General features: G+C 63.0%; 56 protein-coding genes, 1 tRNA gene and 1 other RNA gene (1 of these 58 cut by a window edge). 24 read left to right on the top strand and 34 right to left on the bottom strand.

What is annotated here, in order from left to right; translation table 11 throughout:
* The 4 genes in view from ACN0YJ_RS02460 to ACN0YJ_RS02445 are tightly spaced (each overlapping or abutting the next) and all read left to right on the top strand, a layout consistent with a single transcriptional unit that may run on beyond the window.
* On the top strand, nt 1–460 hold the 3' portion of the coding sequence (locus tag ACN0YJ_RS02460; RefSeq protein WP_417495236.1) for a sulfotransferase family protein. Its footprint begins 518 nt before the window's first position; 460 of the gene's 978 nt are visible here — the last part of the coding sequence; its start codon lies off the left edge, out of view; it ends in the stop codon at nt 458–460.
* Entirely contained in the window at nt 457–1,506 is a 1,050-nt protein-coding gene (locus ACN0YJ_RS02455) for an ATP-grasp domain-containing protein (protein WP_417495235.1), read from the top strand. Before ACN0YJ_RS02460 ends, ACN0YJ_RS02455 begins: the two co-directional genes overlap by 4 nt.
* The gene (locus tag ACN0YJ_RS02450; protein WP_417495234.1) at nt 1,503–2,231 is read left to right on the top strand and encodes a cytidylyltransferase domain-containing protein; all 729 of its coding nucleotides are present in this window, start codon (nt 1,503–1,505) and stop codon (nt 2,229–2,231) included. Before ACN0YJ_RS02455 ends, ACN0YJ_RS02450 begins: the two co-directional genes overlap by 4 nt.
* The gene (locus tag ACN0YJ_RS02445; RefSeq protein ID WP_417495233.1) at nt 2,228–3,133 is read left to right on the top strand and encodes an N-acetylneuraminate synthase family protein; all 906 of its coding nucleotides are present in this window, start codon (nt 2,228–2,230) and stop codon (nt 3,131–3,133) included. Before ACN0YJ_RS02450 ends, ACN0YJ_RS02445 begins: the two co-directional genes overlap by 4 nt.
* A 6-nt stretch (nt 3,134–3,139) precedes the next feature.
* Here the strand turns inward: ACN0YJ_RS02445 and ACN0YJ_RS02440 are convergent, their stop codons facing one another.
* Nucleotides 3,140–3,853 (bottom strand): cupin domain-containing protein, encoded by a 714-nt coding sequence (locus ACN0YJ_RS02440; RefSeq protein ID WP_417489825.1) that lies wholly within the window; start codon nt 3,851–3,853, stop codon nt 3,140–3,142.
* Between the two features lie 150 nt (nt 3,854–4,003).
* On the opposite strand from ACN0YJ_RS02440, the gene ACN0YJ_RS02435 reads away from it, so the two are divergent.
* From ACN0YJ_RS02435 to ACN0YJ_RS02420, 4 genes are all read left to right on the top strand, one after another.
* Nucleotides 4,004–4,891, top strand: a complete 888-nt coding sequence (locus tag ACN0YJ_RS02435) for an AAA family ATPase (RefSeq protein WP_417495232.1) — start codon at nt 4,004–4,006, stop codon at nt 4,889–4,891.
* A gap of 146 nt (nt 4,892–5,037) precedes the next feature.
* Nucleotides 5,038–5,691 carry a CatB-related O-acetyltransferase gene (locus ACN0YJ_RS02430; protein ID WP_417495231.1) on the top strand — a complete coding sequence of 218 codons (654 nt, stop codon included), beginning with the start codon at nt 5,038–5,040 and terminating at the stop codon, nt 5,689–5,691.
* 173 nt (nt 5,692–5,864) lie between these two features.
* Nucleotides 5,865–7,106, top strand: coding sequence for a parallel beta-helix domain-containing protein (locus ACN0YJ_RS02425; RefSeq protein WP_417495230.1), 1,242 nt, complete (start codon nt 5,865–5,867; stop codon nt 7,104–7,106).
* Between the two features lie 10 nt (nt 7,107–7,116).
* Nucleotides 7,117–8,241 (top strand): SO2930 family diheme c-type cytochrome, encoded by a 1,125-nt coding sequence (locus ACN0YJ_RS02420; RefSeq protein ID WP_417495229.1) that lies wholly within the window; start codon nt 7,117–7,119, stop codon nt 8,239–8,241.
* Here ACN0YJ_RS02420 and ACN0YJ_RS02415 read toward each other — a convergent pair whose 3' ends face one another.
* Nucleotides 8,242–8,883, bottom strand: coding sequence for a TetR/AcrR family transcriptional regulator (locus tag ACN0YJ_RS02415; RefSeq protein WP_417477340.1), 642 nt, complete (start codon nt 8,881–8,883; stop codon nt 8,242–8,244).
* A gap of 238 nt (nt 8,884–9,121) precedes the next feature.
* Here ACN0YJ_RS02415 and ACN0YJ_RS02410 point away from each other — a divergent pair, with 238 nt between their 5' ends.
* Together ACN0YJ_RS02410 and ACN0YJ_RS02405 are read left to right on the top strand one after the other, a co-directional pair.
* Complete coding sequence (locus ACN0YJ_RS02410) at nt 9,122–11,551, top strand: TonB-dependent receptor (RefSeq protein WP_417495228.1); 2,430 nt, start codon at nt 9,122–9,124, stop codon at nt 11,549–11,551.
* Nucleotides 11,552–11,657: 106 nt separating this feature from the next.
* A complete protein-coding gene (locus ACN0YJ_RS02405; RefSeq protein ID WP_417495227.1) occupies nt 11,658–12,833 on the top strand; it encodes a vWA domain-containing protein in 1,176 nt (391 codons plus the stop codon).
* Here the strand turns inward: ACN0YJ_RS02405 and ACN0YJ_RS02400 are convergent.
* Together ACN0YJ_RS02400 and ACN0YJ_RS02395 are read right to left on the bottom strand one after the other, a co-directional pair.
* Nucleotides 12,830–13,321: an NUDIX domain-containing protein gene (locus ACN0YJ_RS02400; RefSeq protein ID WP_417495226.1), complete on the bottom strand. Its 492-nt coding sequence runs from the start codon at nt 13,319–13,321 to the stop codon at nt 12,830–12,832. The two genes, ACN0YJ_RS02405 and ACN0YJ_RS02400, sit on opposite strands and share 4 nt — an antisense overlap.
* A 3-nt stretch (nt 13,322–13,324) precedes the next feature.
* Entirely contained in the window at nt 13,325–13,948 is a 624-nt protein-coding gene (locus ACN0YJ_RS02395; RefSeq protein ID WP_417477336.1) for a glutathione S-transferase family protein, read from the bottom strand.
* 153 nt (nt 13,949–14,101) lie between these two features.
* Between ACN0YJ_RS02395 and ACN0YJ_RS02390 the strand changes: the two genes are divergently transcribed.
* Nucleotides 14,102–14,428, top strand: coding sequence for a chorismate mutase (locus ACN0YJ_RS02390; RefSeq protein WP_417488618.1), 327 nt, complete (start codon nt 14,102–14,104; stop codon nt 14,426–14,428).
* Nucleotides 14,429–14,434: 6 nt separating this feature from the next.
* Here ACN0YJ_RS02390 and ACN0YJ_RS02385 read toward each other — a convergent pair whose 3' ends face one another.
* Nucleotides 14,435–14,782, bottom strand: coding sequence for an Hpt domain-containing protein (locus ACN0YJ_RS02385; protein ID WP_417495225.1), 348 nt, complete (start codon nt 14,780–14,782; stop codon nt 14,435–14,437).
* Nucleotides 14,783–14,995: 213 nt separating this feature from the next.
* Here ACN0YJ_RS02385 and ACN0YJ_RS02380 point away from each other — a divergent pair.
* A tRNA-Lys gene (locus tag ACN0YJ_RS02380) sits at nt 14,996–15,071 on the top strand.
* 147 nt (nt 15,072–15,218) lie between these two features.
* On the opposite strand, the gene ACN0YJ_RS02375 is transcribed toward ACN0YJ_RS02380, so the two are convergent.
* From ACN0YJ_RS02375 to ACN0YJ_RS02365, 3 genes are all read right to left on the bottom strand, one after another.
* Nucleotides 15,219–16,919: a methyl-accepting chemotaxis protein gene (locus ACN0YJ_RS02375; protein WP_417495224.1), complete on the bottom strand. Its 1,701-nt coding sequence runs from the start codon at nt 16,917–16,919 to the stop codon at nt 15,219–15,221.
* A 122-nt stretch (nt 16,920–17,041) separates the two neighbouring features.
* Nucleotides 17,042–19,066: a TonB-dependent receptor plug domain-containing protein gene (locus ACN0YJ_RS02370; RefSeq protein ID WP_417495223.1), complete on the bottom strand. Its 2,025-nt coding sequence runs from the start codon at nt 19,064–19,066 to the stop codon at nt 17,042–17,044.
* 57 nt (nt 19,067–19,123) lie between these two features.
* Nucleotides 19,124–19,633: a hypothetical protein gene (locus ACN0YJ_RS02365; protein WP_417488622.1), complete on the bottom strand. Its 510-nt coding sequence runs from the start codon at nt 19,631–19,633 to the stop codon at nt 19,124–19,126.
* A 209-nt stretch (nt 19,634–19,842) separates the two neighbouring features.
* Between ACN0YJ_RS02365 and ACN0YJ_RS02360 the strand changes: the two genes are divergently transcribed.
* Nucleotides 19,843–20,349: a paraquat-inducible protein A gene (locus tag ACN0YJ_RS02360; RefSeq protein WP_417495222.1), complete on the top strand. Its 507-nt coding sequence runs from the start codon at nt 19,843–19,845 to the stop codon at nt 20,347–20,349.
* On the opposite strand, the gene ACN0YJ_RS02355 is transcribed toward ACN0YJ_RS02360, so the two are convergent.
* Nucleotides 20,346–20,825: a MarR family winged helix-turn-helix transcriptional regulator gene (locus ACN0YJ_RS02355; protein ID WP_417488624.1), complete on the bottom strand. Its 480-nt coding sequence runs from the start codon at nt 20,823–20,825 to the stop codon at nt 20,346–20,348. The genes ACN0YJ_RS02360 and ACN0YJ_RS02355 overlap by 4 nt on opposite strands.
* A gap of 84 nt (nt 20,826–20,909) precedes the next feature.
* Here ACN0YJ_RS02355 and ACN0YJ_RS02350 point away from each other — a divergent pair, with 84 nt between their 5' ends.
* Both ACN0YJ_RS02350 and maiA read left to right on the top strand, forming a co-directional pair.
* Nucleotides 20,910–21,545 carry a fumarylacetoacetate hydrolase family protein gene (locus ACN0YJ_RS02350; protein WP_417477328.1) on the top strand — a complete coding sequence of 212 codons (636 nt, stop codon included), beginning with the start codon at nt 20,910–20,912 and terminating at the stop codon, nt 21,543–21,545.
* Nucleotides 21,546–21,569: 24 nt separating this feature from the next.
* Nucleotides 21,570–22,214 (top strand): maleylacetoacetate isomerase, encoded by a 645-nt coding sequence (gene maiA / locus ACN0YJ_RS02345; RefSeq protein ID WP_417495221.1) that lies wholly within the window; start codon nt 21,570–21,572, stop codon nt 22,212–22,214.
* Between the two features lies 1 nt (nt 22,215).
* Here maiA and ACN0YJ_RS02340 read toward each other — a convergent pair whose 3' ends face one another.
* Nucleotides 22,216–23,409, bottom strand: coding sequence for a DUF418 domain-containing protein (locus tag ACN0YJ_RS02340; RefSeq protein WP_417495220.1), 1,194 nt, complete (start codon nt 23,407–23,409; stop codon nt 22,216–22,218).
* A gap of 149 nt (nt 23,410–23,558) precedes the next feature.
* Between ACN0YJ_RS02340 and ACN0YJ_RS02335 the strand changes: the two genes are divergently transcribed.
* Both ACN0YJ_RS02335 and ACN0YJ_RS02330 read left to right on the top strand, forming a co-directional pair.
* Nucleotides 23,559–23,822: a hypothetical protein gene (locus ACN0YJ_RS02335; RefSeq protein ID WP_417477325.1), complete on the top strand. Its 264-nt coding sequence runs from the start codon at nt 23,559–23,561 to the stop codon at nt 23,820–23,822.
* A 171-nt stretch (nt 23,823–23,993) separates the two neighbouring features.
* On the top strand, nt 23,994–26,030 hold the full coding sequence (locus tag ACN0YJ_RS02330) for a hypothetical protein (protein ID WP_417495219.1): 2,037 nt from the start codon (nt 23,994–23,996) through the stop codon (nt 26,028–26,030).
* 50 nt (nt 26,031–26,080) lie between these two features.
* Here ACN0YJ_RS02330 and ACN0YJ_RS02325 read toward each other — a convergent pair whose 3' ends face one another.
* Genes ACN0YJ_RS02325 through ACN0YJ_RS02305 form a run of 5 tightly spaced genes read right to left on the bottom strand, consistent with a single transcriptional unit; the run spans nt 26,081 to nt 30,759 of the window.
* Nucleotides 26,081–26,701 (bottom strand): ABC-type transport auxiliary lipoprotein family protein, encoded by a 621-nt coding sequence (locus ACN0YJ_RS02325; protein WP_417477323.1) that lies wholly within the window; start codon nt 26,699–26,701, stop codon nt 26,081–26,083.
* Entirely contained in the window at nt 26,698–27,648 is a 951-nt protein-coding gene (locus ACN0YJ_RS02320) for an MlaD family protein (protein WP_417477322.1), read from the bottom strand. Before ACN0YJ_RS02320 ends, ACN0YJ_RS02325 begins: the two co-directional genes overlap by 4 nt.
* 3 nt (nt 27,649–27,651) lie before the next feature.
* Entirely contained in the window at nt 27,652–28,425 is a 774-nt protein-coding gene (locus ACN0YJ_RS02315; RefSeq protein ID WP_417477321.1) for an ABC transporter ATP-binding protein, read from the bottom strand.
* A complete protein-coding gene (locus ACN0YJ_RS02310) occupies nt 28,422–29,576 on the bottom strand; it encodes an ABC transporter permease (RefSeq protein WP_417477320.1) in 1,155 nt (384 codons plus the stop codon). The genes ACN0YJ_RS02315 and ACN0YJ_RS02310 overlap by 4 nt, the downstream gene beginning before the upstream one ends.
* 10 nt (nt 29,577–29,586) lie before the next feature.
* Nucleotides 29,587–30,759, bottom strand: coding sequence for an MFS transporter (locus ACN0YJ_RS02305; RefSeq protein WP_417477319.1), 1,173 nt, complete (start codon nt 30,757–30,759; stop codon nt 29,587–29,589).
* 125 nt (nt 30,760–30,884) lie between these two features.
* On the opposite strand from ACN0YJ_RS02305, the gene ACN0YJ_RS02300 reads away from it, so the two are divergent.
* Genes ACN0YJ_RS02300 through ACN0YJ_RS02290 form a run of 3 tightly spaced genes read left to right on the top strand, consistent with a single transcriptional unit; the run spans nt 30,885 to nt 33,999 of the window.
* Nucleotides 30,885–32,183 (top strand): glycosyltransferase family 4 protein, encoded by a 1,299-nt coding sequence (locus ACN0YJ_RS02300; RefSeq protein WP_417495218.1) that lies wholly within the window; start codon nt 30,885–30,887, stop codon nt 32,181–32,183.
* Nucleotides 32,183–32,902, top strand: coding sequence for a class I SAM-dependent methyltransferase (locus ACN0YJ_RS02295; RefSeq protein ID WP_417495217.1), 720 nt, complete (start codon nt 32,183–32,185; stop codon nt 32,900–32,902). Before ACN0YJ_RS02300 ends, ACN0YJ_RS02295 begins: the two co-directional genes overlap by 1 nt.
* Nucleotides 32,902–33,999: a prenyltransferase/squalene oxidase repeat-containing protein gene (locus ACN0YJ_RS02290; protein WP_417495216.1), complete on the top strand. Its 1,098-nt coding sequence runs from the start codon at nt 32,902–32,904 to the stop codon at nt 33,997–33,999. Before ACN0YJ_RS02295 ends, ACN0YJ_RS02290 begins: the two co-directional genes overlap by 1 nt.
* Here ACN0YJ_RS02290 and ACN0YJ_RS02285 read toward each other — a convergent pair.
* Together ACN0YJ_RS02285 and ACN0YJ_RS02280 are read right to left on the bottom strand one after the other, a co-directional pair.
* Nucleotides 33,956–34,561, bottom strand: coding sequence for a class I SAM-dependent methyltransferase (locus ACN0YJ_RS02285; RefSeq protein ID WP_417495215.1), 606 nt, complete (start codon nt 34,559–34,561; stop codon nt 33,956–33,958). The two genes, ACN0YJ_RS02290 and ACN0YJ_RS02285, sit on opposite strands and share 44 nt — an antisense overlap.
* Nucleotides 34,561–35,232 carry a hypothetical protein gene (locus tag ACN0YJ_RS02280; RefSeq protein WP_417495214.1) on the bottom strand — a complete coding sequence of 224 codons (672 nt, stop codon included), beginning with the start codon at nt 35,230–35,232 and terminating at the stop codon, nt 34,561–34,563. The genes ACN0YJ_RS02285 and ACN0YJ_RS02280 overlap by 1 nt, the downstream gene beginning before the upstream one ends.
* A gap of 113 nt (nt 35,233–35,345) precedes the next feature.
* Here ACN0YJ_RS02280 and pip point away from each other — a divergent pair, with 113 nt between their 5' ends.
* A complete protein-coding gene (gene pip / locus ACN0YJ_RS02275; RefSeq protein ID WP_417477395.1) occupies nt 35,346–36,311 on the top strand; it encodes a prolyl aminopeptidase in 966 nt (321 codons plus the stop codon).
* 121 nt (nt 36,312–36,432) lie between these two features.
* On the opposite strand, the gene ACN0YJ_RS02270 is transcribed toward pip, so the two are convergent.
* The 17 genes from ACN0YJ_RS02270 to ACN0YJ_RS02190 form a co-directional block, all read right to left on the bottom strand.
* Entirely contained in the window at nt 36,433–37,785 is a 1,353-nt protein-coding gene (locus ACN0YJ_RS02270; RefSeq protein WP_417495213.1) for a sodium-dependent transporter, read from the bottom strand.
* A 112-nt stretch (nt 37,786–37,897) separates the two neighbouring features.
* Entirely contained in the window at nt 37,898–39,043 is a 1,146-nt protein-coding gene (gene rodA, locus ACN0YJ_RS02265; RefSeq protein WP_417477312.1) for a rod shape-determining protein RodA, read from the bottom strand.
* On the bottom strand, nt 39,043–40,890 hold the full coding sequence (gene mrdA, locus ACN0YJ_RS02260; RefSeq protein WP_417495212.1) for a penicillin-binding protein 2: 1,848 nt from the start codon (nt 40,888–40,890) through the stop codon (nt 39,043–39,045). Before mrdA ends, rodA begins: the two co-directional genes overlap by 1 nt.
* Nucleotides 40,891–40,929: 39 nt before the next feature.
* Entirely contained in the window at nt 40,930–41,451 is a 522-nt protein-coding gene (mreD, locus tag ACN0YJ_RS02255) for a rod shape-determining protein MreD (RefSeq protein WP_417477310.1), read from the bottom strand.
* The gene (mreC, locus tag ACN0YJ_RS02250) at nt 41,448–42,407 is read right to left on the bottom strand and encodes a rod shape-determining protein MreC (protein WP_417495211.1); all 960 of its coding nucleotides are present in this window, start codon (nt 42,405–42,407) and stop codon (nt 41,448–41,450) included. The genes mreD and mreC overlap by 4 nt, the downstream gene beginning before the upstream one ends.
* Nucleotides 42,408–42,439: 32 nt before the next feature.
* Nucleotides 42,440–43,480, bottom strand: coding sequence for a rod shape-determining protein (locus tag ACN0YJ_RS02245; protein WP_091769730.1), 1,041 nt, complete (start codon nt 43,478–43,480; stop codon nt 42,440–42,442).
* A 124-nt stretch (nt 43,481–43,604) separates the two neighbouring features.
* Nucleotides 43,605–44,345 (bottom strand): TVP38/TMEM64 family protein, encoded by a 741-nt coding sequence (locus ACN0YJ_RS02240; RefSeq protein ID WP_417495210.1) that lies wholly within the window; start codon nt 44,343–44,345, stop codon nt 43,605–43,607.
* Nucleotides 44,346–44,411: 66 nt separating this feature from the next.
* Nucleotides 44,412–44,918 carry a hypothetical protein gene (locus ACN0YJ_RS02235; protein ID WP_417477307.1) on the bottom strand — a complete coding sequence of 169 codons (507 nt, stop codon included), beginning with the start codon at nt 44,916–44,918 and terminating at the stop codon, nt 44,412–44,414.
* A 60-nt stretch (nt 44,919–44,978) separates the two neighbouring features.
* Entirely contained in the window at nt 44,979–45,983 is a 1,005-nt protein-coding gene (ilvC, locus tag ACN0YJ_RS02230; protein ID WP_417495209.1) for a ketol-acid reductoisomerase, read from the bottom strand.
* Between the two features lie 93 nt (nt 45,984–46,076).
* Nucleotides 46,077–46,994 carry a tRNA (adenosine(37)-N6)-dimethylallyltransferase MiaA gene (gene miaA / locus ACN0YJ_RS02225; RefSeq protein WP_417495208.1) on the bottom strand — a complete coding sequence of 306 codons (918 nt, stop codon included), beginning with the start codon at nt 46,992–46,994 and terminating at the stop codon, nt 46,077–46,079.
* Entirely contained in the window at nt 46,991–48,379 is a 1,389-nt protein-coding gene (locus ACN0YJ_RS02220) for a Do family serine endopeptidase (protein WP_417495207.1), read from the bottom strand. The genes miaA and ACN0YJ_RS02220 overlap by 4 nt, the downstream gene beginning before the upstream one ends.
* A 144-nt stretch (nt 48,380–48,523) precedes the next feature.
* A complete protein-coding gene (locus ACN0YJ_RS02215) occupies nt 48,524–48,700 on the bottom strand; it encodes a DUF2065 domain-containing protein (RefSeq protein WP_417477303.1) in 177 nt (58 codons plus the stop codon).
* A 14-nt stretch (nt 48,701–48,714) separates the two neighbouring features.
* Entirely contained in the window at nt 48,715–49,596 is an 882-nt protein-coding gene (gene hflC / locus ACN0YJ_RS02210; RefSeq protein WP_417477302.1) for a protease modulator HflC, read from the bottom strand.
* Nucleotides 49,593–50,753, bottom strand: a complete 1,161-nt coding sequence (gene hflK, locus ACN0YJ_RS02205; RefSeq protein ID WP_417477301.1) for an FtsH protease activity modulator HflK — start codon at nt 50,751–50,753, stop codon at nt 49,593–49,595. Before hflK ends, hflC begins: the two co-directional genes overlap by 4 nt.
* A gap of 108 nt (nt 50,754–50,861) precedes the next feature.
* A complete protein-coding gene (locus ACN0YJ_RS02200) occupies nt 50,862–51,398 on the bottom strand; it encodes a dihydrofolate reductase (protein WP_417488644.1) in 537 nt (178 codons plus the stop codon).
* Nucleotides 51,395–51,715: a phosphoribosyl-ATP pyrophosphohydrolase gene (locus ACN0YJ_RS02195; RefSeq protein WP_417477299.1), complete on the bottom strand. Its 321-nt coding sequence runs from the start codon at nt 51,713–51,715 to the stop codon at nt 51,395–51,397. The genes ACN0YJ_RS02200 and ACN0YJ_RS02195 overlap by 4 nt, the downstream gene beginning before the upstream one ends.
* Nucleotides 51,712–52,575, bottom strand: coding sequence for a thymidylate synthase (locus ACN0YJ_RS02190; protein WP_417495206.1), 864 nt, complete (start codon nt 52,573–52,575; stop codon nt 51,712–51,714). Before ACN0YJ_RS02190 ends, ACN0YJ_RS02195 begins: the two co-directional genes overlap by 4 nt.
* Nucleotides 52,576–52,783: 208 nt before the next feature.
* On the opposite strand from ACN0YJ_RS02190, the gene ACN0YJ_RS02185 reads away from it, so the two are divergent.
* From ACN0YJ_RS02185 to ssrA, 3 genes are all read left to right on the top strand, one after another.
* A complete protein-coding gene (locus tag ACN0YJ_RS02185) occupies nt 52,784–54,529 on the top strand; it encodes a hypothetical protein (RefSeq protein ID WP_417495205.1) in 1,746 nt (581 codons plus the stop codon).
* A 325-nt stretch (nt 54,530–54,854) separates the two neighbouring features.
* Entirely contained in the window at nt 54,855–55,220 is a 366-nt protein-coding gene (locus tag ACN0YJ_RS02180; protein WP_417477296.1) for a VOC family protein, read from the top strand.
* A 30-nt stretch (nt 55,221–55,250) separates the two neighbouring features.
* Nucleotides 55,251–55,609: a transfer-messenger RNA gene (gene ssrA, locus ACN0YJ_RS02175) on the top strand.
* The last annotated feature ends 110 nt before the right edge of the window (nt 55,610–55,719 follow it).

Below are 55,719 nucleotides of genomic sequence, written 5' to 3'. Positions count from 1 at the left end.
TACCGACACCGGCCGCTATGCCGGCAAGCTCCAGCCCTGGATGGATCGGTTCGATCATTGTCTTGTCCTGCTGCAGGACGATCTCGACCATGACGCGCCCGGCACGATGCGCCGCATATTCGAATTTCTCGACCTGGACCCGGATGTCCCGGTGTCGCTGCAAGAGCGCTACAACACCGGTGGCATACCGGCCGCCAAGCTTCCCGTGCTTGCAGGCGCTTATGACCATCGCGCGGCAGAGAGCTTCGAAGCCCTGCATGCCGAACTGGTCGCCCCGGTCAGCGGCGTCTCATCGGCCTCAACCGCCGACGGCGTCTACCCGCCCCCGGGGGCTGCACCGGTGCAGGTCCCACCGATGGATGCCGGGATTCGGGCGATGCTGGAGGCGCGATTCGCACCTGAAATCGGCGCACTGGAACGCCTGCTCGACCGTTCGCTCGACGCCTGGAGGCCGGCATGATGCTGCATGGGCTCTCTACCGGTGTTCTGGTCACAGGGGTTGGCGCCCCGCCAGGTCTGGGCACGGTCCGCTCGCTCAGACTGGCCGACAGCGAACTGAAGATCGTCGCTGCGGATCTCAACCCCCTCGCCGCCGGGCTGTTCGAGCCTGGCGCTGAAGCCCGGCTCCTGCCCGCGGCCAGGGATGCCGATGCCTATCGTGCCGCCGTGCGCGAAATCTGCAAAACCCACCGGCTCGACATCATCATTCCCGGCTCGGAGGCCGAGGCCGCCGTGCTCGCTCCGGTGGCCCGCGAATGGGAGCGCGAAGGCTTGCGGGTGCCGGTGCCCGATCCGGAGGTTTTGCGTTTCGGAATTGACAAGGGCCTGCTGCTCACCCGCATCGCCGAAGCCGGTCTGCCGCTGCCGCGCACCCTGCAGCCAGACACACCCGCAGACCTGGACAGCTGGGATGGCGGTTTCCCCTGCGTGCTCAAACCGCGCTGTTCGCGCGGCGCGCGCGGCGTGAGTTATCCAGCCGATATGGCAACGCTCCAGCGCGACTGGCCACAAACCATTGCCGAACATGGCCCGAGCCTGGTGCAACAGCGCATCCCCGGCGGTCCCGAGACGATTTACACGATCGGCACGCTCTGGAATCGCGGCCAGCTGGTGGTCTCCACCCTGCATCGAAAGCTGCAGACCAATCCCCCCAGCGGCGGCGCCGCCATTGCCGGCGAGACCGTTGTCGATGCCAGCCTCACAGAAGCCGGCCTCGCCGTGCTGCGCGCCACCGGTCCCTGGCACGGCCTGGCCGCCGTCGAGCTCAAACGGCCTGATGCAGACGCCCCGCCCTACCTGCTGGAGATCAATCCGCGCATGTGGGGTTTTGGCTATCTGATGACGCTGGCCGGCCTGAATGTTCCGGATCTGCTGGTGCGCATGCTCGCCGGGGCAGAGCATCTGGATGGCCATATCCCGTCAACCATTCCGCCCTATGCTCCCATGCGCATGGTTCGCTCCTGGCAGGACGTGGCCATTCCACTCGATGTTGAGGGCATCACATGAAGCGTACGATCGCCGTCATCCAGGCCCGGATGGGCTCCAGTCGGCTGCCGGGGAAAATTCTCGAGCCGCTGCATGACGACGTATCCCTGTTGGCTTATCAATGCCGCCGCCTGCGCCGGGTCGACGGTGTCGACGAGCTTGTGATCGCGACCACACAGGCCCGGCGCGATGATGTCATCGCAGCCCTTGCGAAGGCCGAAGGCATCCGTGTCTGCCGCGGTTCCGAACACGATGTCCTGAGCCGCTTCGTCCTCGCCGCCGACATGACGCTTGCCGACACGTTGGTCCGCATTACCTCGGACAGCCCGTTTCGCGACCCGGACGTGATTGCCCGCTGCGTCGCCGAACACCAGGCACTTGGCGCCGAATACACCCGGCCGGAGGCTGGCCATCTTCCCAAGGGACTGCGTGCCGAAGTCGTCGAAGCGCGCGTGCTGCGCCAGATCGATCGCGATGACGCGACAACGGACCGTGAGCGCGAGCATGTGACGATAAAAGTGCGCGAAAATCCCGGTGCCTACCGCTGCCTGATATTGCCTTTTCCAAAAGCGTTGCATCACCCGGAATACGACCTGTCTGTCGATACTGCCGAGGAGCTGGACTATGTGCGCATGATCCATTCGAGCCTCGTAGCGCGGGGCTGGCCGGTCGATACTGGTCATATCTGCGCCCTTCTGGCCGAGATGGCACCCGCTCCGTCTGTGCAACAAGGATTAGCCTCATGAAGCCTGCCATCACATTGATCGCCGAAATCGGCTCAAACCATGGTGGCAGTCTCGACGAGGCCAAGCGCTATATCGAGGCCAGCGCCCGCGCCGGCGCCCAGATCGCCAAATTCCAGTCGCTGACCCGCGAAGGCCTGATCGCCCGCAAGGCGAAGGATGCCGCGACCGGGGACTGGATCGACAATCCACGCTATGCGGCCTTCACCAATCAAGGCTTGCCCGATCACTGGCTTCCAGAGCTCAAGGCATGCTGTGACGGACACGGCATTGAATTCATGTCGACGCCGTTTGACCTCGAGGCCGTCGACAAGCTCGAGGCACTCGGCGTCAAGCGCTACAAGATTGCATCAGGCGACCTGACCTTCACGCCTCTGCTCGAAAAGGTCGCCGCTACCGGCAAGGCCGTCATCATGTCGACCGGGGCGAGCTATCTGGACGAGGTCACCGAGGCGATCAAAACCCTGCAGGCCGCCGGCTGTACCGATCTGACCGTGCTGCAATGCACGGCGAGCTATCCGCCCAGCTGGGAAGATCTCAATCTGAATGCCATCACGACGCTCAAGGCCGCGTTCGGCCTGCCGGTGGGCTTATCGGACCACTCACCGGGCCATCTCGCCCCCATCGCCGCTGCAGCGCTGGGTGCCACAGTGATCGAGAAACACGTCACCTTCGACCGCGCCACACCGGGCCCGGACCATCCGTTTGCGATGGAGATGGAAGAGTTTGCCGGCCTGGCCCGCGATCTGGCCGCACTGACAACAGCGCTCGGTGATGGCGAAAAGCGTCCTGCGGCGAGCGAGATCAACCGCCGCAATAACCTGCGCCGCGGTGTCTATGATCCGGACACAGGACTGCCAACCGAAGCCGCAAACGGCGTCTGGCTGCGTCCGCAATACAAATAGCGAAAATCAGGCGGTACGGATCTTGTCGATCTTGTTGGCCGAAATCCCGTCAACCATGGTGCGGTTGATCATCGGGTGATCCTCGTCCTGGGGGCCGAAATCACTATCGGGATGATAGGCGATCACACGCATTTCGCTGTCGAAGGTACGGAATTTGTGATTGCCCTCGAACGGGATGCGGAACATCACGCCCGGCTCGAGCGGAATAATACCCTCCGGCGTCACACATTCACCGCGACCTGAGAACACAACACCGATCCGGTCGGACGGATGTGTGTGGGGGGTCTGGTCAATGCCTGGCGGAAAATAGAGCAGGTTGAGACAGGCATCGCCCATCCGCACTGGCGGGATCAGCAGGCTGTCGGTGCAGCCATCGATATATTTGAGGCGCCCCTTCTCTTCGACCGGTCCACCAATCATGAAGAATCCGCGGGCGCGATCGCGGGCAATGACGATACCGCGTCCGCCAGAGACCTGGCCGCGATCATTGAAAGAGAAATACATGCCGGGCTTCAGCGTGAAACGTCCGGAGGCGCATTCGATGACCGCCTCGCCTTCCTGGACGAATCCGAAGAATGCGGTGTCAGGTTGATGCAAATCAAGCGGCTCGCCATCCCAGGCATGGAGCGTGGTCGGGAAATTCGGATCGCAATCCGCAATCTTCCCGGTCTTCCAGCCGAAGCTGTAGAAATTCTTGGCCTGGGCAAGCTCGATGGCCATGGGACACGCTCCTCTTATCCTTGTTGATGCGATTGCGAAGGGATTCGCTTTACAGACTCTTAATCCGCCTCGCTCCTGCCCGGCCAGGCCAGCCAGATCAGCTGAAACCCGCCCCTACCCTCGCTTGCATAATCGCGCTAAGTCGGTGGCATGCGTTTTCAAGGTACAGATAGTTACGTCGCTGACGGCGAATTGAGCGCCGCGGTTAACGCCGCGATTGCTCTGGAGCGTCCGCTGCTCGTCAAGGGCGAGCCGGGCACGGGGAAGACCGAACTGGCGCGCCAGGTGGCCCGGTCTCTCGGCATGCCTTTGCTGGAATGGCACATCAAATCGACCACCAAGGCACGCCAGGGTCTGTACGAATATGATGCCGTCGGGCGTCTGCGCGACAGCCAGCTCGGCGATGAGCGCGTGCACGACATTTCCAACTATATCCGCAAGGGCAAGCTGTGGGAGGCCTTCACGGCCGAGAAACGCTCAGTCCTGCTGATCGATGAAATCGACAAGGCCGATATCGAATTCCCCAATGATCTCCTGCAGGAGCTCGACCGGATGGAATTCCATGTCTACGAGACCGGCGAGACCATCAAGGCCGCCGAACGCCCCGTCGTCATCATCACCTCGAATAATGAGAAGGAATTGCCGGACGCTTTCCTGCGCCGCTGCTTCTTCCACTTCATCGCCTTCCCCGACGAAGAGATGATGCGCGCCATTGTCGACGTCCACTTCCCGGGCCTGAAAAGCCGCTTGCTCGCCGAAGCGCTGAAGCTGTTTTACGAGATCCGCTCGGTGCCCGGCGTCAAGAAGAAACCCTCGACATCCGAATTGCTCGACTGGCTCAAACTCCTCCTGATCGAGGATATCGATCCGTCCCTGCTCAGCGAGCAAGACCCGCGCAAACTGATCCCGCCGCTGCATGGCGCCCTGCTGAAGAATGAGCAGGATGTGATGCTGTTCGAAAAGCTGGCGTTCATGGCGCGACGAGCGCCGGCCGGTGGACCGGGACGCGGGCCAGGGGGCGGGCCGGGGGCGGCTTAGGGAAAGCTGGCACCGCAACTGGGGTGGTGGCATAATCAATACGAAGACAATGGAGAGTGACATGGACCAGCGCGGCTAAACCGCGCCCCGCGATGCCGGAGGCGCATTTCACCGAAACCTTGTGAAATCACGCCCGGAGTCCGCTCATGCCTGTCACTACCCACCCGGCCCTCGACCCGATGACGCTGCACCCGCTGCCGGCAGCGCCGTCCATGGCCTATCTCAAACCCCTGCTCGCCGATCACCCCAAGATCGAGGCCGGCGATTACAGCTATATCCACTCCTTCACCGACCCTGCGCGCTTTGCCGACCAGGTGAAATACGCCTTCGATTTCATCGATGACCGGCTGGTGATCGGGAAATTCTGCTCGATCGCCGCCGATGCCAGTTTCGTGCTCAATGGCGGAAATCATTTCGCCGACCGGCTTTCAACCTATCCCTTCCCCATCTTCGGTTGCTGGGGCGAACCCGATCCCGGGCCGTGGCCCAACAAGGGCGGCATCATGATCGGCCATGATGTCTGGATTGGCTGGGACGCGACCATCATGCCCGGCGTAACGATCGGCAATGGTGCCATCATCGCCGCCAAATCGGTCGTCACCCGCAATGTCGAGCCCTACACGATTGTCGGCGGCAATCCGGCGCGAATGATCAAGCGGCGTTTGCCGGAGGATGTGGCGGCACAACTGCAGGCGCTCGCCTGGTGGGACTGGCCGGTGGAGCGCATCGCGCAGGCGTCAGAGGCGCTGATGCAGGCGGATATCGACGCCTTGACCCGTCTGCGTCCCGCAGAAGATTGAGCCGTCCCGGCGCCTTGCCGGCTTTCAGAGCTGGCGCAGGCCTTGCTGTCAATAAATAGAAAGTTTTTCTGTTTCGGATTGTATCGCCGACCGGAATGTGGAATTTTTGCGCTCATGACATTTTCCGTCCGCAGTGCATTACTGTCGGGCTGACGGATCAAGGGGAGACCGGGATGAAGACGACGATACGCAATATCATCATTGGTGCAGCGGCACTGAGCCTGGGCGCATGCGGCAATCAGGTCGATACGACCCGGGATATTTCCGCGGCCAACAGCGATTATCAGAGCGTCCTGCTGGAGCAGCTGATCGATGCCCAGCCCGGCGATGTGATCGAGATCCCGGCCGGAATCTATAATTTCACCCGCTCGCTCAGCCTCAATGTCGATGGCGTCACCATTCGTGGCGCGGGCATGGACGAGACCATTCTCAGCTTTCAAAACCAGATCGCCGGCGCTGAAGGCCTGATCGTCACCGCCAATGACTTCACCCTCGAAGATCTCGCCATCGAGGACACGATCGGTGACGGCCTCAAGGTGAATGGCGGCGAGAATATCATCATTCGCGGCGTCCGCGTCGAATGGACCAATGGCTATGCGACGGAGAACGGGGCCTATGGCATTTATCCCGTGCAAACGACCAATGTCCTGGTGGAAAACACGGTCGCTATCGGCGCATCGGATGCCGGCATCTATGTCGGTCAGTCGCGCAATGTGATCGTGCGCAACAGCCGCGCCGAATACAATGTCGCCGGGATCGAGATCGAGAACTGCATCGGCGCCGATGTGTATGGCAATACCGCGACCAACAATACCGGCGGCATCCTCGTCTTCAACATGCCCAATTTGCCACAGCCGGGCTATCATACCCGCGTCTACGACAATGACGTCTTTGCCAATAATACCGAGAATTTCGGCCATGCCGGCACGCCGGTCGCCAGCGTTCCGGCTGGTTCGGGCATCGTCATCAATTCCAATGACCAGGTCGAGATCTTCAACAACCGGATCGCCGACAATAATACGGCCAATATCATCATCTCCAGCCTGCACTCGACCGGCTATTCCTCCTATTCCGTTCAGTCGGATTTCGACCCCTATCCCGAAGCGATCTGGATCCACGACAACACCTATACCGGCGGCGGCACCTCGCCGGACGGGCTTGAGTTGACGGCGTTGAAAGTCACCATGTTCGGGCTCAATGGCGCCCTGCCCGATATCCTGTTTGACGGCTATGTCGACGCTGAAAAACTGGTCGATGGCGCCATGCCGGCCGACCTGCGCATCTGCAACAGCGATGCAGTCGATGTCCTCAATGCCGACGGCCCGAACGGGTATGCATCGCCGCGCGTCGACACCGAGGCCTTCAACTGTGCGCTCGAGCCGCTGAGCGAAGTCGAGCTGGCCTTCGCCAACTAGGAGCGTGATCATGGGTGTGTTGCGCGGGTTCCTGCTGCTGATTGCGATCACACTTGCGGCCTGCGGCGAACAGGACGCGACACCGCAATATCACGCGACCGACAACCCCCGGCTGCTCTCTGAATGGGGGCAGCTGGGCATTGCCGCCGGTGAACTACGCCTCGGCGAAGGCGTCGTCCCCTACGATCTCAACACGCCGCTCTTCACCGATTATGCCCTCAAACTGCGGACGATCTGGATGCCTCCGGGCACCCGGGCCACGTATCGCGAGGGCGTTGCGCTCGACTTTCCGGTCGGCACGGTCATCACCAAGACGTTCTACTATCCGCTCGCCGATACGCCGGGCATGGTCGTGGCCGGTGACGGGCACAGCCTGACCAATGCGGATGGCAGTCTCGACCTGTCGCGCGTTCAGATGATCGAGACGCGCATTCTCGTGCGCCGCGAGGCGGGCTGGTCTGCCCTGCCCTATCGCTGGAATGCCGACCAGAGCGAAGCGGTCCTGCACCGCTATGGCGATATTGTTCCGCTGGAGATGATCAATGCTGAGGGTGAGCAGACCACGTTCAGCTATGTCATGCCGGACGCCAATCAATGCGCCAGTTGCCATGCCCCCGATTCCAATACGCGCGTCATCGAGCCCATTGGGCCAAAACCGCGCCACATCAATCGGGTTTTCGACTATCCGGACGGCCCGCAAAATCAGCTCGAGCACCTGACCGAGGTCGGCTTCCTGACGGGCGCGCCTGGGCCGCAGGACGCGCCGCGCAATGCCGACTGGGCCGATGTCACTGCGCCGCTGGAAGCGCGCGCACGCGCCTATCTCGACGCCAATTGCTCGCATTGCCACAGCCCGGTCGGACCAGCTGACACCTCGGGGCTGAACCTGGAACCGGACGTGCCGCACGGCCCCGCTGCCGGCTTCTGCAAACCCCCGGTCGCCGCTGGCAGCGGAACCGGTGATCGATTGTTCGATATTGTTCCGGGCGAGCCTGACCAATCCATCCTGGTCTTCCGCCTCGACACGGTGCTGCCGGACCAGATGATGCCGGAACTCGGCCGCTCGACCATCCATCGCGAAGGCATAGCGCTGATCCGGGACTGGATCGAGAGCCTGCCGGGCGATTGCGGGTGATTATTTCAGATAGGCCGACAGATAACGCTGCAACGCCATCAGCGCTTCGGTGAAGTAGGCCTCGGCCACCTCCGGACGATCACGCACTTCGAAGATCAGGATCTCCGCAGAACAATAGATCTCGACCGTCATGCGGGCGATTATCGCCGGGTCGCCACCATGGAAACCGTCCTTCCCCTCGCGCCAGCGCGTTGCGAGGACATCAGCCAGGTGCAAATTCCACGCCTCGCGCACAGCCCGCAATTCATGCGTCATCAGGGTGAGATGGAAGACCGCGCCATAGGACGGATTGTTGACGACCAGTTCGCGCAAGCCAAAAATTACACCCGCCAGACCTTGCTGCCAGTCCTGTGCCTCAGGATCCTCAAGCACCGTCAGGACAATCCGGTCGGTTTCGAGTTTGAACTCTTCCAGGATGGTGCGGTGGATCGAATAGATATTCGGGAAATAGCGATAGACCGAGCTGACCGGCACATTCGCCTCCGCAGCGACGGTGGTGGTCGTAATCGAGTCCACCTCACCGCGCTCAAGCAGGCGCTTGGTCGCGGCGACAATTTGCGCGATCCGGGCCTGTGAGCGCTTCTGCTGCGGCGCCGCCCGGCGCTCGAGGTCGACCATTTCTGCGGGGGCACGCTCGTTCAATCTACGCCTCTTCGATATCTCGCGGTAAACTCGCACATCGGGATGATGAAACAAGTGTGACCAATTTACGCCATGCGGGCACCATCATGCCATCAATCGCGCAGGCCGCTTGAATACATGAAAAAAATTCTGTTTCGTTTATAGGGGAAACCAAGTGTAAAATCCAAGGGGAACGGCGCGGCATGGCAATTTGTCGCAACCACGCCGGAAGACGGGCCGAGGGCTCAGGGGAGAAAACATGAGAACCACCAATCCAACACGTCGGCCCGGCCTGCGCTGCATGCTCGCATCGACGGTCGCCTGCATTCTGGCCGCACCAGCCCTGGCCCAGGATGGCGGCGAGGCCCAGGAGGTCATCACGGTCACGGCGCAGCAGCGCGCCCAGTCTGCCCAGGACGTACCGATCTCGCTTCAGGTGCTCGATAGCGGCTTCATCCAGTCGCTTGCGGCCGACGATATGGGCGATCTCGACGCCTTCGTACCCGGTCTTGATGTCTCCAATGGCAGTCCGACCCAGCCGCGCTACTCGATCCGTGGCATCACCACGAGCGATTTCGGTGTCGGTACCGACCCGGCAGTCGGCATCTATGTCGACGGAATCTATGCGGCCCGGTCGGGCGCATCGCTGCTGGCCTTCAACGATGTCGAGCGCATCGAGGTCCTCAAGGGGCCGCAGGGCACATTGTTCGGACGCAACTCCGCAGCCGGCGCGGTCTCGATCATCACGCGCGCACCCAGCGATGAGCTTGAGGGCCGCCTCGCCCTGCGGGTCGGGAGCCATAGCCGGGTCCGCACCGAGGGGATGATCAATATCCCGATCACGGACACTCTGGCGATCCGCGCCAATTTTCTCAGCAACAAGGCCGACGGCTGGCTGACAGATTCGGTCACCGGCGAGGACTACCGCCGTGAAAATGGTTCGGCAGACCGGCTCACCATCCGCTGGAACGCGACGCCGTCCACCGAAATCCTGCTGCGCCACAGCCGCGACAATATCAGTCAGGATGCCCGCCCCGCGATCGGCATCGTTGACCTGCCGGCCTATCCGGGCACGCCGGCCACACCGGCCGATCCCAGTGCCTATCTAAATCCCTTCAATGCTCCGCTTCGCAATGATGTCGCGATCAATCGTGAATCGCGCGACCTCGCCGAAACGACCCTGACTATTCATCAGGATATCGGCGCGATGACCCTGACCTCACTCACCTCGTATCGCGAATTCAACACGATGAACCGCGAGGACGAAGACGGGACCAACCGGATCGACACCTATTTCGACACCAGCAATGTCGAGGACAATGAAGCCTTCTACCAGGAATTCCGCCTGGCCGGCACGTCCGGCCCGGTCGATTGGCTGATCGGTGCGAGCTATTATGACGAAACCGCGGTGCAGGCGTCCGAGACCTTCACCTATACCGATACCGTCAACACCGTGCTTGGCAATCTCGGCGCGGGCACACCCTTTACCGATCTGGAATACGGCCTGCTCGTCCCCTTCGGCCTGCCTTTCACCATGCTCGGACATGCCTGGTCGGAGAACATGTATAATCGCGGCGAGTTCACGGCCCGCGCCATTTATGCCGACGCCATCTGGTCTGTAACCGACCGCATGAATCTCTCGGTCGGCCTTCGCTACACCGAGGATGAAAAAAGCTTCCAGTGGCTCAATGGCGGTCGCCAGGCCGACAGTCTCGACCAGACACTGGCCGCCCTCGACGGTGCCGGCTTTCTCGGCCTTGCAGGCGCCTCTCCGGCGGATTTTCTGTTCGACTTCGTGTTTGATCTTGCACCACTGGCGGGCGTTGCCTGCGACAATGGGGTCTTCGTCGCGGAGAATGTTGCCTGCATCCAGCAGGACAGCTGGAGCAATCTCAGCCCGCGCGTCGTCGTCGACTATCAGCTGACTGACAATGTCATGGTCTACGGATCCTTCAGCGAGGGCTACAAGGCCGGTGGTTTCAACTCGGTGGAAGTGGGTTCGCGTTTCGAGAATGAGACCGTGACCAGCTGGGAATTCGGCTTCAAGTCCGACTTCATCAATCCCGACCTGATCTTCAACATGTCGGTTTTCTCCTACCTGTATGAAGGCAAGCAATCGGTACGGCTGGTCGTGCCGACTGGCGGCGGCATCCCGCAATATCTCGTCCAGACCTCCGACGATGAAGCCATCGGCGTCGATTTCGAACTCGACTGGAATGCCACCGAGGCGCTGCGCCTGTACGGCAATGCGCAATGGCTCGATTCCACCCACAAGCGCCGGGTCGACAGCAATGGCGCGGATCTGGCCGGCGAACCGACCGGCGAACCAAACTGGAACCTCGCCGTCGGGGCCGAATACGTCATCAACTGGCATGACCGCGGCGAGCTCACCTTGCAGGCCAATCACGCCTATCGCGGCGAAAGCCGGTGCAACAGCCAATCCGTGCTGCAGGGCACATGTGGTGGATACGCAGCCTTCGAGCTCGGTGAAGCCCGCAACCGGACCGATCTGCGCCTGCGATGGACGGCTCCCGGTGACCGGCTGAGTGTCAGCGCATTCGCGAACAACCTGTTCGACAATCAGTATGTCGAAGGTGTCAACAATCTCACCGCCGATACGCTCGGCACCCCCTTCGCGACCCTCTCGACACCACGGGTCGTGGGGCTGGAGATCGGCTACGACTTCTAGAGCCTTTCTCTTCTGCGGCAGAACGGCCCCGCCTCTGTGCGGGGCCGCTTCGCACGGGGCGCATGCCCGCCTTTTCCTGCGGCGCGAAGCTCGCTAGGTTGCCCCCATGCTCCATCACTTCTTCACCCAGCTGCGCGCCGCCAAGATCCCCGTCACGACACGGGAATATCTCACGCTCCTTGAAGCGCTCGACAAGGGTGTGATCGAGCCGGATATCGGGCATTTCTATTCCGTCAGCCGCGCCGCTCTGGTCAAGGATGAGAAGGCTTTTGACAAGTTCGACCAGGTGTTCGCGCATGTCTTCAAGGGCGTCGAAACGCTGGGCGATTTGTTCGGGGAAAACGAAATCCCCGACGACTGGCTCAAGGCGATGATGCAAAAACTCCTGACCGAAGAAGAGATGGCGGCCATGGAGGCCCTGCCCTTCGAGGAATTGATGGAGACGCTGAAAAAGCGGCTCGAGGAACAGGAAAAACGCCATGAAGGCGGCTCCAAATGGATCGGCACCGGCGGCACCTCGCCCTTTGGCCATGGCGGTTATAATCCGGCCGGCGTGCGCATTGGCGGGCCGGGCAAACATGGCCGCGCCGCCAAGGTGTGGGAGCAGCGCCGCTACAAGGATCTCGACGGGGATCGCGAACTGGGCACGCGCAATCTGAAAGTCGCGCTGCGCCGCCTGCGCAAATTTGCCCGCGACGGCGCCCAGGACGAGCTCGATCTCGACAATACGATCAACGCTACCGCACGCCAGGGCTGGCTGGATGTCGTGATGCGGCCGGAACGGCGCAATGCGATCAAGGTATTGGCGCTCTTCGATGTCGGCGGCTCGATGGACCCGTATGTCAAGCTGTGCGAGGAGCTGTTTTCGGCGTCACGCTCGACCTTCAAGAATCTCGAATATTTCTACTTCCACAACTGCCCCTATGAGGGCGTCTGGCGCTCCAATCTGCGCCGCCGTGCCGAGACAGTTCCGACGCTTGATCTGATCCATAAATATCCGCACGACTGGAAAGTCATTATCGTCGGCGATGCCGCCATGGCGCCCTATGAGATCACCCATGCGGGCGGCTCGGTCGAGGGCTGGAATGATGAGGCCGGCGCGGTCTGGATCAAGCGTCTGGTCGAGACCTGGCCCAATCTGATCTGGCTCAATCCCCAGCCCGAGGAATGGTGGGAATATTCTCATTCGACCAAGCTGGTACAAGATCTGATCGGCGCCCAGCGCATGTTCCCGCTGACGCTGGAAGGTGTCGACGAGGCGATAAAGGAATTGGCCCGCTAGCGAGGGCGCCCGCCGCACACGCGTCCCATCCTTAACCAGTGCGTTACCGCCCAGGCGGCCGCCGGATGGCGCAAACGCGTCAGTGCTTCATGCGGATCAAGCCAGACCAGCTCGTGATCATCCTCGATCTTGCCGCCGGTCATCTCCACCAGTTCGCACAGAAAGAAGCCGCACTGATTGCGCCGGCGCTCGCCGGTGCGCGTGATGGTGAATTGCTCGGCCCGCGCCACCAGGGCGCCAGCCGTGACAGCCCAGCCCGTTTCCTCGCAGAACTCGCGCGCCAGCGCGACGGCCTCGCTCTCGCCGGGATCGATCATGCCGCCGGGAAGATCCCAATTGACATAGGTCTCGCGCGCAATCCTCACCAGGGCGATGCGCCCCTTATCATCGACAGCGATCCCAAAGGCGCAGGGACGCGCCTGGTAGGGCGCCCCCGCCTCGCAGAGACCGAATTGCGGCACCGCCTCGATGGTTTCGCTCGACGCCACGCGCTATCCGGCCGCGTCGACGCGGCCATCATCGGGATCGAGCCCGAGTTCCTGGTCGATGCGGGCAATCCACCCGCGCACATTGAGAAACTCGTCGAGATCAAACCCGCCCTCATCGGCCAGGCGGGTATAGGCAACCAGCGCGATATCGGCGAGCGTCATCGTGTCGCCGACGATGAAATCACGCGAGAGAAGCCGCATCTCCATCACGCCGAGCGCACGGCGCCCCTTCGCCATCAAGGCCGGGTCGATCGAGTCCTCCGGGAGTTTCAGGAAGGCCTTCTGAAAACGCCGCACGGCAACCGCCGGCTCGTGGCTGTATTGCTCCCAGAACATCCATTCGAGCATTTTCGCGGTATCGAAACTATCGGCCGGAATCAGCGGGGAGCCGCCGGCGAGATGGAAGATGATCGCATTCGACTGCGCCAGGATGCGGCCATCCTCGCGCTCCAGACAAGGCACCTGCCCCGCCGGGTTGATGGCGAGGAAATCATCGGTGCGGGTCTCGCCCCTGGCCACATCGACCTCAATCCACTGATAGGGAATGGCGAGATAATCGGCTGTCCATTTCACCTTCAGACAATTGCCGCTGCGGCGATCGCCATAAATTCTGACCGGCTGTGACATTGCGAGTCTCCAAGGTTTGACCGCCAGCATAGCGCGGCTGGCGATCAGGTCGACCGGCAATGCGCTCGACTGACCGGGTGTGACAGCTCGCCTCTTGGGGGATAGCCCCGCGCCGCCTATAACCGCATCAGGACTGCAACAGGTTGACCCGATATGAGTACACAGACCGCCGCCACACGTATCAGCCCGGAAGATTGCACCAGCATGGCCCAGGTGCGCGAAGGGGTCGATGCGATCGACCGCGAACTGGTGGCGCTGATCGCCGGGCGCGCGCGCTATATGGAAGCCGCGGCCCGGATCAAACCGTCGCGCGCTGTCGTTCATGATGATTGGCGGATCGAGGATGTGATCGGCAAGGTTCTCGCCGAGTCGCGGCGGGTCGGGCTCAGTACCGAGCTTGCCGAGCCGGTCTGGCGCGAACTGATCCGTCAGTCGATCGCCTATGAATTCGAGGTCTGGGACCGGACACGCGGCAGCTAGCCGCGATCAGTCGCGCTCGAAACAGCAACGGGTTTCGGCAAAGGCCTGCGCAACAGATTGAGCTGCCTCCGGCCAGCGCGCTTGCGGCGCGTCCTCGGCGGCTTCACAGGCCTCGCCGAGGGCAAATGCCCCGACACCGCGCGCTGCGCCCTTGAGCGTGTGCAGCGCCGAGGTCCAGCGATCATGGTCGGATGCCGAGCTGATCAAGCCTATACAGCGCTCCGCCTGCTCACACATCAGCGCCAGCAATTCCGCCTTAAGCTCCGGATCGTCGCCCGTATAGCGCGCCAGATGCGCGGCATCGAAGAGGGGTGCCGTCATGCGAAGGGGAGAATTGGGCCGGGCCGGTTTCATGGCGACACGCTCTCACGCCTGTCTTAACAGCACGCTTAACCCGACAGGTCAGGCACACACTTTTTGCGCCCAGGGTAAATGAGGACTTGCCGCCGCCCGAGGGGGCCACCGGCGACGCGGCGACAGCCCCATTTCCCCTCCAGCCGCACACGCTGAAATCAGGCCCTTGCTTTGTGAACAATCTCGCGTATGTTCCGCCGCCTCCACCCCGGCGCGCCTATAGCTCAGTTGGTAGAGCAGCTGACTCTTAATCAGCGGGTCCAAGGTTCGAATCCTTGTGGGCGCACCAATCCTTTCCATAACCGTTCCGACGGCCGGTCGTCCCGGCACCGCCGTGGCTTGTGGTCAAACAACCCTGACGGACTGCGCACAGCAAAACGCCCGGACCATGACAGTCCGGGCGCCGTGCAATTCGCTTTACGTCGTGGCGCTGAAATCAGCCCGCCTTGCGCACTTCATTGAGGAAGGTTTCGACCGTCTTGTTGAGGCGGTCAGCACGCTCGGATACCGCGCGAACCGATTTGAGGACTTCCTGGGACGCCTCACCGGTCTGCATGGCCGAACGCGATACCGAGTCGACATTGTCGGACACATTGCGCGCGCTGGTCGCGGCATGAGCGACGGAGCCGGAAATCTCGCGGGTCGATGCACTTTGCTCTTCGGACGCCGCAGCAATCGCCGCCGATGCGCGGCTGATTTCAGCAACCGCCTTGGTGACATCGCCAATGGAAGCCGAAGACGACGCCGCAGCTTCCTGAATGGCCTCGATCTGACCGCGGATATCGCCGGTCGCCTTGGCGGTCTGTGCCGCCAGCGATTTCACTTCCGAGGCAACGACAGCAAAACCCTTGCCCGCTTCGCCGGCCCGGGCCGCTTCGATGGTTGCGTTGAGCGCCAGAAGATTGGTCTGCTCGGAAATATCATTGATCAGCTGGACGACATTGCCGATCTGCTGCGCGGCGGAACCGAGATTATCGACCACGGACTGGACCGCCTTGGAGCGCTCATCGGCCTGGGCGGCCATATTGGATGAATTCTGGATCTGCTGCGTGACCTCCTGGATCGACGCCGACAATTCCTCGGAGGCGGCGGCCACGGATTCCACATTGCTTGAGGCTTCGGCTGCCGATGTCGCCATCATGCCGCTCTTGGTCGACCCTTCAATGGCCGCGGTGGAAAGCTGTTCGGAAATTGCCGACATTGAGGAACACGCCTCGGTGACCTCGCCGAGCAAGGTCATGACTTCGGTGTCGAAGGCCTTTGCCAGATCATTGATCTGGGTGGCCCGGCGCTCCTGCACCGCGGTCGCGTTGCGTTGTTCCTGTTCGAGCTCCTCGGCCTTGATGCCGCTTTCGCGGAAACGTTTCAGGCTTTCGACGACGGCGCCCAGCTCATCGGTCCGCTCCAGCGCAACGATATCCAGCGAATAATCGCCATTGGCCAGGGTCTCGGTCGCATCGGCAATCGAGCGGACAGATTTGGAAATCCGTGTCCCGAAGAAGATGGACAGCGAGATCAGGCCGATGGCGACCATGGCGGTCAAACCGACAAAGACCATGATGGCGGTGCGAGCGGCGGCATCAGCCGCCTCGGCGTCGGCGCGCGACAGGCTGGCAGCCGTATCGGCCAGCTCGGTGAGATCGCCGCTCAATTCGGTGAAGACGTCGTCGAATGGCGCCAGAAAGGCGACGGAGCTTGCGAAATCGAGCTCCAGCATCTGACCGACAAAGTCGAGCGCGTCGCGATAGAGCGCCAATTGTTCGGTCAGGCCGTCGATTGTCTCAGCGTGACCGGCCTCTTCTGCAAAGGGGCGCAAGGTCTCGACCTGCGTTGAAAGGCTGTTGATATTCACAGCGACGGGTTCGAAAGCCGCCATCACATCGACACCCTGGCCGGCAGCCTGGGCCGTGATAATCTGGAAGACGTCGGCATTGATGGTTTCAAGCGTCGTCTGCATGCGGGTCAGCTCGACACCGACTTCCATGCCCGCAATGACGCGGGCCTGGCTCGCAGAGGCCTGCATGAGGGACCAGGTGCCCAGGCCAGCAACAGCGGCAAGGGCCAGAATGGCAGCGATGGGCGCCACGGCGAACGACCGTGCGATGGTGAGATTGAACAATTTTGTTCCCTTGGCCATGGGGCCCTCCTGCGAGCCGGCACGCAAATGCGAATCCGGTAGACTGCATGATCAGGTCGAAGCATTGAATTCATGGTTAACGCCCCGGTGCTACAGCACCGGGGCGTCACTGATTCCAGTCGTTAGAAGCCCGCCGCAAAGGAAAGCCAGAAGCGGCTTTCATTCTCGCCGAACGTATTGGTCACCTGACCATCATCGAAATTGGCGTTCTGGGCGTTCAGGGAGACCGTGAAATTGTCATTGACCTGATAGGCACCGCGGAACGACACGGCCAGATGGCTGTCGACCGGCACGAGACTGATGGCACCGAAGGCGCCCTGCACGGGCATGTCGATGCCCGATACATAATTGGCGTAGCCGTCGAGCGTGACACGTCCATTAGTCCAGCCAAGGTGAGCATTGGCCAGATGGGACGGCGTCGCCGATTCAAAATCCAGCGGCGTATAGAAGGCGAATGCCGACAGATCATCCTCGACCGTCTTGTAGGTGTAGTTGACATCCCAGGCCCAGCCACCGGCCGGACGACCCGCCAGGGTCACCTCAGCCCCGGCGACATTGGTGTCACCGCGATTGGCAAACGCAAAACTTACGATAGGGGCGTTGGGGGGAAGGATGTCAGGAGCGCCGCCGAATGTGCCCTTCACGTCCTGGGTTTCCTGGTAGAAGACAGCCGCCCGCAGGGTGATGGTCGGCGTCAGGCCGCGATCATAGGCGAGCTCGTAATTGGTCACGATCGATGGCTCGATCGACGGATCACCAACCAGGCCGACCATGAAACCGCCACCCATATCGACCGGCAGGGTGAAGCCCATATCGAACATGGTCGGCGCCTGGACGCCGCGCGCGGCTGTGGCGCGGACGGCACCGCCGAACTCCGGCCGCCAGACCAGGGCCGCATTATAGCTGAGCTCCTCGATCGAGCGATCATACTCGGCCCGGGTGAAGGGATAGAGACCCGGATTGGGTTCGGCATCGCGGCTCCAGGCAACGCTGTCAAAACGCGCAGCAAGCGTCATGTCGAGCGAAGCGTTGAAGTCATGGCTCCACATCGCGGCGACCGAGGTCGTGGTGTAGCCGAAATCGCCATTCGACGGGTCCGGGAAGGATGCGGCAGTCGCGTCGCGATACTCGATCGAGACGCGCACGATGTCGCTCGGCGTCACGCTGATCAGGTCCTGCAGACGGAAGGTATTGATCGAGCTCGTCAGCGGTCCGAAGCTGTATCCGATTTCGGACTCGTTGCGGTAGGCGGAGGCGGTGATGAAACCCCAGTCGGTATCCGCTTCAAGCTGGCCCTGATAGGAATTCAGGGCATAGACCGACCGGCCGCCATAATAGATCGAGTCGAATTCGAGGAATTCGACATTGGAGAAGGTGTATTCGCCGCTCAGGCTCACCTTGCTGGAGATCCGGTAGCGCGCTTCAATGGCACCGGTCTCGCGTTCGAACAGCGCACCTGTTGCGGCGCGCAAGGCTGCGTTCGCATTGCCGGCAAAGGTCTCGAACTCATTGCCCTGCGAGGCACCATAGCTCAACCGCACGGCGAGGTTTTCACCGAGCTGACGGCCGCCGGTCAGGGAAATGCCCTGATACTCGTCACTGCCGCCATTGGCACGGATGGTGGCGTAATTGCCGTGCATCGGATTGCGGGTGATGATGTTGACCACGCCGGCAACGGCATTGAAGCCGTAGAGTGCCGATTGCGGGCCCTTGACGACTTCGATCTGCTGGATTTCGTCGAGCTGGACCGGCAGGGTCGACCAGGCAGTATAGCCATAGCTGTCGAGATAAACCTCGCGGCCATTGACCAGAACCAGAAGACGCGGCGTATAGCCGGTTGCAGCACCGCGGACAGAGACCTGACCGTCGCCATAGGCATAACGGGTGACGTCAACGCCGCCATAGTGGCGCAGGATGCCGGGAATGTCGTATTCCGGGAAGCGTTCAATCTCGTCCTGGGTGATGATGATCATCGTCGCGGGCACATCGGACGCGCGCTGCGGAGCACCGGTGGCACCGGCTGTCACGGCTTCGCCGAACATTTCGCTCATCGAAGTATAGTCCAGCTGCTGCGCAGAAACGCCGACCGTAAAGGCCGCCGAGAGAGCGATCGCGGAGATCGTCGTCAATAGTGTTGTCGTTTTCATGATTTATCCTCGTCAGGGCCTCAGCCCACCTGAAAGTCTTGTGGAGCCTCAGCTCGCCTAGATTTCTTCAACCATCATGGCGAACGCCGCCGCGAAGGAGACCGATGATGCTGTCGCTGCGGCGCCATTGACGACGATCCGCACGGCGGGTGCGCTCTGAACGCCCATCACGCATTTGCCCGACTGAACGCAGCTCATATCGGTCGAGACGCTCATCACGCCATTGGCACTGGTGGCGGCGAAAACGCCGGCATCGCCCGCGGCAGAGCCAAGCAGAACGGCCGCATCGGCCCCGGCCAGGCTGGCCGTGTCGGACGCTGCGACCAGGCGCGGCGTCAGCGTGACGCGGCCGGCCGACAGGCCGCTGCCCATCGAGCTCGCCAGGGCCTGGGCCTCGGCTTCGCTGCCCGCATCATAAACAATGGCGACGACGCGCGTGGTGCCGCTGGCACCATCAACGAAGCCGAGGGCGCGACCGATGACTTCGAGGTCACGCTGTGTGGTTTCAGCCGCGACTGGCGCTGTCAGGAGCGCGCCAGCGAGGACTGTCAGTAGAAATTTCTGCATTGTGGAACCCTGTCCTTTCACGAGTGCACCCGGGGGAAAGGTGCGTGTCAGCAACCCGTGTAGTTTCCGGGCGTTAACCACAGACTTATTTCGAATCATACGTTATTACCGTCCAGGGTCGTGTCGGCACTTGGCTGACCTCCAGTCTTGTCTGCCGTCCTTTTGCCTGCATTGGGCTTCAGTATTGCAGAGAGGGGAGAGGCGGGATCATGGCGGAATCGCGAGCATTGGCCGATCAAGGCGCCGGGCAGGCCACGACCGCCTTGCTGGTCCTCACTTCATGCCTCCTGCCCCTCGGTCTCGTCTCGCCGGCGCTGCGGACCACACAATTCGGCCTCTGGACCGGGGAACACTCGATTTTGGGCTTTGGCCGGGCGCTGTTGCAGGACGGTGAATTCGTGCTCGCCACCATCGTGCTGGGCTTTTCGGTGGTGTTTCCGGGCCTCAAGCTGATCTGGATGTGGCGGTTGCAGTTTTCCCGTGCGCCGGGGACCGGCGCCGGCCATCTGCGATTTCTTGAAATGCTGGGCAAATGGTCGATGGCCGATGTGCTGGTGCTGGCGCTGGTGATTTTCAGCGTGCGCGACAATCTCGTCTTCGCCGCCTCCACCCTGCCCGGTGTCTATATCTTCGCCGCCGCCACCGTGCTGGCCATGCTCGCCTCGGGCCGTATCGTCACGCAGCTGGGCCAGCGGACACGGGCCACCGCGCCCTAGCCGTCCCTGAGATCGCGGGCGCGGTCGCGCAGCCGGTCGAGCAGGGTTGAGAGCAGCGCGACCTCATCCGGCGAGAGCCCGGTCACAAGCGCAGCTTCGGCCTGCAGCGCGACCGGCGCGATTTCCGCATAGATCGCCCGCCCCGCGGGCGTCAGTGCCAGCAGATGCGAACGGCGGTCCGCCCGGTTGCTCGAACGCTCGATCACACCGCGATCGGCCAGCGAACGCACGGCGCGGCTGACCGAGACCTTGTCCATCGCCGTCACATCACACAGACCCTGCGCCGTCATCGCCCGCCCCTCGCCAAGAATGGCGATCACGCGCCATTCCCAGATCGTGATCCCGAACCGGCTCTGATAGGCCCGGGCCACCATTGACGAGACCTGGTTGGAGGCAATCGCGAGACGGTAGGGCAGATACTCGCCCAGCCGCAGGACAGGCAGGTCAGGCGCGTTGTGTGGGTCGGCTTCATCCATATCCGGTCTGGTGCCGCAAACGGGTTGCAGCAGCAAGCCAAAACTCGCTCGACGCCGACCCGTTTGTCGCGCTATCCCAGCATCATGACCGATATCATCCCGACACCCGACCTGCCGAGCCTGCCCATCGAAGACGATGCGCGCCGCTTCCCCGTCCGCCGCATTTTCTGCATCGGCCGCAATTATGCCGATCACGCCAAGGAAATGGGTGCCGCCGCCGAGGCCATTTTCTTCATGAAGCCGAGCGATGCGGTCACGACCGCGTCGCGTGTGCCCTACCCGCAAGGCACATCGGAACTGCATCACGAGGTCGAGCTGGTCCTCGCCCTCGGCGATGGCGGCGCGATCATGGGCTGCGCGGTCGGCGTTGATCTCACCCGGCGCGACCTGCAGGGCGCGATGAAAGCCAAGGGCGGACCGTGGGAAATCGGCAAGTCATTCGAGAATTCCGCACCGGTCGGCCTGCTGCGTTTCGGTCCCGTGCCCGAGCGCGGCGCCATATCGCTGAAGGTCAATGGCGTGCGCCGCCAGTCCGGCGATCTGTCGGAGATGATCCTGCCGCCGCGCCGCGTCCTCTCGGAACTGGCGCGCTATTTCACGCTCAAGCCCGGCGATCTGGTTTTCACCGGCACGCCTGCCGGCGTCGGCCCCTTGCAGCGCGATGACCAGGTGAAGGCGGAGATTGCCGGCCTGCCGCCGCTTGAATTCACCGTCAGCTGACGCCGCCCCGATACGGAGATCGCCATGAAACCTGTCCTCTACGGCTATTGGCGTTCCGGCGCCGCCTACCGGCTTCGCATTGCCCTCAATCTGAAGGGCGTCGAATATGACCAGGTCGCGATCAATCTGAAAACCGGTGAGCAGAAGAGCGATGCCTGGCTGGCCATGCAGCCACAGGGTCTGGTGCCCGTGCTCAAATATGGCGATGCGATGCTGATGCAGTCGCCGGCGATTCTGGAATGGATCGAGGAGAGCTGGCCGCAGCCGGCCCTGCTGCCTTCCGATCCGCTGGAGCGATGCCGCGTGCGCGCCTGGGCCGCCATCATTGGCTGCGACACCCATCCGGTACAGAATTTGCGCATTCTCAAGGCCGTCGGTGATGATCTCGCTCAGGGCCCGGCGGGGATGAAAGCCTGGGCGCATCGCTGGACCCGCGACGGGCTGGCCGCGCTGGAGACCCTGGTCGCAGCCCATCCGCGCTCAACGCCATTCCTGCACGGCGACGCACCGGGCATGACGGAGATCTATCTCCTGCCGCAACTGGTCAATGCGCGCCGGTGGGAGGTCGATCTGTCGGCCTTTCCAACGTTGATGGCGGCCGAAGCTGCCTGTCTCGACTTGCCAGCCTTCCAGCGCGCCACACCGGAAAACCAGCCCGACGCCGAATAGGCTATCCGCGCAGCCATTGTTGTGGCCGCCCGGCGCTGAGCGAGCGCCACACCCATTCGACCGGGCCGTAGCGATAACGTTGCAGCCAGAAAATCGAGCCGAAAACCTGCGCCACCCAGACCGAGACCAGGATCAGCGCCAGCCCGGTGCGATCAATCTGGCCGAATTGCCCCAGCCCCGGAAAGCCGACGAAGAGCAGGGTCATCAAAAGGGTCTGTGCGAAGTAATTGCTGATCGGCATGCGCCCGACCGCCGCCAGCGCCGAACGCGCGGCGCGGGCCAGATCCAGCTTTGCCGCCAGCATGAAGCCGGCGGCATAGCCGAGCGCCAGCGCCAGGCTGCCGAAATACTGGGCGACGCGGTTTTGCAGGACTGCCGCGGGTGAGAAACCGGAGGCCATCGCATTCCACGCTCCGGCCAGGCACACCAGCACGCCCAGCGCCAGGGCCATCCCGGCAATCCAGCCATATCGGCGAGCCGGCCAGGTCCCGGTCAGGAAACCGCTGCGCAGCCCGGCCATGCCAAGCAGAAGACAGCCGGCGATGCGGCCGCTCATGAAGACAATCTGCATCATCTCCGATTGCAGGGCGATGCTCATATTATAGCCGAGCCGCGCCATAAAGCCGGTCCGGTAAAGCGCTTCAATGTCGGCAATCGCCTCGGGATTGAACCCCATCGCCCCGGCCGCGGTAATGCTGTCGCCGATCAGCGCACCGATCGCGCTGCCAGCCAGCAACATCAGGCCGGTAAACCCGATCAAGCCAAGGCCGAGCCCCCAAAGACCCCGCAGCGCCATGCCATTGGCGGCCACAACGATCATCGCAACCAGGGCCAGCGGCACCAGGATATCGCCATACCAGAACAGATGCGCGTGCAGCAGGCCGAGCAGGAGCAGCCAGCTCAATCGCGGCCATTGCCGGGTCGGGTTCCGGCGCGCAGCCCGGACGCTCAGGACCAGGGCAGCACCGAACAGGGTGATGAAGAGCGCCGTGCCCGCTTGCGAGATGAAGGTCTGGGTCACCAGCCAGACGGCGCGATCACCCCAGCTGTTGAAGTCGCCTTGAAGGCCGGGAATATCGGCCGCGATCCAGACCAGGGCGAAGAGCTGAATATTGACCGCAAACATCGCCAGCACGGCAAAACCCCGCACTTCGTCGAGGACGTCATGACGTTGCGATGGCGTTTCATCCGGCATTTTTGCTCCCTTGAGGCGAATTCGCCAGGTTTCCGCCATATTCTTACGAAAGTTTCACGCTCGCAGCATGTTTCGGGAATTGTATCGAGTCTCAATAAATTTCATAACTCAATCACGCATGCGGATACGCCTTGGGGTGCGAAAACGTCATGATCCAGTTTCTGGTCTCGCTGATTGAATGGTTTGCCGTGATGGGCTTGTCCGTCCTGGGCATTTCCTATTCTCCCCCGGCTGGCTGCCACGCCCCTGAGCCGACCGAATACCGTCAGATGGTCGCCTGGAACCCTGGCCATGCGTCGAACACTCCCGCCGGCACGCTGATATCGAGCCGGGAATGCATCTCCGGTTCTGAACTCAGAATACACGGTTCGACACCGGTATTCGTGACGCCATCCGACCGGTACGACAGCTAGCTGGCCGGTTTCCGGGACCCGTTCCGACAGGCAAACTCCCATATTGCATAGATTATCTGTGTCGGCAGCGCGCTTCTGTGCCTATCATCTGTCACAATGGCTCAATTGAGCCCTTCTGTCCGCAGACCCCGTCCGGGAGCACACCTGCTCCATGGCCCGATCGAGCGCAATATGACCGAGAAAACGCTAGATAAATCAATCCACCTCGCCGAAATCGACCTGGCGGAATCCACCACCGACCAGACTGTGTCGGCGGCAGGGTCCCAGGTTCCGGTGTCCGAATCGCCGCAGGCTGATCCACGCCAGTCTCGCAGGGCAGAGGAAAATCCCGGCGGGGCCTGGCTGATCTGGCTCGCCAATAGCTTTGCCCTGCTCTGGGTCGGCGGCGCCGCCGCCTTCATCTGGGGCGCCCTCGGTGTCCAGTCGCTTGAACGTCTCGGACAATACGGCTTCGGACAACTGACCGGGCTGGCCGTTTTCGCTATCGCGCCGGCCCTGCTCTTCATCATGAGCGGGCTGATGGCACGCGAAGTGGTCCGCAATGCCCATAATACCCGACGCGTTGAACGCGCCATCCGCCGCCTGTCCGAGCCGGCCCAGTATGCGCGTCACGAGGTCCAGTCCCTCTCCCAGGCCGTGACCGGCGAAGTCGACCGCATCAATTCGGCGCTGGAGAGCGCCCTCGCCCGTCTGGCGGCGATGGAAGAAGTCATCAGCCATCACGCGGAATCGCTTGAGCTTTCGGCCACCGATGCCCGTGACCGGACCGAGGAATTGCTCAAGGGTCTGCGCAAGGAGCGACTGCGTCTCGGCGAGGTCTCCGAATCCTTCGACGACAAGGCCGCCCTGATTGCCGCAGCGATTTCCGACCAGTCCAAAATGGTCGCGGCAGCCGCCGAACTGGCCGCCAACCAGGCCAGTGATAGCGGACGCCGCATCCTGGCCAGCGTTGAAAGCCTGCAGGACGCCGGCGATTCCGTCACCGAGCGCAGCAATATTGCGGCAACCAAACTGTCGGAACGCACCGCGCATCTCCACGAGCTTTCCGACACGCTCAAGGAAAGAACCGACAATCTCGACGCTGCCTATGTCAAACACCGCGGCCGCCTGAGCGAAGCCGGTGAAGCCTTGCGCAAGGAGCAGGAGAAGATCGCCGCCGCGCTCGACTTCCACCGGGCCGAACTCGATGTCATGGCGACCACCGCGCGCGACGGCGCCAACGCCCTGACCTCGGCCTCGACCGATGGCGCGGCCGCCTTCAAGAAATCTGTCGACGAGGCACTCGAGCGGGCGCACGGCCTGGCGGGCCGTGTCCGGTCGGAATCCGAATATGCGGCGCGTGAGCATGAGGCCGCCCTGGCACGCTTGATTGCCTCCGCCCAGGAAGCCAAGTCAATTTCCGAGGCCGCGATCGAAGCCATCGAGGCTCAGGCGAATGCGGTGACGCAGAAGGTCGAACATTCCAACGAAATCGCCTTCAACGCCGCCCAGCGCTCCGACGATGCCTTCCAGCAACGCCTTGCCGAGGCCGACAAGCTCACCGCACGTGCATCGCAGGTGGCCGATGAAGCCGCCGAGTCGGTCCGCCGCCGGCTTGAGGCCGTGCTCGCATCGGCCCGCGTCGAGACCCAGACCGTCGAACGCCATATCGACACGATGACTGATCGCCTTGCCGAGCTGCCCGTGATGGCCCGTGAGCGCGCCCAGGAGGCTGCCGATGCCCTGCGCCGTGGCCTGGAAGGGCTGAATGCCGCTGCCATGGTTGCCGCCGAGGAATCCCAGGAAATTGACGCCGCATTCCAGGCTCGCATCCGGCAGAATTACGAATTGCTCAGCGATTTCATGTTGCGCATGGGCTCGGTGGCCGGTGGCCGCCGCGTACCGGATCTCGGCACGAATGAATTGCCTGACCCGCTGCTGGGCCGCAAACGCAAGCCGGCGGACGATGAAGACGCCAAAACCGATAGCACTGAAGCCAGTGATGAGATGCACGCACCGCTGACCGGACCGCAGCCACGCCGGGCCGCACCCCGCGGGGCTGAAAACAGCGTCGGATTCCCGGAGCGCGGCGGCCGTCAAACCGGCGAGCCGGGCTGGCGCTGGAAGGATCTGCTCTCGAGCATGCCGGCCGAAGGCGATGGCGACGACGCTGACGACGGTGCGGCTGCCGCCAAACGCCCGGCCAAGCGTGACAAGGGCGACAGCTAGGCGTCGATCATCCGGTAGTGTCACCGCGACCGCTGCGCGGTCGCGTCAATTCACCGGGCGGTCTGCTCCGCGGTCCAGTCGGCCAGATCCTGGCTGACCTGCGTCGCGGCCTGATCGAAAGCGGCGACGATCGCCCCCATGCGATTGCTTGACGCGCGCGCCTCGCCCACGAAAACACTCGATCCGACGATGCGTCGGCCGCGGCTCGCGACCAGCCGCGTTGCCAGCCGGACGCGGACCAGCGGTGCATTGGTGTCGCCGCGGTCATACACCGCCTCGAATTCACGCAGATCGAGCCGCAATTCATAGGCCGCGCGCACACCGTCTTCCGGCAAGGTTGGCGCCAGGTGGGACTCGCTGCCATTGAAGGTGTCGACGATCAGAGTCTGCATGATGCGGGGTGTCGGCGCGATCCAGCGCGCCGCAGCCATATAGGCGATACGGCCATCGGCCATCTGGATGGCGATCTCGTCACCGGCGAGACCACGCGGCGCCTGTGGTGCCACCACCTCAATGACGGTCCAGTCCTCACCGGTCCATGTCCGCGCCTCGGGCGACGACAATCGATAGACCGATGACGGGGTGGATTCCGGCAGCAGGGACACGCAGGCCGAGAGCGACAAGGCGCTCAGCGCCACCACAGCCAGCTTGATCGAAATGACGGGTTTCATTGCGGCACCTCTACCGTTTGACGGGGCGAACCGGCGATGAAGCCGCCGGGATTGTTTTCAAAGTCCGACGCACTGCGTTCCATCGATTCAACCAGCCGGTTCAGCTCGCCGGCCGCGCGGGTCATATCTTCAAGACCATCCTGGGCGAAGGATTCCAGAGCCGGCTGAATCGCCTCGATCAGTCCCGTCGTGTCGGTCGCGGCCCGGTTGACGGCAATGGCCGCCGCCGTGGTCTCATTGACGGCCGTCGCCATTTCATTGGTCAGGAAGGCATCGGCCGTGACACCGAATTGCTGCAAGGTGACGGCAGCATCGGAGATATCGGAAGCCGCAGTATCGATCCGCCCGATGGCGGCGCGCATTTCCTCGACGAGGACCTGTTCGGCATTCACCCGGTCGGTGATCTCGCGCAAATTCTGCAGCGTCGCGGAGAACTCCTCGACATTCTGGTCACTGAGCAATTCGGACAGGCGGAACAGGGTCAGCTGTGCCGCGTCGAGCACATCCTCGGAGCCTTCGACAAGCCCCTCCAGCTGGGCGCGCCGCGCGAAAATGCGTGGGGGCTGCCGGCTGGCCGGGCTCAACAGGCGCTGGGCATCCGGAGCGCCGCCGGAAATCAGGATATAGGACAGACCGGTCAGGCCTTGCGGTTCAAGCTGGGCATAGGAATCAACGCGCACCGGCGTTTGCGCCAGCACCCGGACCCGCGCAATGACGCGGCTCTGGCCATCCAGCCCGAGCGAGGTGACTTCGCCCACCTGGATTCCGTTGAAACGCACTTCGGCGGATTCGCGAAGACCGCGCACCGGCCCCTCGAACACGACATCGTAGAACGCATAATCCTCATCGAAAGAGACCTTGCCGAGCCAGACCGCGAAAACACCGCCGCCGGCGATCAAGATCAGTGCGAACAGACCGACCAGAACGTGATGTGCCTTGGTTTCCATCGTCTAATTCTCCTTGCCGGCGGTCGCGGTGCGGCCGCGCGGACCGTGGAAATATTCCTGGATCCACGGATGAGGGTTTCGCATCAACGCCTCCAGGGGCGCAACCGCCGCGACACGTTTATCCGCCAGGACGGCAATTCGGTCACAGATCGCATAGAGACTGTCGAGGTCATGCGTGATCATCAACACGGTCAGATCGAGCGCCCGCGACAATTCCAGGATGAGCGCATCAAACGCCGCTGCACCGATCGGGTCGAGACCGGCGGTGGGCTCGTCGAGGAAAAGAATATCGGGATCGAGGGCGAGCGCCCGCGCCAGGGCGACGCGCTTGCGCATCCCGCCCGAAAGCTCTGAGGGAAAGCGGTCGAACACACTGGAATCGAGCCCGGCGAGGCCGAGCTTCATGCCGGCAATCTCTTCCATCAACGGGACGGACATATCGATATGCTCACGCAGCGGCGCCATGACATTCTCGAGCACGGTCAGCGACGTAAACAGGGCGCCATTCTGGAATAGCACGCCCCAGCGGCTATCGACCTTGCGCCGTTCGGCCGAACTCAGCTCGGAGAAGCGGCGTCCATTGAACAGGATATCGCCCGCGGCATAGTTCTGAAGCCCGAGGATGGCGTTCATCAACACGGTCTTGCCCGTGCCGGATCCCCCGACCAGCCCGAGAATTTCGCCCCGCCGGATATCGAGGTCGAGATTATCGTGCACCACATGGCTGCCAAAAGCAGTGCGCAGGCCGCGAATCGAGATCAGGACATCGGTACTCATATGCCCAACTCCAGATACATCATCGCGAACAGGGCTTCGATGACGATGACGATGAAGATCGACTGCACCACCGACGCGGTGACCCGGCGGCCGAGGGATTCAACATCGCCGGCCACCTTCATGCCCTGCCGGCAACCGACAATCGCCACCACCAGACCAAAGACCGGCGCCTTGGACATCCCGACCCAGAAATGGCTCCAGTCGAGCTCCGAATGAATACGCGCCACGAAAACTGCCGGCGAAATGTCCTGGGCGGTCCAGGCCACGAGCATGCCGCCAAAAATACCGGTGATCATGGCCGCGAAGGTCAGCAGCGGCGCCATCAGCACACAGGCGACCACGCGTGGCAGGACCAGAACCTCGAACGGGTCCAGCCCGAGCACACGCATCGCGTCGATTTCCTGCTGCATCTTCATGGCGCCAATCGAGGCGGTGAAGGCTGAATCCGAACGCCCCGCCAGCATGATCGCCGTGATCAGAACCCCGAATTCCCGCAGCACGGAAATGCCGATCAGCTCGACGCTGAAAATCGCAAAGCCGAGATCGGCCAGCAGGTTTGCGCCCATATAGGCCACGACCGCCCCGATGAAGAAGGACAGGACCGCGATGATCGGCATTGCATTGACGCCGACCTCTTCCATGGCCCACACCGTCGCGGTCATGCGAAAGCGCGATGGCCGCACCAGGGTGTGCAGCCCCGTCGTCACCGTCTGACCGAAAAACCCGATCGTCTCGATCGCTTCGCGCGCCGCCGCCTCGAGCCCCGCACCGATCCGCGCCAGGGCGCCGTAAAATCCGAGCCCCCGAGGTGCGTCGGGCGGGCAGACCTGGGTCCGGCGCCGGACCTCCTCGATCAGCCGGCGCGCCGTCGGGTGGCTGCCGAGAAAATGAAAATCACCATCGGGGACACCGCAGCGGCGCGTAGCACGCCCGAGCAGATAGGCACCGGACGTGTCGACGCGTCCGAGATGACCCAGGTCGAGGACGATCTTGTCGGGCTCGATACTGGTTTCAACCTGGCGGATCGCGTCATCGACACGGCCGATCGTATCAACCGTCCAGTCGCCATGCGCTTCAATGATCGTCTTGCCCGCGTCTTCGCGCAAAACGACCGCAGCACTGGTCTGAGAACTCGCTGGATTTCCCCTCATATCTGGCACCCTAGTCGATATCGGCGGTCCGAGGGAGTACAGAAATGCGGTGAAGCAGTAATGCAACAGCCAGACCGGCGGCGGCAGGCAATATCATGATCGCGAAGCCCGTAGTCCCCAGCCGCGCGAAAAAATATCCCGAGACCGCCGAAGCGATCGCCATCACCACGCCGCCGGACAGGGCCGAATTGATTGCCTGTCCGGTCGCCGCGAACCGGTCAGGCACGGCCGTCGCCGCATAGCGCAGAAATCCGAGATAGGTCGCCGCAAAGCTCAGGGCATGCAGGCATTGCAGCGCAAACAAGCCCCAAAGCGGCGGCGCCAATGCCGTCAGTCCCCAGCGCAGGATGGAGCCGGCACCGCCCAGGATCAGCAAGGCTGCCGGGCTGAGCCGCCCGAGCCAACCGCGACCGGACAGCCAGAGAAAGACAATCTCCACCGCCACGCCGCTCGCCCACAACGCCCCGATGATCACATCGGAATAACCTTGCGCCGACCAGGCAACAGCCGAGAAGGCATAATAGAAACCATGCCCCCCCTGGATCAGGGCCGAGGCCGCCAAAGCCAGTCCGAAGGGTCCCGCCACCATCCGGCGCAGGGCCGACAAGTCAGCTTCCTCAGCCGGCGGATGTGGAACCCGCTCCCCAGCCGGCAAGCGCGCCGCAGCGATGGAGATCGCGACCGAACCGAACACGATGCAGGCGAGAATTGTCTCACTGCCGCGCCAGTCGATCAGCGCGCCGGCGGCAAAATTGCTGATGATGAACATCACGGATCCGATTGCCCGGACCGGGCCGAAAACGAAAAACCCGTCGCGCGCCTGGCGCAGGGCGAAGGCGTCAATCACCGGGATCTGGCCAAAGAGTACCGCACCGGAGAGGAAGGACAGGATTACCAGTAGCCAGGGCGAGTGCACCGGGTAGTGAACAGCAAACACAAGGGTAGCTGCCAGGGCAAACAGGAGAATCGGGTCGCGATTGCGCCGCGCATTGTCAGCCCAGCGCGCGCCCAGCGGCGAAACCAGTGTCCGCCCCGCCAGACCGGCGGCGACAATCCAGCCAATCCACTCCGCACTCAGATCCCGTCCTTCCAGCCATTTGGGGAAATACGGCAGGAAAGCCCCCAGGGTGAGGTAGAACGCCCCGTAATAGGTGGCAAAACGGAATCCGGGCGATCTGATCATTTCAATCCTTCAATGTGCGATGCCCATAACCCGTGCCACTGTTCCTGCATAGGCATGATGCGCTTGGCGAACAGTGTTCACCGCTATAGGTTCGCCGCCAGATTGAAGCCGAGGAATGACCCTAGATGGATGCGGATACCGCAGTATTGGATTGTGCGGAAGCCAGGGATCAAGACACACAGCTCCGCCCCTTGCGCGTGCTGGTGACCGGTTATCGCTCCAATCCGCATGTCGGTGGACAGGGCGTCTATATCCGTGAATTGACGCGCAGTTTGCGCGATCTGGGGCACAAGGTCTCGGTCGCATCCGGCCCGCCCTACCCGGAACTTGATGACGGTATCGAGCTGATCAGACTGCCGGCGCTCGACCTGTTTGCCGAGGATAATGCCTTCATGGCGCTGCGACTTCGGCATCTGGCATCCTGGGCCGATCTGTCAGAATGGCTCTCCCACAATAGCGGTGCCTTCGGCGAGCTTTACGCCTTCTCGCGCCGGCTCGAACGCTTCCTCGCCCGGGAGGGGGATCGCTTCGACGTCGTGCATGACAATCAGACCCTGGCGACACCCTTCCTGCGTATCAATCGCCGCCTGCCGGTCATCACCACCGTCCACCACCCGATCGCCATCGACCGCGAATACGCTCTCGCTGCCGGTGGCAAATGGTGGGAACGCGCCCTGACCCGGCGCTGGTATCATTTCATCGGCATGCAGGCACGCACCGCCCGCCAACTGCCGCGCCTGCTCGCCGTCTCCCAGGCCGCCAGCGACAGCCATGCCGACCATTACGGCATCGATACGAGCCGCGTCCGCGTCGCCTTCAATGGCATTGACCATGACATTTTCCACCCCGATCCGGCGGCAAAGCCCGAGCCGGGACTGATCGTCACCACCGCCAGCGCCGACGCCCCGATCAAGGGGCTGGACGTGTTGATCGACGCCCTTGCGCGCGTCGCGGCGGCACGCCCGCTGGCCCGGCTGCACATTATCGGTACGCTGCGCGACGGCCCCGCCAAACAGGCGCTCGCCGCCCACGGACTCAGCAATCGCGTCACGACAAGCTCCGGTTTGACGCGCGAAGCCATCGCCCAGCTTTATCGCCGCGCCCATATCGTCGCCTGCCCCGCCCGCTTTGAAGGCTTCGGCTTTCCGGCCGCCGAGGCGATGGCTTGCGGCGGCGCCGTCGCAGCCAGCAATGGCGGCGCCCTGCCGGAAGTCGTCGGCGATGCCGGCCTGATCTCCACCGCCGGCGATGCCACCAGCCTCGCCAATGATCTCGCCCGCCTGCTTGACAATCCCGAAGAGGCACGGCGCCTTGGCGCCCGTGCGGCGATCCGGGCCCGCGAGGAATTCAACTGGTCACGTCACGCCCTGGCCGCCTCCCGGCTCTATGCCGAAGCCCTCGCGGAGCGGAGCCCGAACGCCTGATGTTGACAATGCGACTGGAAGACATGGCGCTCGAGCCCGGCATGCGCGTGCTTGATCTCGGCTGCGGCCGCGGCCGGCATTTGCACGCCCTTTACTGGAATGAGATCCCGCTGGACGTGGTCGGCGTCGATCTCTCCCATGGCGAGGTCAAGGCGGCCTTCGACGGCTTCTTCCAGCTGCCGCCACCGGAACCACATTCGCCATTGCGCAGCGCTGTACTCAGCGCCGGCGACGCTGCGCGCCTGCCATTTGCCGATAATAGTTTCGACCGGGTCCTGTGTTCGGAAGTGCTCGAGCACGTCCCCGATCCCGACGCCGTACTGGCCGAGATCGCCCGCATTTTGAAGCCTGACGGCATCTTCGCAGCTTCGGTGCCGCGCTACTGGCCCGAGGCGATCTGCTGGAAGCTGTCGACCGCCTATCACAATACGCCCGGCGGTCATGTCCGCATTTTCAAGACCAAGGCCCTGCGCGACCAGGTCCGCAAACAGGGCTTCGCCTGTTTCAAACGGCATTGGGCCCACGGGCTGCACAGCCCCTATTGGTGGCTGCAATGCGCCTTGTGGGAGCAGCGTGAAACCAGCGCCTCGGTGCGGCTCTACCGTAAATTCCTTGAATGGGACCTGATGGAGAAGCCCTGGCTGACCCAGTCGCTGGAATGGCTGCTGGCGCCGGTCATGGGTAAATCCGTGGTGATGTATTTCCGGAAGGTCGGCTGATGGCCAGACAGATCGATATTGCTGCCTGCGCCGATCATATCGAGCGCCTGCAACGAGCCGACGGCTCCATTCCCTGGGTCGAGGCAGGCATATGGGATGCCTGGAATCACGGCGAGAGCGTGATGGCACTGGCCATTGCCGGTCGCGGCGCCGCCGCCCGCAAGGCGCTTGATGCGCTGTTCGAGCGCCAGGACGAGGATGGTGGCTGGCGCGGTGATCTCGGAGCCTCCGTGCCGCTCGATGACGCCAATCGCCGCCTGGTGCCGGGCACGCCGGAGACCGCACGTGACACGAATTTCTCCGGCTATGCCGCTGTCACCCTGCTGCGCTCCATGCTGGCGCTGGACACGCCGGCAGAGGTGTCACGCTACTGGCCGCAATTGCGCCGGGCGATCAACTGGGTCCTCAGCCATCAGACGCGCCATGGTGATATTGTCTGGCGCGCGCCCGATACGGGCGAGACAATGGAAGCGCTCGATTCCTTGCGCGCCGGAAATGCCAGCCTCTACAAGGCGCTTGAATGTGCCATCCAGATCGCGCGCATGCTGGGTCATGATGATCGCGAATGGATGCAGGCCCGACAGCGGCTCGGCGCGGCCTTGCGCGAAAATGACGCCCGCTTCGACCGTACCGGCATTGATCGCCGCCGCTATGCGATGGACTGGTATTACCCGGTGCTGGCCGGTGTCTTGCCGATCGAGACCGGCCGCGCCCGTCTCTATGCCCGCTGGACCGACTTCGTCGAGCCGGGACTGGGCTGCCGCTGCGTCGCCGACGAGCCCTGGGTGACCGCCGCCGAAACGGCGGAGCTGGCGCTGGCCTGTATGGCGGTCGGCAAGACGAGCCAGGCCACATCCCTGCTCGCAGACCTCGCGCCCTTGGCGGCCAAGGATGGCGGCTATTGGATGGGATGGCAGTTCGAGGAGGGCGTCATCTGGCCCTATGAACGCCCGTCCTGGACCGCAGGGGCCATGGTGCTGGCCGCGGACGCGATTCAGGGGCTGAGCAAGGGCTCGACTCTCTTGATCAAGAATGCCGTGCCGGAATTCGCGCTCAAGCGCGGCGGCGCAGGACTTCCAGCGTCCCGACGCGATTGACGGTGTCGTAAAGACCCGACGCGACCGCCAGTTTCCAGATCTCATAGGGCGGCCGACCGCCATCGGCCGGATCCGGGAAAACGTCATGGATGGCCAGAATGCCGCCGGCGACAATCCGGCCGGTCCAGCCCTCATAATCGGCCAGGGCTGCCTCCATGGAATGCCCACCATCGATGAAGACCATGCCGAGCGGTGTGGTCCAATGGGCCGCGATAATGGCCGAACGTCCGACGACCGGAATCACACAATCCTCGAGCCCACCCCTGAACAGCGTCTCACGCAAGGCGGGCAAGGTCTCGACAGCGCCCAGCTTGGCATTGAACAGTTCGGGGTCGTGATATTCCTCGCCGGCCTGGTGTTCCTCCGAGCCGCGATGATGGTCGAGCGTGTAGAGCACGCTGCCAGCCTCACGCGCCGCAGGGCCGAGATAGAGCGCCGACTTGCCGCAATAGGAGCCGATTTCAAGCACCGGACCGAGATGGCCGGCTTCGCGCGCAAGCGCGGCCAGTGCCTCACCCTCGACCGGATCGAGGAAGCCTTTGACGGTCGACGGATCAAGCATCAGGAAAAGGGCTGAACATCGCGGATTTCGCGGCGCAAACGCGCCAGCGCGTCAGCATGGTCGCGCAGGCTTTCAGACAGAAAAGCCAGCTGGTCGCGTTCGATATTCACACGCGCGCGCTGCTCCTCGTCAAATCGGTCCGACATCAGGGCGACAACCGCATCGAATGTCGTCACCGCTTCGCGCGTCAGATTGATGGCGGTTTCGACCTCACCGAGATCACGGGTCAGAGTTGAGCGGGTAAAGCCGGCCGGCTGGATGATAATGGCCCGAGCCGCCTGGTCGACCTGGCGGGCCTGGGCTGTGGCGAGCGTGACGTCGGTGACGACGAGCTCTGCGGCGGCAGCCCCATTCAAAGTCAGCAGCTGGCGTAATTCGATATAGGCCTGCCCCGGCTGTTCCGCAGGCTCGGCCTCGCTGCCGGCCTGGCCGGTCAGCCGGTCCATCCAGCCACGCGCCGTCTGCATGGCTCCGTCCGTGCGGACCCAGGCATTGTCACGATAGCTGGTCTGGAGTGTCTGCGCGGCATTGAGCAAGTTGGCCTGGGCCGGGTTCGAGCGCAGCTCGGTGTCGGAGACGCCGGATCCAACAAGTGAGATAGGGTCGCTGGCACAGGCCGTGATCAAGCCGCAGGCGCAAATCGCCGCAAGAACACCCTGGTATCCACGCATCAAACGATAATTCCCAACACGAAACCTGCCCCAATTCGCTAGAGCGTATAGTGAGTAGCTCTGATAAGCTATGCAATATTATATTGATGATGCGCTAACGATAGATGGACGCGATGGACACCGCCTATACCCGCCGCCCGCTCTACCCGCCGATCCGCCCCAACAAGGCCTCGCGCCTGCCGGTCGGGGACGGACATGAACTCTATATCGAGGATTGCGGTCGCCCGGACGGATTGCCGGTCATCGCCCTTCATGGTGGTCCCGGCGGCGGCATCTCACCGGCATTGCGCCGTTTTTTCGACCCTGAGCGCTATCGCATCATCCTGTTCGACCAACGCGGCTGCGGCCGCTCGACACCGCATGGTGCCCTGAACGCCAATACCACCGCCCATCTTGTCGGCGATATCGAGCGCATTCGCGCCGCGCTCGGGATCGATAAATGGGTGGTTTTTGGCGGCTCATGGGGCGCAACCCTGGCGCTCGCCTATGCCCGCGAACATGCCAGCCAATGCCTGGGACTGATCCTGCGCGGCGTGTTTACATGCCGCCAGGTCGAGCTCGACTGGTTCTACCGGCGCGGTGCCAACATGTTGTTTCCGGACAGCTGGGAGCGGCTGACCGGTTCGCTCAGCGCGACAGAATCCGGGGACGTCCTCAAGGCCTATTATGAGCGCATGCAGGAGCCGGACATCGTGCGTCGGCGCCCCGATGCGCTCGCCTGGGCGCGCTGGGAAAGTGCGCTGATCAGCCTGGCCGGGCAACCCGATGCGCCGCTGGCCGATCCGCTGCGCGCCGATGCCCTCGCCCGGATGGAGACGCATTACTTCTTCCACAAGGGATTTCTGGAGCATGATGGCGCCCTGATCGACAGCGCGCCGCGCTTCAAACACCTGCCCGGCATCATCGTGCAGGGCCGCTATGACGTTGTGACGCCGCCGCAGACGGCCTGGAGCCTGGCGCGCGAATGGCCGCGGGCGCGGCTACGCATCATTCCCGATGCGGGCCATGCCGCCGGCGAGCCGGGGATTGTCGACGGGCTGGTGCGCGCCACAGATGCGTTCGCCGACCAGTTCAGCTAGCGGCAGGATCACCGGCGACGGCGCTCGCCAGGCCTGAGTCTAGACAGAAAAAGGCCCCGCCTGCGATCTGCGCCGGCGGGGCCTTTCCTTGTATGCCTGTGCCCGGCAATGCGGGCGGTGGTTAGCCGAGACCAATCATGGTGCCGAGCCGGCCGGCATTGAAGCGATCATCCAGGCCAAGCACCAGGATGGAGCCAATCGCCACGGGTACGATATAGCGCACCGCAAAGTGGAAGAAGGCGAACAGGCCCGGCGAAGCGTGGCTCAGTTCAGTCCGCATCAGGCTCTTCGGGATCACCCAACCAGCGAAGACCGCGACCAGGAAGCCACCAAGCGGCAGCAGGATCTGACCGGACAGCACGTCGACGAAACCGCCGGCAAAGGCTTCCGAATAGACGGCACCGGCGCCGATCATGAAGGCAAAGCCACCCAGCAGCCAGGCGGTCATCGAACGACCGAAACTCGCATTCTCCTCGACGAAGGCGACGGTCGCCTCGAGCAGGGAGATGGACGAGGTCAGGGCGGCGATGAAGGCCAGGGCGAAGAAGGCCCCACCGATGAAATTACCGGCCGGCATGGTCGAGAAAACCTGCGGCAGGGCGGTGAAGATCAGGCCGAGCCCGGCAGCCGGGTCCATCCCGACCATGAAGACGATCGGGAAGATCATCAGGCCGGCAATCAGAGCAACCATCGTATCAGCCGAAACGATCAGAACCGACGAAGAGCCGATGTTGGAATCGCGCGGCAGATAGGAGCCATAGGTGATCATGATGGCCGAGGCGACGCTGACCGAGAAGAAAGCCTGGCCGAGCGCGGCGACGAAGGTCTGGCCCGAGACGGCGCTGAAATCAGGCGCGAACAGGTAGTTGAGGGCTTCGCCGGCCGCACCATTCATCATCGAATAGATCGTCAGGCCGATCAGGACGAGGAAGAAGAGCGGCATCAGGATTGTGGCGACGCGCTCAATCCCGCCTTTCAGGCCTCGTGAGACAACCAGAATGGTCAGGACCATGAAGCCGAAATGCCAGAGCATTTTGACGCCGTCAGTGCCGTAGAACATCGTCGCGCCATCAGGCTGGGCGAACCCACCGGCAAAGCCGGCGGCGGAGAACGCCATGACCTGGCCGGCGATAACACTATAGGTCGTCAGTACGAGGAAACCGGCAGCGGTACAGACCCAGCCGACGATCGACCAATTACCGGACTTGCCGGCTTCGATCGCCATTTTGCGGGTCGATGTGATCGCGGATTGTTGCGCGTGACGCCCGATCGCCAGTTCGGCCATCAGGACCGGAAGGGCAAACAGGATGACGCAGCCGATATAGATCAGCACGAAGGCCGAGCCGCCATTCTGGCCCGTCATGAACGGGAAGCGCCAGAGATTGCCGAGACCGACGGCTGAGCCGACGGCGGCCATGATGAATGCAAAACGCGACGACCAGTGGGCGTGCGTGCTCGCGAGCGCTGCTGCCATGAAACTCTCCCCTCATGTCCGGCGGTCTATGCGCCTGGACGGTTATTAATTGGAGCGCACATTTCCCCAACCCTACAGCCGGGTCAAGCTCGGGATTGCTGCGAACAGCCGATCAGCCGAACAGCCCGACACCGCGTGGCGGCTCGGCATTGCGGTGAATATGCGCGCCGAGGATGAGTCCGAACCCGGCGAGCACGGCCAGCATCACAGTCCCGCCATAGGAAATCATCGGCAGCGGCACACCAACGACCGGCAGGACCCCCATCACCATGCCGACATTGATGAAGACATAGAGCCCGAATGTGGTGGCAACACCCATTGTTGTCAGGCGCAGGAAGGTCGATTTGCAGCTCGTCGCAATGGCGACGGTATTGGCCAGGATCAGGGCATAGACCGTCAGGATGACCAGACCGCCGACGAAGCCGAACTCCTCGCCGAGGATGGTGAAGATGAAGTCGGTTTGTTTTTCGGGCAGATAGTCGAGCTGTGACTGCGTGCCTTCCATGAAACCCTTGCCGGTGAAACCACCCGACCCCAGGGCGATCTTGGACTGCAGGATCTGATAGCCGGCACCGAGGGGATCGGAATCCGGGTTGAACATCGTCATGATGCGCTGGCGTTGATAGTCTTCCAGACCATAGCTGAAGAAACCGATGCCTGCGGCCAGACCGGCAACGGCGCCGGGCAGGATGACTTTCCAGCTCAGGCCCGCAAGAAAGACCACCGCGCCGCCGGTCGCGACCAGAAGCAGGGTCGTACCCAGGTCAGGCTGTTTCAGGATCAGCATGGCCGGCACGCCGATCAGGGCTGCCGGCACCAGCAGACCACCGAGCCGGGAAACCCGCTCGGTCGGCAGGTCGTGATAGAAACGCGCCAGTGCGAATACCAGGGCGATCTTCATGAGTTCCGAGGGCTGCAGGCGGATCGGGCCTATATCGAGCCAGCGTTGCGAACCATTGACCGTGGCACCGAATAATTCCGCGCCGATCAGCAGGATGAGCGCGACGGTATAGACCGGATAGGCCACACCCATCCAGAAGCGGGGCGGGAACATGGCGATAACCAGCATGGCGACGAAGCCAACCGCGAAACGGATAGCGTGTTGCACCGCCCAGGGCTCCCATGACCCGTCGCCCACCGAGTACAACATGCCGACGCCCGCCGCGCCAATCAGGACAAGGAGAAGCACCAGCGACCAGTTGAGTTCCATCAACTTGCCCGGCAGGTCGCGAGGCACACTTTCCCGGAAGACCGCCATCAGAGACCGCTCCGCGCAATATTGCCGAAATCGGCGAAAACACCGGGCCGGCTCGACGGGTCGCGGGCCACAACCCGGCGCAGGATGTCGCGCGCAGGTCGTGTCGCAGCGCTGGAACCGCCGCCATGTTCCACCACGACGACAACCGCATATTTGGGATTATCGGCCGGCGCGTAGCAGACAAACAGACCGTGATCACGCAGCCGCCAGGGCAGATCGAGCTGGGTTCGCACACCGGATTCACGCTCGGCTGCGGTGATCGAATAGACCTGCGCCGTTCCGGTCTTGCCGGCCATCTCGATGCCGTCAATGCCAAGACCGCCAAGCCCGAAGGACGTGCCGCCCGGCTCCTCGGCCGCTGCGCGCAGGGCATCGCGCACTTGCACCAGCGATTCATCACGCAGGCCCATATGCGGTGCCGGCGGCGCCATGGCATTGCGGTAGAGCGTTGGCTCGACCGCACGGCCCGAGGCGACGCGCGCCGTCATCACCGCCAATTGCAGCGGCGAGGCCAGCATGGCGCCCTGCCCGATCACGGTGTTGTAGCTATCGCCGGTCGACCAGCCCTGGTTACGCTGGGCCCGTTTCCAGGCCGGGTCCGGCATGATGCCGCGCGCGACGCCGGAAATTCCGATATCGAAGGGCTGACCGATGCCAAAACGTTGCCCCATCGCGTGCAGTCGCTCGATACCCAGCCGTTGCGCCGCTTCATAGAAGAAGATGTCGCACGACGTCTTCACCGCCGTACGCAGATTGACGGCACCGTGACCTTGACGGCGCCAGCAATGGAATTCGCGTTCGCCCAGCCGCACAGAGCCGGAACAGTGCACGGTCTCATTGGGCCGGAAGACGTTGTGCTCGATCGCCGCCGCGGCCGAGACCGCCTTGAAGGTCGAACCAGGCGGATAAGTGCCCTGGATCGATTTCTGGAAGAGCGGCCGGTGGTCATTATCGCGCAGACCCGAGAAATCAGCGCTCGAAATCCCTCCCACAAAGAGATTGGGATCGAAGCTGGGCGCTGAAACCAGGGCGATCAATTCGCCACTATTGACGTCGATCACCACCGCGGCCGCGCTGTCCTGGCCGAGCCGCTCATAGGCATATTGCTGGATATCGGCGTCCAGCGTCATGACAACATCCTGGCCCTGCTGCGGGGCGTTGGATTGTTCGGGCAATTCACGGATCACACGACCCACCGAATTGACCTCGATCTTCAAAGCGCCGGCAGACCCGCGCAAATCCTGTTCACGCGCAACCTCGACGCCGGTCTTGCCGACCTTGAAGCCGGGATGGCGCAGCAACCGCTCGGCCTCGCGGGACTCATTGGCGAGATCGTCCTCATTGGGCGTTTGCACATATCCCACCACATGCGCGAAAGCCGCGGCATAAGGGTAGGAGCGCACTTCGCCGACATCCGGCGCCATGCCCGCCAGCTCAGGGGCATTGAGATTGATCGCGGAGAAGGTCTGCCAATCGAGGTCCTCGGCGACGGTGATGGCATTGAAACGCTGGCCGCGGCTGGCGGCGCGCAAGACGCGTTCGCGCTCATAATCGCTCAACGGCATGAAGCGCGCGAGCCGGTCTAGTGCCGCAGCGATATCGCCGGCCTGTTCGGGAATGATGAGGACGCGGAAACTGTCACGATTATCCGCCAGCAAGGCGCCAAAGCGATCCAGGATGCGCCCACGCGAGGGCGGCACGAGCCGGAAATTGAACTGATTGTTTTCCGACAGGAGGCGGTAGCGTTCGCCTTCCAGCACCTGCAATGAATACAGCCGTGCAGTCAGCCCGGTAAAGGCCAGGGCCCCGCCACCCGCCATCAGCAGGGCGCGGCGGGTGAATTTCATATCCTGTTCCTGGCGATCAGCGCGCATCGGGTTTCGCGATCATCCTCCGATAAAGCCGGTTCGGCTGCTGCGCCGGCGGCGCAGCGCGAAATGGGCGATCAAGGGGAACATCAGCATGGTCGCCGTCGCTTCAATCATCAAGGGCCGTACGTCGGCGAGCTGGCCCAGCGCCAGACTACCGGCGGCATAGGCAATCACATGCGCCAGAACGAGTGTTCCCGCAAAGCGGGCGACGATTGGCGGCAAGTCGCGCGGCATGCCATCCTCGCCGCGGAACCGCAAAGCGGAAATCGAGACCAGATAGGCCAGCGCCCAGACGCCCATCGGCGCCCCGGTCAACAAGTCCTGGAAAAGCCCGATCGAGAAGACGAGGATCGGAGGCATGAAATAGGGCCGCAATCCGGCCCACAGGAAGATTGCGATCAGTGGCCAGGTCGGCATGATATTGACGCCATCGACCAATTGCGTTGGCGCGGCCTGGACGACCAGCGCGAGGAAGACCGACAAGGCGCAGGCGGCGGCGGCCCAATAGGGTGTCTGGCGTTCAGAGGGTTTTCTCATTGCTCGCCTCCATCCGGCAGGGCTTCGCTGTCCGGTGTCGCGGCGGGAGCGCCGTCGGCTTCAGGGCCCTGCGCATCCATGGCCGCCTCGAGCGCGGCGGCCTCTGGCTCGTCGACCGGCGCTTCGATCCGCTGGTACGGCCACACCCAGACGAAATCCACCGGGGCCTGATCGGAATAAAGCCGGACGCGCCAGCTTCCGTCACGGGCCTCCACCGCTTCGCCGACCGGCAGGCCGCGCGGCAGGATGCCGTCATCACCAGAGCTGACAATGCGATCACCCGGCTGGATGTCAGCGTCGCGACCGACATAGTCCAGGCGCGGAAAAGAGGTGTTGTCGCCAATCAGGATCGCGCGCGCATTGGAGCGGTCGGCCATGACCGGAATGCGGCTGTTGAGGTCGGTCAGCAGAAGAATGCGCGCGGAGCGGCGGCCGCTTTCGAACACGCGTCCGACCAGGCCGTACAGATTGATTACCGGATAGCCATCATCAATGCCGGCATCGCGGCCGCGACCGATCAGGCGGGCACGAACGAAAGGGCCTTCCGGATCGGCCACCGTCCAGGCGCCAATCCGCTCCTGTGTGGCCGGTGTGTTGATGTCGAGCGCCGCTTCATAGACCTCGATCCGGTCGCGCTGGCGATAGGCGAGATCTTCCCAATAGCGCGCTTCAACCAATTGCTGACGCAGCTCGGCATTCTCGGCCGCGAGCCCCCCCTGGCGCCGGAAATAGGGGCCAATCCCCTTCAGTCCGCGAACCGGCTGGGCGGCCAGTTCCAGGACTGGCGCAGCGATATCGGTAAAGCCTGCGCGGAAGCTGGCAAAGCCGGCCGAGCGTGTTTCAGGACGATCAAATGCGATCAGGGCACCGGAGAGGACAAGCAGGGCGATAAACAGGGTTCGGGAAAACCGAACCCCACCCTCACCTTCATGCCGTCCTGAACGACGAGACGCCACGACTCACTCCTGCCCTTGCATGACCCGGCAGACTAGACCGCTTCAGACAGAATGGGGCGCCAAAGCTTAAGATCTTCAACCGCCTTGCCACAGCCCAGCACAACGCAGGACAGTGGATCATCGGCGAGACAGACCGGCAGGCCGGTCCGTTCACGCAGCTCGGTATCGAGATTGCGCAACAATGCGCCGCCGCCGGTGAGCACAATGCCCTTGTCGACGATGTCTGCGGCCAGCTCGGGCGGTGTCGCCTCGAGCGCCTGCTTCACGGCTTCGACGATCTGCTCGACCGGCTCGGAGAGCGCATCGGCAATCATCGCCTCGGTGATCGAGATTTCGCGCGGCACACCATTCATCAGGTCACGCCCCTTGATATCCAGGGTCAGGCCTTCGCCCTTGACCGGCGGCATGGCCGAGCCGATTTCCTTCTTGATCCGCTCAGCGCTGGTTTCACCAATCAGGAGATTGGCCGAGCGGCGGATGTAATTGATGATGGATTCATCCATCTTGTCGCCGCCAACGCGGACCGAGCGCGAATAGACGATCCCCGACAGCGACATCACGGCGACTTCCGTCGTACCGCCACCGATATCGACGATCATCGAACCGGTCGGCTCATCGATCGGCAGACCGGCGCCGACCGCAGCGGCCATGGGTTCGTCGATCAGATAGACTTTGCGGGCACCGGCACCGAGAGCGGATTCATGAATGGCGCGGCGTTCAACGGCGGTCGCGCCGGACGGCACGCAAATCACGACCTGCGGGCTCACCATGGAACGGCGATTGTGCACTTTCTGGATGAAATGCTTGATCATTTCCTCGGCGACGTCGAAATCGGCGATGACGCCATCACGCATCGGCCGGATCGCTTCAACATTGCCCGGCGTCTTGCCCAGCATCAGCTTGGCTTCCGCCCCGACTGCCTGGACGTATTTACGCCCTTTCTCGACCTTGTAGGCGACCACCGATGGCTCATTGAGCACGACACCGCGTCCCTTGACGTAGACGAGCGTGTTGGCAGTACCAAGATCGATGGCGATATCTGCAGAAAGTAAGCCGAAAAGATAGTTGAACATTGAGCGCGCTGGTTTCGAGGGGTGTGGCGGCAATGCCGCGGGAAAGCTTTTTTTGTTGTGCGACGCCCCGCGCCATATTGCAAGGGGTACGCAAGTTCAAACGCATACTGCCTGGCTTGACCGGCTAGGGCTCCGCCTCATGTTTCGCTGGCGGCTCTGCCCCCTCGACCGGCCGGTTCCGCCGCAACCAGCGGCGGGCGACAAGCATCATGCCGATCCAGCCTGCCACCGCGAGCGCCAGGGTCAGGCCCAGCAGCAACTGTCCCTCGCTCATCATGGCCAGGATGCTTTGGCCTGCCAGGGCAACAACCAACAGCTTCGGCCCCGTCCCCAGTAGTGTGCCCAGACCGAAGGCCCAATACGGCGTGCGCGCGATGCCAAAGCCCATATTGACGACAATGAAGGGCCCGGATGGGACCCAGCGCACGATCATGCTCGCCAACAGGCCATTACGACCTATGAAATCGGAAATCCGGTTGGCCCAATCGCCGCCGAACCGGGCCAGCAGGCCGGCGCCAAACCAGCGTCCGAGAAAATAATTGACGGTCGCCGCCGCCAGGGTGGCAATCCAGGCGTAGATGAAACCGGTCTGCGGTCCGAAGGCGACGATGGCGGCTGCCATCAAGCCAAATTGCGGAGCACCGAGAAAGGACAGGGCGATGAAGACGAGGATCGTCAGCGGCAGCGCATACCAGCGGCTGGCCGCAGAATCGAACCACTCGTCAATCGCACCCGGCCCGATATCGAGCACGAAACGTCCGATAACGAACACGGCCGCGACGCACGCGAACAGGGCGATGGAGACGCCGATCGCGCGCGCGGCCCGCGCATCAAGGCGCAACATGAATTGAATCAGAGCGTTCATTCTCTCCGGTACCCAAGGACAAGATGCGAGCTAACTAAACACGGATCCGCGCGCCTGCAACGCAGATCATCCGTCAGCCTGGCCTGTTTCGTCCGGCAACTCGCCCGCAGCGATCGCTGTCAACTTGGCACGCTGCAAGGCCAGGACGCCCAGCTGTTCGTCCAGCAATTTGAGAATTTCACGCGCTTCCTGCTGGTCGACAACACCGGGAGAGCGTTCGGTTTCACCCAGCGAATCCATCAGGGCTGCGATATTGCGCGCATTGCCGCGGCTGGCATCGCCCGCCAGTGACAGCCAGTTGGCGTCGGCCGCCTTGTCGACCGGCACGAAGATCCCGCCGGCCAGCGCCGCGAGATGCTGGGCCGCTGCGGTGGCGCCGGATTCGGTCAGCCGTGCGATACGGGCATAGGAAATTTCATTGCTGGAATCAGGATCGGCGAGCGCATAGACACGGGTCCGGCTGAGCTCGAGCAGGTTCATCACCTCGGGGATCCCCCCGACTTCCTCGAACACGCGCGCCACGACTTCTTTCGGTTCGCCGTAGCGGCGCTCCTTGACCGGATTGAATGCCATCTTTGTCCCCACAATTGATTTCATGTCCCTGTAGATGACAGAGATGAACAGATTTATTGTCTATTTCGTGGCGGTGCCAAGCCTTGAGCGCAATTCGGCGCCGGCCGCCTCGATCGGCAAAGTTCGATCACGCGCCCGTTCAGCCTGCAGCCGGTCGCCCGATTCATAGCGCTCGACCCATTTGCGCGCGAAGCGGCCGGACTCGATAGCCTCCATCGCGCCGTCGAACACCTTGAGCAATTCGGGCCCGGCAATCGCATCCTCGATCTCGCGGGCACCGAATTCAGCGGTATCGGAAATCGCCTCATACATGCCGGCAATACCGCGCGCCTGAATCAGGTCAGCGAGATATTTCAGCTCATGTACGCAATCGATATAGGCCATGCGCTCACTGACGCCGGCCGCCGTCAGCCGCGTGAAACTCGCCTTGGCCAGTGCCACCATGCCGCCCACCAGCACGACCTGTTCGCCGAACAGGTCGGACACGGTTTCCTCGCGGAATGTGGTCGGGAAAATCCCGACATTGCCCGACCCGATTGCAGCCAGATAGGCCAGCGCCAGCGCCCGCGCCTGGCCACTGGCATCCTGGTGCACGGCCCAGAAGCCGATCAGTCCGCGGCCCTTGAGGAATTCCTCCCTCACGGCGCCGCCTGGCCCCTTGGCCGCGGCGAGGATGATGTCGGCATCGGCCGGCGCCTCGATCATTCCGTAATGCACCGAAAAACCATGGCAGACGATCAGCGCCTGGCCCGGCTTGCGATGGGGCAGAATGTCCTGCGTCCAGATCTGCCGGTGCGCTTCATCAGCGGCCAGCAGGGCGATCGCATCGGCCCAGGCGGCAGCCTCGGCCACGGTGACGACCTCAAACCCGTCTGCCTCGGCCTTGGCCCGAGAGGCCGAACCGGCGCGCAGCGCAATGCGGATCTGCGACACGCCACTATCGCGCAGGCACAGCGCGTGCGAGCGCCCATGATTGCCATAACCGACCAGGGCAAGCTTGCGGCTGGTGATCGGGCCAGGATCGATATCGCGGGTGTAGAGCGGTTCAGTCGTGTCCGGAGTCATGGGCAGAATCATCCTCGTCTGCGGTCAGCCGATAGGACGCAGGCTCACGCCCCAAGTCCAGCACAGCGCACCTTTTTGCCGGCAACCCGGCGATCAACGCGCCAGGATGGCGGCCAGCTCACGTCGCGGCGCGGCGGCGTCGAGCGCATGAATGCGGGGCCAGTCCGCCTGTTGATTGCGAAGCCAGGTCAATTGCCGTTTGGCGTAGCGACGCGAATCCCGTTGCGCCAGCGCCACCGCCGCGGCCAACCCGATCTCGCCGCGCAGATGCGCCAACAGGGGCGGCACGCCCAACGCCTTGCTGGCTGGCAGGAGCGGATCCAGACCGAGGCGGGCGAAGGCGCGCACCTCGTCGAGCGCCCCCGCCTCCAGCATCAGCTCAAAACGCCGGTCGATCCGGTCATACAGAGCCTGGCGCTCAGGGATGATGGCGATGCCGCGCCAGTCCGCCGCGTCAAGCATGGGCCGGGTATCGGCATGGAAAGCTGTCAGCGGTTCGCCGGTCGCATAGCCGACTTCGACAATCCGGCTCAGGCGTTGCAGATCGGCCGGCTTGATGCGCGCCGCCGCGACCGGGTCCAACCGCTCCGCCTCACGGCGCAAACCCTCCGGCCCCGAGGCCGCGATCAGCTCTGCCACATGGCGGCGGGTGTCGGGATCAATCTCGGGCACCGGAGCCAGACCTTTGGTCAGGGCCAGAAAATAGAGACCGGTGCCGCCCACCAGGATCGGCGTGCGGCCGCGCCCGCGAATGTCCCTGATCAGCGACAGTGCCGCCCCGGCCCAATGTCCGACCGACCAGCGTTCGGCCGGGTCAACACTGCCAAAAAGATGATGCGGCGCGCGCGCGAAATCGACCGCGCCCGGTTGCGCCGTGATCAGCGCCAGACCGGCATAGATCTGCATCGAATCGGCATTGATGATCTCGCCATCGAGCGCTTCGGCGGCCGCCAGGGCCAGGGCGGTCTTGCCCGCCGCCGTCGGTCCCGCAATCAGCAGGCAGCGCGTCACGGCCGGATGGATTGCAGCACGTATTGACCGCCGCGATTGAGCTGGAAGCGCACCGGGCCGGTCGGGATACCATCAACGATACGGCGGATATCCTCGATCGAGCTGACCCGCGTGAACTCGACCTCTTCAATCACGTCACCCGGGCGCACCTTGCCGGCAGCATCGCTGCTCGCCGCGACTTCGGTGACCAGTACGCCGGTCGCGTCGGGATGGACCCGGAAACGGCGGCGCGACGCGGTATCGAGCGCCGCCAGCGTCATGCCGCGCACGCTATTGCCCTGGCTCTGTTCGGGGGTGAGGACGGGTGAATTGGCGGTTGCCGGGGCTGCATCACCTGCCGTTGTTGCCAGTTCACCGACGGTGACGCGCAATGTCATCGGGCGATCGCGACGGATAATCCCGATCTCTGCGACCAGACCGATTTCAGTCTCGGCCACCAGGCGGGGAAAACTGCGGCTGTCGCGCACGCGGCGGCCATCAAAGCTGACCACCAGATCGCCGGTGCGCAAATCAGCAGCCGCGGCAGGGCCACCCGGCTCGACGCGCGAGATGATCGCGCCATGCGGCGAGTCGAGCTCGAAGCTTTCCGCCAGTTCCGGCGTCACCGGCTGGACGCTGACACCGAGCCAGCCGCGACGGGTTTCACCGAACTCGATCAGCTGCGCGACGACACGGGTTGCGATATTGGACGGGATGGAGAGCGAAATGCCGACGCTGGCCCCGGTCGGCGAGAGGATCAGCGTATTCACGCCGATGACATCGCCATCCATATTGAAGAGCGGGCCGCCCGAATTGCCGGTATTGATGGCGACATCGGTCTGGATGTAATCATCATAGCGCCCGCCAGCCTCCCGGCCACGCGCCGAGACGACACCGGCGGTCAATGTGCCACCCAAGCCGAATGGATTGCCGATCGCGATCACCCAGTCGCCGACACGCGCGCGGTCACTGTCACCGAAGCTGACATGCGGCAGCGCCTCGTGAACATTCATCATCCGCAAGACGGCGAGATCGGTCACCGGATCAATGCCGATGACCTCGGCCGCGAAGACACGGCCATCGGGCAGGGCGACCTCGACTTCGTCGGCCCCGTCGATGACGTGATTATTGGTCACCACCAGGCCGGTCTCATCGATGATGAAGCCGGAGCCCAGCGAATTGGCGATGCGCGGAGCGTCGCCGAAAATTTCATTGAAACGCTCGAGCGGCGAGCCTTCGGGAAAGGAGGGCAGGCCCTCGCCGGCATTGAGGCGCTGCGCCGCGGCGATATTCACAACGGCCGGCGAAAGCCCCTCGGCCAGATCGGCAAAGCCGCCCGATCCCGGATGCGCCAGGGCGGTCGCGGGCAGGACAAACAGCAAGACGAGGGCAAACAGACGACGCATGAACTCAACCGATCCGAATTGGGAATACCGTTCTTTACACATTGATTGATAGCGCCTCGCAGCCCTGTGCCGCAAGCATTGTGACGTGATTGTCATTGCGATGACAAAGCGGTCACGCGTCAGCCAGGGTCGAAACGCGCTCGGTCAGGGGCCGAGGAAAGCCACCAGCGCCACCCCGGACACCAGGGCGACCAGCCCCGCAATGCGCAGCTGGTCGCCCGGCATATCCAGAATCTGGAGCAGAAATCGCTTCATCGCGTCGGGGGCCAGCGCATAGGCCGCCCCCTCAAGCGCCAGAGCGACGCCCACACCGACAAGCAAGGCCGTCAACACGCCTAGTTACGACCTGTCTCGCTACGGAAATAGTCGAAGAATTCCGAATCCGGTGCGACGACAATCGGCGTCCCGGCCCCGATCGCTTCCTGGTAAGCGATCATCGAGCGATAGAAGGCGAAGAATTCAGGATCTCGGCCATATGCCGCCGCATAGATGGCGTTACGCTGGGCATCGCCCTCACCCATGATCCGTTCCGCATCTGCGCGCGCTTCAGCCCGGATGATCAGGCCCTGACGATCGGCATCAGCCTGGATTTCCTGGGCCTGCTGGGCACCGACGGCGCGGATTTGCGCGGCGCGCTGTTCACGCTCCGAGCGCATGCGCTGGAAGACGCGTTCGGCGATCTGCTGCGGCAGGTCAGCACGAAGAATGCGCACATCGACCACTTCGATACCGAGATTTTGCCGGCCGACCTGGGCTTCGACCGCGGCCTGGACCCGGTCCATCAATTCGGCACGTTGACCGGAGACAACTTCCTGGGACGGGATCGAGGCGATCACACCGCGCAAGCTATCATCCATGATCGAGCGCAGGCGCGACTGGGCCCCACGCTCATTTCCGACGGTCTGGTAGAAGCGCAGGGGATCGACGATCCGGTATCGCAGAAAGGCGTCAACGACGAGGCGAACCTGGTCCGACGCCTGGATTTCTTCCGGGCTCATGTCGAATTCCAGATTGCGCTTGTCGAACATCAGCACATCCATGATGAAGGGCAGCTTGAAGTGCAGGCCGGGATCTTCATCGCCCGCTTCATTGACAGCATCGACCGGCTCACCAACGCGCAGGATCAGCGCCTGCTGGAGTTCATTCACCGTATAGACGCTCTGCAGCCCGACGAAGACGACGCCGAACAGGATGATTATTCCGAGGGTGCGGATCATTGGTTATTCCCCTGACTGCGAGTGCGGTTCTGACCAAGCTGGTCAAGCGGGAGATAGGGCACGGCGCCGGACTGACTATCGAGAATGGTCAGGTCGGAATCGCGCAATACGCCCTCCATGGTTTCCAGATACATGCGGTGACGCGTCACTTCCGGCGCCTGCACATATTCCTGATAGATCGACAGGAAACGATCAGCCTGGCCTTGCGCCTCGGCGATCACCGAGTCGCGATAACCCTGGGCTGCCTCGCCCAGACGGGCCGCATCACCACGCGCTTCCGGGATAACCCGGTTGGAATAGGAGGTGGCTTCCAGACGCAGACGTTCAGCATCCTGCTCGGCGACATCCACATCACGGAAGGCGTCGATCACGCTGGCAGGTGGCTGGGCGGTCTGAAGGTTGACCTCGAGGATCTCGACACCCGCCGTGTATTCATCGAGCGTTGCCTGCAGCAATTCCTTGGTCCGGCGCGAAACTTCGCCGCGGCCCTCGGTGATGATGTATTGCAGGTTCGAAGAACCGATCACTTCGCGCATGGCGCTTTCGGCGACCGCACGAACCGTATTTTCCGGGTTGCGGACATTGAACAGATAGTCGCGAACGCCGTTGGGATAACCCAGATTGACGCGCCACTGCACGGCAAAATCGATATCGACGATATTCTGGTCGCGCGTCAGCATCTGTCCTTCAGAGCCGGCGCCGATGGAGAGGGTATTGGTCGTCGTCACTTCGGGCAGGAAGACCGTCTCGACCGGGGTCGGGAATTTGAAATGCAGGCCGGGCGGAGTGGTCCGGCTGTATTCGCCAAAGCGCAGCACGACACCGTTCTGGTTGGGTCCGACCTGATACCAGCCACTGCCGGGAAGCAGGAACCAGACACCGATCAGGATTGCCAGTACGAGGCCAACGCCGAACACACCGCCGCCCTTGCCGCCATCCTTGCCGCCGGATTTACCGCCGCCGCCGAACATGCCCCGGAAGCTGCGCTGCAACTGGCGCACAACTTCGTCGAGATCGGGCGGCTCCTGACCGCCACCACCGCCGCCACCTTCGGGCCTGCGGCCCCAGGGATTTTGTCCATTTCCGTTATTGCCGCCGCCTGAGCCCCAAGGGCCTCCGCCGCCGCCGCTACCGCCGGTATTATCGTTCCAGGGCATGGATGCTTCATTCCTCTCGATACATTGCGTCAATAGATGAACGTTTGCGGGCAAAGGTTCAAGGGTAATCGGGGGGGACGTGCAGGCTGCCAATCCCGCCCTCCGGGCTCAGACCCGTTCCAGAACCCGGCAAACGAAATTGTACTCATCGCCGGGCCCGGCCTCGTGGACCTCGCGGGAGATCTCCGACCATTGCCCGGCCTCAAGGGTCGGAAAGACGGCATCGCCGGCCGGGTCGGCCTCGACCTCTGTGATATAAAGCCGGTGGGCATGCCCCAGCGCCGCGGCATAGATCTGGGCGCCGCCAATCACGAAAACCTCGTCGACCGAATCGGCCTGGGCCTGCGCCGCCGCCATCACCAGGGCCGTGCCGAGATCACCCGCCACCTGCCCGCCTTCGGCCGCGAAACCGGTCTGCCGGGTGACGACGATATTCAGCCGTCCCGGCAAGGGCCGCCTGGGCAGGCTGTCCCAGGTCTTGCGGCCCATGATGATCGGCTTGCCGCTGGTGACGGCCTTGAAATGCTTGAGATCCGAGCTCAGCCGCCAGGGCAGATCGCCTTGCGTACCGATGACCCCATTGCGACCACGCGCCACGATCAGACAAATCGCCGGCAAGCCGGCAGCGGGTTCCGCTTTCCTCATGATGCGTCCTCGCGCTCCAGCCAGCTCAGCCATTTCTCCTGCACGGCGGCATCAAGATCGACGCCCTCATCGCGCGCCATCAAAAGCAGCATGCCGAGCACATCGGCCATTTCCAGCGCCATCGCCTGACGGGCCGCCGCGTCGCTGGCACGGCGGCTGCGGCCGGTGACGTCGAGATAGGCCTGGGTCAGCTCGCCAAGCTCTTCCTGGAGCTTCAGCAGATACCAGTCGCCGGACCGGTCAATATCATAGTGTGCGGCATAGATGTCCGAGACCTGCGCGATCCGCGCCCCGAGATCATTGAGGCCTTCACTCATACCGCGACCGGCGCCCTGATCGCCGGATGCGGGTCGTAGTCCTCCAGCATGATGTCCTCATACTCGAAGCCGAACAGATCAGTCGCGTCCGGATTGAGGCGCAGGCGCGGCAGGGCGCGCGGCGCACGCGAAAGCTGCTCGGCGACCTGGTCCATATGATTGGAATAGATATGCGCGTCGCCGAATGTGTGGATGTATTCGCCCGGCTCCAGCCCGCACACCTTGGCGACCATCGTCGTCAACAGCGCGTAGGAGGCGATATTGAAAGGTACGCCGAGAAACATGTCAGCCGAGCGCTGATAGAGCTGGCAGCTGAGTTTTCCGTCGGCGACATTGAATTGATACAGCGTGTGGCAGGGCGGCAGCGCCATGGACGGCACATCGACCGGGTTCCAGCCCGACACGATCAGCCGCCGCGAGGACGGCGTGTTGCGGATCTGGTCGAGCAGATTGGAGAGCTGGTCGATCTCGGTGCCATCAGGCCCGGCCCAGCGGCGCCACTGCTTGCCATAAACCGGGCCAAGCTCGCCATCGGCATCGGCCCATTCATCCCAGATCTTGACCCCGCGCTCCTGCAGCCAGCGTACATTGGTCTCGCCGCGCAAAAACCACAGCAATTCGATCGCGATCGATTTGAAATGCACCTTCTTGGTCGTCAAAAGCGGAAAGCCTTCGGAGAGGTCACAGCGCAATTGCCGGCCAAACACCGAACGCGTGCCAACGCCAGTGCGGTCATCCTGCTGCGCCCCGTTCTGGAGAATATCGCGCAGCAAATCGAGATAGGCGGCCTCAGCAGCAGAGCCGGTCGCGGCTGCGCGTCCGGTCTGGGTGCCGGGCTCAAGAAGAGCTGTATCTGCCATCGCCGTCTCCGCTTACGTCTCGTGACGCGCCAGTCTACATCCGATTCGGCCGCACCGGACGCCCGGCATCAGGATGATCCACACGTTTTTGTAGAGGCGGGTGCGGGGGGCCCCGGAACACAGCCGCCCCGCAAACGTGTGTCGGGAAAGTTTACATCCGGGCGAATATCAGGCCGTAATTGAGCCTGACAGAGACGGGGACGAGACGATGAGCGATCAGGAACAGCCTACGGGCGATACGGCCCCGACACCGGCCCGCCGCACCACCCCGGCGGTGCTGGATCGCTGGGACATCTTGCTGTTCGCCCTCATCGGCGGTCTCGGTGGCTACGCTTTGCGCCTGCTTGGCACCACCGATGAGCTTGAAGGCCGGCTGGTCATGAGCCTGGCCGTCGGCATCCTCGCGGCGTGCGCCGCTTTTCTCGCGGCCTGGGCGCGCCGGGCCATTCCGGCCCGCCTGGCGCTCAGCCTCGGACTGACAGCACTGCTCGCCATCGCAACATGGCTGGTGATCGGCGCCGCTCCGGCCCAGTCTCGCGAGCTGGGCCTCGGCTTCATGCAGAATTTCTGGCTCTTTCCCAGCCTGCCCCTGGTCGGCTATCTCGGTCTGGTCTTCGGACTGGTGGCGATTGATGAAGGCGGGCCGCGCTGGCCCTATCCCGCAATCTTCCGCACCGGACTCAACGTGCCGATCCAGCTGGGCCTCGGCCTGCTGGCCGGCGGCCTGATCTGCGGCTTCGTTTTCCTGTGGGCACTCGCCCTGACGGCCGCCGGCTGGGGCGGGCTCCAAGCGGCCTTCGAAGATGGCTGGCTCTGGCCTGTACTGGGCGGCTCAACGACCGGAATCGCTGTCGGTCTCGCGCGCTCGGTCGACAAGCTGCGTGAAGCGGCCGAGGCCATCATCCTGATCGCCGCCCGGCTCGGCCTGCCCCTGCTGGCGGTGTTTTCGAGCCTGTTTGCCATCGCCATCCTGATCGGCGGGATTGATAATCTGCGCGCGGCGGGCAGTCCGACCGGTATCCTGCTCAGTCTGGCCATCCTCGCGAAACTGATTTTCAACGCCGTCTATCGCGATGGCGGCGAAACGCCGGGCCGCATCATGCGGAGCTTCGCCTGGATCGCCATCGCCGTCCTGCCAATCTATGCCAGCCTCGCGGTTTACGGGATATCGGTACGGGTGCTGGAATACGGCTTCACCCCGTCACGTTTGATCGTCCTGATCGTGGCCAGCCTGGTCGCGGCCTATACGCTGCTGTTGCTGATCAGCCTCGTCGGCGACGTGGTGCGGTCAGGCGGCAAGACGCGCTGGATGCCGCTGGTCTCGCAGCTCAATACCGGCTTTGCCGGCTTGTGGTTCGTGCTGCTGCTGGCGCTGCAATCGCCGCTGCTCTCCGCCAACCAGATCAGCGTCAATGACCAACTGGCCCGATTGTCGGACGGCCGCACCGAGGCTGAGGCGTTCAGTTACGACGCCCTGCGCTTCGATATGGGCGCCCCGGGACGGCGCGCCATCGCCGAGCTGGCCGACATCACCGACCACCCGGAGGCCGATTATATCCGCGGGCGCGCCAGCGCGGCGCGCGACGCGACGGAACGCTGGACACTGCGCTCAACGCCGCCATCGTCCGCCGATCCCCTACCCGATGCCCTGTTGGAACAAATGGATGCGCTCGCCTCCATCGGCAGTGACGAGACCCGCACCCTGCTGGCTGCTGCCATCACCCGCCGGGACGCGGCGCAAACACTGATGTGCGAGATTGAGGCCGACGACACGCTCACCGATGCGCAAAAGCTCACCGCCCAATACGAATTGCGCCAACGCATGCCGCATTTCGTCAACGATGCTGTCAGAATTGCCGGGGAGTTTCCGGACCTTGCGGATGCGCCGGGAATGGAAGACCGCGAACACTACACGCCCAGTGACTGGATCCCGCAGCTCTCCGAGTGCCAGTAACGGCACCGCCGCCGCGGCGTGGTAGCCGCCGCCTGGTATTCGGGCAGGAATTGAGCGCCGGAATCACCTGATCGAAAGCGATGTATTGCCCAAGGCGAGCGGGGTCATGGAGCGAATGGGGTCAGGCACAGTTTCCGCCCCCGGAGCCCTCTCCGATAGCCTCTTGCCAGTCGGTGGACCATCCAGACTTCCACGCATTGTCCTGACAGCATGGTGGCCACAAAGGTGTGCGGACGGCAAGTTCGCGCTTGCCTCGCGGCAAACTGGCGATAGTGTGGCGCCGTGGAACATTAACAGAACACGAACATCTCTGAGGGAGAAACACATGCTGGGCTATGTCACACTCGGTACCAATGACTTGCAGCGCGCCGCCACGTTTTACGACAAGATCTGCGCCGAATTCGGCGTCGGCCGGATGATGGATTCCGACGCCTTCATCGCCTGGGGCAAGCCCGGCGGCGGCGCCGGGATCGCAATGACCAAACCGGCCGATGGCCAGCCTGCCACAGTGGGCAATGGCGTCATGGCCGCCTTCCAGGCCGAGAACAAGGAACAGGTCGACAAGGTCTACAAGCTCGCCATCGAACTCGGTGCCAAGGATGAAGGCCCCGCCGGCCCGCGCGGCGATAATTTCTACGCCGGCTATTTCCGCGACCCGGACGGCAATAAGCTGAATGTGTTCTGCATGTAGTTTTTCGCCCGCGAGGGACCACAGCCCACCACCCTTTCATATCGGCCTCGCATGCCCTATATTCCCCGTGTCAGCTTGCTGACTATGGCGATAAACGCGCTCGTAATAACCAGACCGGACCCGGGGGCAGTACCCGGCGGCTCCACCATTACCTTCAGCTTGTATTGGCAAGCGATTATGGGGCCGAAACAGGATTGACGGATGGGTAAAGGAGATTGCTTTTGCCCGGGTGAGGCCCGATACAGGCTCATTCTTAAAGTTGCCAATGACAACTTTGCTGAAGAAGTCCGTCTCGCTGCCTAGTCAGCGCGTCTAACTTCGACATGAACTCCTGGGTGTTCGCACGCCCAGGCGGGGTCCGGAGGCACCTGGCAACAGAAGCCTCCACTTTATCTCGCACAATTCACCGCGCACATCGCCCATCCCGCACATCGCCCATCCCGCACATTGCACATCCCTCAGATTGCCAGCGATATCACACCGGCGCCCGCGGGGGTCC

The sequence above is a fragment of the Maricaulis sp. genome, from assembly GCF_048270095.1.
Taxonomy (GTDB): domain Bacteria; phylum Pseudomonadota; class Alphaproteobacteria; order Caulobacterales; family Maricaulaceae; genus Maricaulis.
This window is presented reverse-complemented; position numbering and strand designations above follow the sequence as displayed.

Bases quoted from the DNA above. Each gene is read 5' to 3' on its own strand.
- ACN0YJ_RS02455 (WP_417495235.1), top strand. From the start codon at position 457: ATGATGCTGCATGGGCTCTCTACCGGTGTTCTGGTCACAGGGGTTGGC.
- ACN0YJ_RS02450 (WP_417495234.1), top strand. From the start codon at position 1,503: ATGAAGCGTACGATCGCCGTCATCCAGGCCCGGATGGGCTCCAGTCGG.
- ACN0YJ_RS02445 (WP_417495233.1), top strand. From the start codon at position 2,228: ATGAAGCCTGCCATCACATTGATCGCCGAAATCGGCTCAAACCATGGT.
- ACN0YJ_RS02440 (WP_417489825.1), bottom strand. From the start codon at position 3,853: ATGGCCATCGAGCTTGCCCAGGCCAAGAATTTCTACAGCTTCGGCTGG.
- ACN0YJ_RS02435 (WP_417495232.1), top strand. From the start codon at position 4,004: ATGCGTTTTCAAGGTACAGATAGTTACGTCGCTGACGGCGAATTGAGC.
- ACN0YJ_RS02430 (WP_417495231.1), top strand. From the start codon at position 5,038: ATGCCTGTCACTACCCACCCGGCCCTCGACCCGATGACGCTGCACCCG.
- ACN0YJ_RS02425 (WP_417495230.1), top strand. From the start codon at position 5,865: ATGAAGACGACGATACGCAATATCATCATTGGTGCAGCGGCACTGAGC.
- ACN0YJ_RS02420 (WP_417495229.1), top strand. From the start codon at position 7,117: ATGGGTGTGTTGCGCGGGTTCCTGCTGCTGATTGCGATCACACTTGCG.
- ACN0YJ_RS02410 (WP_417495228.1), top strand. From the start codon at position 9,122: ATGAGAACCACCAATCCAACACGTCGGCCCGGCCTGCGCTGCATGCTC.
- ACN0YJ_RS02405 (WP_417495227.1), top strand. From the start codon at position 11,658: ATGCTCCATCACTTCTTCACCCAGCTGCGCGCCGCCAAGATCCCCGTC.
- ACN0YJ_RS02395 (WP_417477336.1), bottom strand. From the start codon at position 13,948: ATGTCACAGCCGGTCAGAATTTATGGCGATCGCCGCAGCGGCAATTGT.
- ACN0YJ_RS02390 (WP_417488618.1), top strand. From the start codon at position 14,102: ATGAGTACACAGACCGCCGCCACACGTATCAGCCCGGAAGATTGCACC.
- ACN0YJ_RS02385 (WP_417495225.1), bottom strand. From the start codon at position 14,782: ATGAAACCGGCCCGGCCCAATTCTCCCCTTCGCATGACGGCACCCCTC.
- ACN0YJ_RS02375 (WP_417495224.1), bottom strand. From the start codon at position 16,919: ATGGCCAAGGGAACAAAATTGTTCAATCTCACCATCGCACGGTCGTTC.
- ACN0YJ_RS02370 (WP_417495223.1), bottom strand. From the start codon at position 19,066: ATGAAAACGACAACACTATTGACGACGATCTCCGCGATCGCTCTCTCG.
- ACN0YJ_RS02365 (WP_417488622.1), bottom strand. From the start codon at position 19,633: ATGCAGAAATTTCTACTGACAGTCCTCGCTGGCGCGCTCCTGACAGCG.
- ACN0YJ_RS02360 (WP_417495222.1), top strand. From the start codon at position 19,843: ATGGCGGAATCGCGAGCATTGGCCGATCAAGGCGCCGGGCAGGCCACG.
- ACN0YJ_RS02355 (WP_417488624.1), bottom strand. From the start codon at position 20,825: ATGGATGAAGCCGACCCACACAACGCGCCTGACCTGCCTGTCCTGCGG.
- ACN0YJ_RS02350 (WP_417477328.1), top strand. From the start codon at position 20,910: ATGACCGATATCATCCCGACACCCGACCTGCCGAGCCTGCCCATCGAA.
- maiA (WP_417495221.1), top strand. From the start codon at position 21,570: ATGAAACCTGTCCTCTACGGCTATTGGCGTTCCGGCGCCGCCTACCGG.
- ACN0YJ_RS02340 (WP_417495220.1), bottom strand. From the start codon at position 23,409: ATGCCGGATGAAACGCCATCGCAACGTCATGACGTCCTCGACGAAGTG.
- ACN0YJ_RS02335 (WP_417477325.1), top strand. From the start codon at position 23,559: ATGATCCAGTTTCTGGTCTCGCTGATTGAATGGTTTGCCGTGATGGGC.
- ACN0YJ_RS02330 (WP_417495219.1), top strand. From the start codon at position 23,994: ATGACCGAGAAAACGCTAGATAAATCAATCCACCTCGCCGAAATCGAC.
- ACN0YJ_RS02325 (WP_417477323.1), bottom strand. From the start codon at position 26,701: ATGAAACCCGTCATTTCGATCAAGCTGGCTGTGGTGGCGCTGAGCGCC.
- ACN0YJ_RS02320 (WP_417477322.1), bottom strand. From the start codon at position 27,648: ATGGAAACCAAGGCACATCACGTTCTGGTCGGTCTGTTCGCACTGATC.
- ACN0YJ_RS02315 (WP_417477321.1), bottom strand. From the start codon at position 28,425: ATGAGTACCGATGTCCTGATCTCGATTCGCGGCCTGCGCACTGCTTTT.
- ACN0YJ_RS02310 (WP_417477320.1), bottom strand. From the start codon at position 29,576: ATGAGGGGAAATCCAGCGAGTTCTCAGACCAGTGCTGCGGTCGTTTTG.
- ACN0YJ_RS02305 (WP_417477319.1), bottom strand. From the start codon at position 30,759: ATGATCAGATCGCCCGGATTCCGTTTTGCCACCTATTACGGGGCGTTC.
- ACN0YJ_RS02300 (WP_417495218.1), top strand. From the start codon at position 30,885: ATGGATGCGGATACCGCAGTATTGGATTGTGCGGAAGCCAGGGATCAA.
- ACN0YJ_RS02295 (WP_417495217.1), top strand. From the start codon at position 32,183: ATGTTGACAATGCGACTGGAAGACATGGCGCTCGAGCCCGGCATGCGC.
- ACN0YJ_RS02290 (WP_417495216.1), top strand. From the start codon at position 32,902: ATGGCCAGACAGATCGATATTGCTGCCTGCGCCGATCATATCGAGCGC.
- ACN0YJ_RS02285 (WP_417495215.1), bottom strand. From the start codon at position 34,561: ATGCTTGATCCGTCGACCGTCAAAGGCTTCCTCGATCCGGTCGAGGGT.
- ACN0YJ_RS02280 (WP_417495214.1), bottom strand. From the start codon at position 35,232: ATGCGTGGATACCAGGGTGTTCTTGCGGCGATTTGCGCCTGCGGCTTG.
- pip (WP_417477395.1), top strand. From the start codon at position 35,346: ATGGACACCGCCTATACCCGCCGCCCGCTCTACCCGCCGATCCGCCCC.
- ACN0YJ_RS02270 (WP_417495213.1), bottom strand. From the start codon at position 37,785: ATGGCAGCAGCGCTCGCGAGCACGCACGCCCACTGGTCGTCGCGTTTT.
- rodA (WP_417477312.1), bottom strand. From the start codon at position 39,043: ATGGCGGTCTTCCGGGAAAGTGTGCCTCGCGACCTGCCGGGCAAGTTG.
- mrdA (WP_417495212.1), bottom strand. From the start codon at position 40,890: ATGAAATTCACCCGCCGCGCCCTGCTGATGGCGGGTGGCGGGGCCCTG.
- mreD (WP_417477310.1), bottom strand. From the start codon at position 41,451: ATGAGAAAACCCTCTGAACGCCAGACACCCTATTGGGCCGCCGCCGCC.
- ACN0YJ_RS02245 (WP_091769730.1), bottom strand. From the start codon at position 43,480: ATGTTCAACTATCTTTTCGGCTTACTTTCTGCAGATATCGCCATCGAT.
- ACN0YJ_RS02240 (WP_417495210.1), bottom strand. From the start codon at position 44,345: ATGAACGCTCTGATTCAATTCATGTTGCGCCTTGATGCGCGGGCCGCG.
- ACN0YJ_RS02235 (WP_417477307.1), bottom strand. From the start codon at position 44,918: ATGGCATTCAATCCGGTCAAGGAGCGCCGCTACGGCGAACCGAAAGAA.
- ilvC (WP_417495209.1), bottom strand. From the start codon at position 45,983: ATGACTCCGGACACGACTGAACCGCTCTACACCCGCGATATCGATCCT.
- ACN0YJ_RS02220 (WP_417495207.1), bottom strand. From the start codon at position 48,379: ATGCGTCGTCTGTTTGCCCTCGTCTTGCTGTTTGTCCTGCCCGCGACC.
- hflC (WP_417477302.1), bottom strand. From the start codon at position 49,596: ATGATCCGCACCCTCGGAATAATCATCCTGTTCGGCGTCGTCTTCGTC.
- hflK (WP_417477301.1), bottom strand. From the start codon at position 50,753: ATGCCCTGGAACGATAATACCGGCGGTAGCGGCGGCGGCGGAGGCCCT.
- ACN0YJ_RS02200 (WP_417488644.1), bottom strand. From the start codon at position 51,398: ATGAGGAAAGCGGAACCCGCTGCCGGCTTGCCGGCGATTTGTCTGATC.
- ACN0YJ_RS02195 (WP_417477299.1), bottom strand. From the start codon at position 51,715: ATGAGTGAAGGCCTCAATGATCTCGGGGCGCGGATCGCGCAGGTCTCG.
- ACN0YJ_RS02190 (WP_417495206.1), bottom strand. From the start codon at position 52,575: ATGGCAGATACAGCTCTTCTTGAGCCCGGCACCCAGACCGGACGCGCA.
- ACN0YJ_RS02185 (WP_417495205.1), top strand. From the start codon at position 52,784: ATGAGCGATCAGGAACAGCCTACGGGCGATACGGCCCCGACACCGGCC.
- ACN0YJ_RS02180 (WP_417477296.1), top strand. From the start codon at position 54,855: ATGCTGGGCTATGTCACACTCGGTACCAATGACTTGCAGCGCGCCGCC.